This window comes from Kitasatospora sp. Ki12, from assembly GCF_054601375.1.
In genome coordinates this window covers 1,820,004-1,876,874 of the sequence record NZ_BAAIHT010000002.1, presented here as the reverse complement: position 1 = coordinate 1,876,874, position 56,871 = coordinate 1,820,004, and the positions used below count along the sequence as shown (strand labels likewise).

Annotated in this window: 50 protein-coding genes (2 of these 50 running past the window's edge); 26 read left to right on the top strand and 24 right to left on the bottom strand. The window is 73.0% G+C overall.

The window, feature by feature from the left end; all coding sequences use genetic code 11:
• Together ACYP53_RS25630 and ACYP53_RS25625 are read right to left on the bottom strand one after the other, a co-directional pair.
• Positions 1-322, bottom strand: the beginning of a protein-coding gene (locus tag ACYP53_RS25630; protein ID WP_189921282.1) for a carbohydrate ABC transporter permease. It extends 551 nt beyond the left edge of the window; 322 of the gene's 873 nt are visible here — the first part of the coding sequence; its start codon is at positions 320-322; the stop codon falls past the left edge of the window.
• A 165-nt stretch (positions 323-487) separates the two neighbouring features.
• Positions 488-1,777: an ABC transporter substrate-binding protein gene (locus ACYP53_RS25625; protein WP_459649128.1), complete on the bottom strand. Its 1,290-nt coding sequence runs from the start codon at positions 1,775-1,777 to the stop codon at positions 488-490.
• A gap of 255 nt (positions 1,778-2,032) precedes the next feature.
• Here ACYP53_RS25625 and ACYP53_RS25620 point away from each other — a divergent pair, with 255 nt between their 5' ends.
• The 5 genes from ACYP53_RS25620 (at position 2,033) to ACYP53_RS25600 (ending at position 11,271) form a co-directional block, all read left to right on the top strand.
• Complete coding sequence (locus ACYP53_RS25620; RefSeq protein WP_189921278.1) at positions 2,033-3,115, top strand: LacI family DNA-binding transcriptional regulator; 1,083 nt, start codon at positions 2,033-2,035, stop codon at positions 3,113-3,115.
• A gap of 155 nt (positions 3,116-3,270) precedes the next feature.
• Positions 3,271-5,754: an endo-beta-N-acetylglucosaminidase gene (locus tag ACYP53_RS25615; RefSeq protein ID WP_459649127.1), complete on the top strand. Its 2,484-nt coding sequence runs from the start codon at positions 3,271-3,273 to the stop codon at positions 5,752-5,754.
• A gap of 80 nt (positions 5,755-5,834) precedes the next feature.
• Positions 5,835-10,058, top strand: coding sequence for a glycoside hydrolase family 38 N-terminal domain-containing protein (locus tag ACYP53_RS25610; RefSeq protein WP_459649126.1), 4,224 nt, complete (start codon positions 5,835-5,837; stop codon positions 10,056-10,058).
• The gene (locus ACYP53_RS25605; protein ID WP_459649125.1) at positions 10,055-10,747 is read left to right on the top strand and encodes a DUF7158 domain-containing protein; all 693 of its coding nucleotides are present in this window, start codon (positions 10,055-10,057) and stop codon (positions 10,745-10,747) included. Before ACYP53_RS25610 ends, ACYP53_RS25605 begins: the two co-directional genes overlap by 4 nt.
• 95 nt (positions 10,748-10,842) lie before the next feature.
• On the top strand, positions 10,843-11,271 hold the full coding sequence (locus ACYP53_RS25600; RefSeq protein WP_459649124.1) for an SRPBCC family protein: 429 nt from the start codon (positions 10,843-10,845) through the stop codon (positions 11,269-11,271).
• A 45-nt stretch (positions 11,272-11,316) separates the two neighbouring features.
• On the opposite strand, the gene ACYP53_RS25595 is transcribed toward ACYP53_RS25600, so the two are convergent.
• From ACYP53_RS25595 to ACYP53_RS25580, 4 genes are all read right to left on the bottom strand, one after another.
• Complete coding sequence (locus tag ACYP53_RS25595; protein ID WP_189921268.1) at positions 11,317-11,523, bottom strand: hypothetical protein; 207 nt, start codon at positions 11,521-11,523, stop codon at positions 11,317-11,319.
• Positions 11,524-11,675: 152 nt separating this feature from the next.
• Positions 11,676-12,113: an NUDIX hydrolase gene (locus ACYP53_RS25590; RefSeq protein ID WP_459649123.1), complete on the bottom strand. Its 438-nt coding sequence runs from the start codon at positions 12,111-12,113 to the stop codon at positions 11,676-11,678.
• Positions 12,110-13,366: a DegT/DnrJ/EryC1/StrS family aminotransferase gene (locus ACYP53_RS25585; RefSeq protein WP_459649122.1), complete on the bottom strand. Its 1,257-nt coding sequence runs from the start codon at positions 13,364-13,366 to the stop codon at positions 12,110-12,112. The genes ACYP53_RS25590 and ACYP53_RS25585 overlap by 4 nt, the downstream gene beginning before the upstream one ends.
• Positions 13,363-14,433, bottom strand: coding sequence for a Gfo/Idh/MocA family protein (locus tag ACYP53_RS25580; protein WP_459649121.1), 1,071 nt, complete (start codon positions 14,431-14,433; stop codon positions 13,363-13,365). The genes ACYP53_RS25585 and ACYP53_RS25580 overlap by 4 nt, the downstream gene beginning before the upstream one ends.
• Before the next feature lie 74 nt (positions 14,434-14,507).
• Here ACYP53_RS25580 and ACYP53_RS25575 point away from each other — a divergent pair, with 74 nt between their 5' ends.
• A complete protein-coding gene (locus ACYP53_RS25575; protein ID WP_459649120.1) occupies positions 14,508-15,821 on the top strand; it encodes a helix-turn-helix transcriptional regulator in 1,314 nt (437 codons plus the stop codon).
• A gap of 48 nt (positions 15,822-15,869) precedes the next feature.
• Here the strand turns inward: ACYP53_RS25575 and ACYP53_RS25570 are convergent, their stop codons facing one another.
• On the bottom strand, positions 15,870-16,073 hold the full coding sequence (locus ACYP53_RS25570; protein WP_459649119.1) for a DUF397 domain-containing protein: 204 nt from the start codon (positions 16,071-16,073) through the stop codon (positions 15,870-15,872).
• A complete protein-coding gene (locus ACYP53_RS25565) occupies positions 16,066-16,929 on the bottom strand; it encodes a helix-turn-helix domain-containing protein (RefSeq protein ID WP_268256621.1) in 864 nt (287 codons plus the stop codon). The genes ACYP53_RS25570 and ACYP53_RS25565 overlap by 8 nt, the downstream gene beginning before the upstream one ends.
• Positions 16,930-17,195: 266 nt before the next feature.
• On the opposite strand from ACYP53_RS25565, the gene ACYP53_RS25560 reads away from it, so the two are divergent.
• Entirely contained in the window at positions 17,196-17,561 is a 366-nt protein-coding gene (locus tag ACYP53_RS25560; protein ID WP_459649118.1) for an ATP-binding protein, read from the top strand.
• Positions 17,561-17,815, top strand: coding sequence for a hypothetical protein (locus ACYP53_RS25555; RefSeq protein WP_459649117.1), 255 nt, complete (start codon positions 17,561-17,563; stop codon positions 17,813-17,815). The genes ACYP53_RS25560 and ACYP53_RS25555 overlap by 1 nt, the downstream gene beginning before the upstream one ends.
• A 173-nt stretch (positions 17,816-17,988) precedes the next feature.
• Here ACYP53_RS25555 and ACYP53_RS25550 read toward each other — a convergent pair whose 3' ends face one another.
• Positions 17,989-18,624, bottom strand: a complete 636-nt coding sequence (locus ACYP53_RS25550; protein ID WP_459649116.1) for a DUF6368 family protein — start codon at positions 18,622-18,624, stop codon at positions 17,989-17,991.
• Positions 18,625-18,687: 63 nt separating this feature from the next.
• Positions 18,688-19,071, bottom strand: a complete 384-nt coding sequence (locus tag ACYP53_RS25545) for a hypothetical protein (RefSeq protein ID WP_459649115.1) — start codon at positions 19,069-19,071, stop codon at positions 18,688-18,690.
• A gap of 360 nt (positions 19,072-19,431) precedes the next feature.
• Between ACYP53_RS25545 and ACYP53_RS25540 the strand changes: the two genes are divergently transcribed.
• The 4 genes from ACYP53_RS25540 (at position 19,432) to ACYP53_RS25525 (ending at position 23,177) form a co-directional block, all read left to right on the top strand.
• The gene (locus tag ACYP53_RS25540) at positions 19,432-20,301 is read left to right on the top strand and encodes an ABC transporter ATP-binding protein (RefSeq protein WP_459649114.1); all 870 of its coding nucleotides are present in this window, start codon (positions 19,432-19,434) and stop codon (positions 20,299-20,301) included.
• Positions 20,302-20,383: 82 nt separating this feature from the next.
• On the top strand, positions 20,384-21,112 hold the full coding sequence (locus ACYP53_RS25535) for an ABC transporter permease (protein WP_459649826.1): 729 nt from the start codon (positions 20,384-20,386) through the stop codon (positions 21,110-21,112).
• A gap of 119 nt (positions 21,113-21,231) precedes the next feature.
• On the top strand, positions 21,232-22,542 hold the full coding sequence (locus ACYP53_RS25530) for a sensor histidine kinase (protein ID WP_459649113.1): 1,311 nt from the start codon (positions 21,232-21,234) through the stop codon (positions 22,540-22,542).
• Positions 22,539-23,177, top strand: coding sequence for a response regulator (locus ACYP53_RS25525; RefSeq protein WP_189921239.1), 639 nt, complete (start codon positions 22,539-22,541; stop codon positions 23,175-23,177). Before ACYP53_RS25530 ends, ACYP53_RS25525 begins: the two co-directional genes overlap by 4 nt.
• A gap of 28 nt (positions 23,178-23,205) precedes the next feature.
• Here ACYP53_RS25525 and ACYP53_RS25520 read toward each other — a convergent pair whose 3' ends face one another.
• On the bottom strand, positions 23,206-24,894 hold the full coding sequence (locus ACYP53_RS25520) for an FAD-dependent monooxygenase (protein ID WP_459649112.1): 1,689 nt from the start codon (positions 24,892-24,894) through the stop codon (positions 23,206-23,208).
• Between the two features lie 80 nt (positions 24,895-24,974).
• Between ACYP53_RS25520 and ACYP53_RS25515 the strand changes: the two genes are divergently transcribed.
• Positions 24,975-25,538: a CGNR zinc finger domain-containing protein gene (locus ACYP53_RS25515; protein WP_459649111.1), complete on the top strand. Its 564-nt coding sequence runs from the start codon at positions 24,975-24,977 to the stop codon at positions 25,536-25,538.
• Positions 25,539-25,684: 146 nt separating this feature from the next.
• Here ACYP53_RS25515 and ACYP53_RS25510 read toward each other — a convergent pair whose 3' ends face one another.
• A complete protein-coding gene (locus tag ACYP53_RS25510; protein WP_459649825.1) occupies positions 25,685-26,677 on the bottom strand; it encodes a GlxA family transcriptional regulator in 993 nt (330 codons plus the stop codon).
• 229 nt (positions 26,678-26,906) lie between these two features.
• Between ACYP53_RS25510 and ACYP53_RS25505 the strand changes: the two genes are divergently transcribed.
• Positions 26,907-27,785 carry an NAD(P)-dependent oxidoreductase gene (locus ACYP53_RS25505; RefSeq protein WP_459649110.1) on the top strand — a complete coding sequence of 293 codons (879 nt, stop codon included), beginning with the start codon at positions 26,907-26,909 and terminating at the stop codon, positions 27,783-27,785.
• Between the two features lie 164 nt (positions 27,786-27,949).
• The gene (locus ACYP53_RS25500) at positions 27,950-28,513 is read left to right on the top strand and encodes a maleylpyruvate isomerase N-terminal domain-containing protein (RefSeq protein ID WP_459649824.1); all 564 of its coding nucleotides are present in this window, start codon (positions 27,950-27,952) and stop codon (positions 28,511-28,513) included.
• A 451-nt stretch (positions 28,514-28,964) separates the two neighbouring features.
• On the opposite strand, the gene ACYP53_RS25495 is transcribed toward ACYP53_RS25500, so the two are convergent.
• Both ACYP53_RS25495 and ACYP53_RS25490 read right to left on the bottom strand, forming a co-directional pair.
• A complete protein-coding gene (locus ACYP53_RS25495) occupies positions 28,965-30,365 on the bottom strand; it encodes an NUDIX domain-containing protein (RefSeq protein ID WP_459649109.1) in 1,401 nt (466 codons plus the stop codon).
• 93 nt (positions 30,366-30,458) lie between these two features.
• On the bottom strand, positions 30,459-31,361 hold the full coding sequence (locus tag ACYP53_RS25490; RefSeq protein WP_459649108.1) for a DUF4253 domain-containing protein: 903 nt from the start codon (positions 31,359-31,361) through the stop codon (positions 30,459-30,461).
• Between the two features lie 227 nt (positions 31,362-31,588).
• On the opposite strand from ACYP53_RS25490, the gene lanL reads away from it, so the two are divergent.
• From lanL to ACYP53_RS25475, 3 genes are all read left to right on the top strand, one after another.
• A complete protein-coding gene (lanL, locus tag ACYP53_RS25485; RefSeq protein WP_459649107.1) occupies positions 31,589-34,285 on the top strand; it encodes a class IV lanthionine synthetase LanL in 2,697 nt (898 codons plus the stop codon).
• Positions 34,286-34,287: 2 nt separating this feature from the next.
• Complete coding sequence (locus ACYP53_RS25480) at positions 34,288-34,419, top strand: hypothetical protein (RefSeq protein WP_268256620.1); 132 nt, start codon at positions 34,288-34,290, stop codon at positions 34,417-34,419.
• 118 nt (positions 34,420-34,537) lie between these two features.
• Positions 34,538-35,746, top strand: a complete 1,209-nt coding sequence (locus ACYP53_RS25475; protein ID WP_459649106.1) for a lanthionine synthetase C family protein — start codon at positions 34,538-34,540, stop codon at positions 35,744-35,746.
• A 49-nt stretch (positions 35,747-35,795) separates the two neighbouring features.
• Here the strand turns inward: ACYP53_RS25475 and ACYP53_RS25470 are convergent, their stop codons facing one another.
• From ACYP53_RS25470 to ACYP53_RS25450, 5 genes are all read right to left on the bottom strand, one after another.
• Positions 35,796-37,262 (bottom strand): MFS transporter, encoded by a 1,467-nt coding sequence (locus tag ACYP53_RS25470; protein WP_459649105.1) that lies wholly within the window; start codon positions 37,260-37,262, stop codon positions 35,796-35,798.
• Positions 37,259-38,065 carry a glycerophosphodiester phosphodiesterase gene (locus ACYP53_RS25465; protein ID WP_189921220.1) on the bottom strand — a complete coding sequence of 269 codons (807 nt, stop codon included), beginning with the start codon at positions 38,063-38,065 and terminating at the stop codon, positions 37,259-37,261. Before ACYP53_RS25465 ends, ACYP53_RS25470 begins: the two co-directional genes overlap by 4 nt.
• Before the next feature lie 155 nt (positions 38,066-38,220).
• Positions 38,221-39,291: a DUF4185 domain-containing protein gene (locus ACYP53_RS25460; RefSeq protein ID WP_229928951.1), complete on the bottom strand. Its 1,071-nt coding sequence runs from the start codon at positions 39,289-39,291 to the stop codon at positions 38,221-38,223.
• A 293-nt stretch (positions 39,292-39,584) separates the two neighbouring features.
• Positions 39,585-40,628, bottom strand: coding sequence for an asparaginase (locus ACYP53_RS25455; protein WP_268256619.1), 1,044 nt, complete (start codon positions 40,626-40,628; stop codon positions 39,585-39,587).
• 140 nt (positions 40,629-40,768) lie between these two features.
• A complete protein-coding gene (locus ACYP53_RS25450) occupies positions 40,769-42,133 on the bottom strand; it encodes a M14 family metallopeptidase (RefSeq protein WP_189921216.1) in 1,365 nt (454 codons plus the stop codon).
• A gap of 546 nt (positions 42,134-42,679) precedes the next feature.
• Between ACYP53_RS25450 and ACYP53_RS25445 the strand changes: the two genes are divergently transcribed.
• The 4 genes from ACYP53_RS25445 (at position 42,680) to ACYP53_RS25430 (ending at position 47,917) form a co-directional block, all read left to right on the top strand.
• A complete protein-coding gene (locus ACYP53_RS25445; RefSeq protein WP_459649104.1) occupies positions 42,680-44,761 on the top strand; it encodes a PEP/pyruvate-binding domain-containing protein in 2,082 nt (693 codons plus the stop codon).
• A gap of 142 nt (positions 44,762-44,903) precedes the next feature.
• Complete coding sequence (locus ACYP53_RS25440; protein WP_189921212.1) at positions 44,904-46,259, top strand: ATP-grasp domain-containing protein; 1,356 nt, start codon at positions 44,904-44,906, stop codon at positions 46,257-46,259.
• A 38-nt stretch (positions 46,260-46,297) separates the two neighbouring features.
• Complete coding sequence (locus ACYP53_RS25435; RefSeq protein ID WP_459649103.1) at positions 46,298-47,437, top strand: nucleotide disphospho-sugar-binding domain-containing protein; 1,140 nt, start codon at positions 46,298-46,300, stop codon at positions 47,435-47,437.
• Positions 47,438-47,506: 69 nt separating this feature from the next.
• Positions 47,507-47,917 (top strand): peptidase inhibitor family I36 protein, encoded by a 411-nt coding sequence (locus ACYP53_RS25430; protein ID WP_189921208.1) that lies wholly within the window; start codon positions 47,507-47,509, stop codon positions 47,915-47,917.
• Between the two features lie 46 nt (positions 47,918-47,963).
• Here the strand turns inward: ACYP53_RS25430 and ACYP53_RS25425 are convergent, their stop codons facing one another.
• On the bottom strand, positions 47,964-48,533 hold the full coding sequence (locus tag ACYP53_RS25425) for a hypothetical protein (RefSeq protein ID WP_459649102.1): 570 nt from the start codon (positions 48,531-48,533) through the stop codon (positions 47,964-47,966).
• Between the two features lie 446 nt (positions 48,534-48,979).
• On the opposite strand from ACYP53_RS25425, the gene ACYP53_RS25420 reads away from it, so the two are divergent.
• Positions 48,980-50,269 (top strand): FAD-dependent monooxygenase, encoded by a 1,290-nt coding sequence (locus ACYP53_RS25420; protein WP_459649101.1) that lies wholly within the window; start codon positions 48,980-48,982, stop codon positions 50,267-50,269.
• A gap of 136 nt (positions 50,270-50,405) precedes the next feature.
• On the opposite strand, the gene ACYP53_RS25415 is transcribed toward ACYP53_RS25420, so the two are convergent.
• Together ACYP53_RS25415 and ACYP53_RS25410 are read right to left on the bottom strand one after the other, a co-directional pair.
• The gene (locus tag ACYP53_RS25415) at positions 50,406-51,311 is read right to left on the bottom strand and encodes a UTP--glucose-1-phosphate uridylyltransferase (RefSeq protein WP_189921202.1); all 906 of its coding nucleotides are present in this window, start codon (positions 51,309-51,311) and stop codon (positions 50,406-50,408) included.
• A gap of 201 nt (positions 51,312-51,512) precedes the next feature.
• On the bottom strand, positions 51,513-52,277 hold the full coding sequence (locus tag ACYP53_RS25410) for a DUF4232 domain-containing protein (protein ID WP_459649100.1): 765 nt from the start codon (positions 52,275-52,277) through the stop codon (positions 51,513-51,515).
• A 241-nt stretch (positions 52,278-52,518) separates the two neighbouring features.
• Between ACYP53_RS25410 and ACYP53_RS25405 the strand changes: the two genes are divergently transcribed.
• On the top strand, positions 52,519-53,775 hold the full coding sequence (locus tag ACYP53_RS25405; protein WP_459649099.1) for a helix-turn-helix domain-containing protein: 1,257 nt from the start codon (positions 52,519-52,521) through the stop codon (positions 53,773-53,775).
• A gap of 167 nt (positions 53,776-53,942) precedes the next feature.
• Here ACYP53_RS25405 and ACYP53_RS25400 read toward each other — a convergent pair whose 3' ends face one another.
• Positions 53,943-54,893, bottom strand: coding sequence for an RNA-guided endonuclease InsQ/TnpB family protein (locus ACYP53_RS25400; RefSeq protein ID WP_459649098.1), 951 nt, complete (start codon positions 54,891-54,893; stop codon positions 53,943-53,945).
• Between the two features lie 160 nt (positions 54,894-55,053).
• Here ACYP53_RS25400 and ACYP53_RS25395 point away from each other — a divergent pair, with 160 nt between their 5' ends.
• Positions 55,054-55,425: a YciI family protein gene (locus tag ACYP53_RS25395; protein ID WP_189921194.1), complete on the top strand. Its 372-nt coding sequence runs from the start codon at positions 55,054-55,056 to the stop codon at positions 55,423-55,425.
• Positions 55,422-56,639 carry an RNA polymerase sigma factor gene (locus tag ACYP53_RS25390; protein ID WP_189921192.1) on the top strand — a complete coding sequence of 406 codons (1,218 nt, stop codon included), beginning with the start codon at positions 55,422-55,424 and terminating at the stop codon, positions 56,637-56,639. The genes ACYP53_RS25395 and ACYP53_RS25390 overlap by 4 nt, the downstream gene beginning before the upstream one ends.
• 38 nt (positions 56,640-56,677) lie before the next feature.
• Here ACYP53_RS25390 and ACYP53_RS25385 read toward each other — a convergent pair whose 3' ends face one another.
• Positions 56,678-56,871 carry the 3' portion of a TetR/AcrR family transcriptional regulator gene (locus tag ACYP53_RS25385; RefSeq protein WP_459649097.1) on the bottom strand. Its footprint extends 535 nt past the window's final position, so the window shows 194 of its 729 coding nt (coding positions 536-729); its start codon lies off the right edge, out of view; it ends in the stop codon at positions 56,678-56,680.

Sequence of the window (56,871 nt, the reverse complement as noted above, 5' to 3'; positions counted from 1 at the left end):
GGGTGTAGAACGCGGTGCGGAAGAAGGTGATGCCGGGGATCTTCCGCTGGACGAGCAGGGCCAGCAGCAGTGGCAGCACGGTCAGCAGGGGCAGGCAGACCAGCATGAAGACGATGCTGTTGAGCAGGGCGTCGGCGAGCTGTTCGTCGTCCAGGAGGCGGCCGTAGTTCTCCAGGCCGGTGAACCGCCCGCCGCCCAGCGGCTTGGCGTTGGTGAAGGACAGGATCACCGTGTTGACGGCCGGCCAGAGGTTGAACACGGCCAGCCAGACGATCGCGGGCCCGGCGAGCAGCCAGGGGGTGAACCAACGCCGGTGGGTCATGCCGATGCCTTCCTGGGGCCTGGGGTGGTGCGGGTCGTTCCCGGGAGCGCTGTTCCCGGGAGCGGCGGGTAGGGGGCCCGCCGCTCCGCCGTTCCGCCGGTACCGGGTGTGACGGGTCTGACGGTTGTGACGGGGGAGGTCCGTCCGGGGGGCTACGTCCGGAGGTCAGCCCTTGAGCAGCCTGTTGCACTGCTCCACGGCGGTGTCCAGCGCCTGCTTGGAGCTCGCGTCGCCGCTGATGGCCAGGGCGATCTGCTGGTTGATGACGGTGCTCATCGCGTCGTCGACCTGGACGGGCTGGATCAGCTTGGCCTTGGCCAGCGAGGCGAAGGCGATGACCTTGGCGTCGCCCGCGTTGGTGCCGTCGCTCTTGCTGAAGAACGGGTCCCCGGCCGAGGCCTTGGTGGACGGGAAGATGCTGGTCAGGTGGGCGAAGGCGGCCTGGCTCTCGGCGTTGGTGACCCAGCGGGCCAGGGCGACCGCGGCGGCCGGGTTCTTGGTGCTCTTCGGGATGGACACGCCCTGGACGTACAGCGGCGGGGTGTCCAGCGCGGGGGAGGGGACGACCTTCGGGGCGAGGGTCGGGTTGTCGACGGCGAGGCTGGTGATGTGGTTGGCGCCGGCGGTGGTCCAGGCGGCGGTGCCCGCGTTGAACAGCTTGGAGTTGCCGGCGTAGGTGTTGGTCAGCACGTCCTTGGGGAGCAGGCCGTCCTTGAAGGCGTCGCGGTACTTGTCGAGCAGCGCGGCGGCCTCGGGGGTGTTGAAGGTGAAGGTCCGGCCGTCGTCGGACATGATCTTCACACCGGCGTTGTAGAGGTCGCCGATGCCCGGTTTGCGGCTCATCAGATAGGTCTGGCCGCCGGACTTCTCCTTCATCACCCGGGCCTGGGCGATGAGTTCGTCCAGGGAGGTCGGGGGCTTCTTCGGGTCCAGGCCGTACTTCGTGAGGAGTTCCGAATTCCAGTAGTTCACATCGGTGTTGAGGTACCAGGGGTAGCCGAAGGTGCCCTGCTGTCCGACGAAGCGGTAGGCGTCGACGCCGCCGGCGACGTACTCCTCGGCGAGCTTCGGGTCGGCCTTGGCGACGTCCAGCAGGAGGTCCTTCCTCGCGAGCGGGAGGGCGAAGTCGGGCGGGAGGTTGACCACGTCGGGCAGGGTGCCGGCGGCGGCCTGGCTGAGCACCTTGTCGGAGTACCCCTCGCCGGGCTGGTCGAGCCACTCGACCTCGACACCGGGGTACTTCTTCTTGAAGCCGTCGATCACCCCCTGCATGTAGTCGGTGAACTTCGGCTTGAGCGCCCAGGTCTGGAGCGAGACCTTGCCCTTGACCTCGCCGGTGGCGGCCGCGCTCGCCACGCTGTCGCTGTTCTTGGTGTCGCCGGAGCCGAGTCCGCAGCCGGTGAGCGCGGCCGCGGTGAAGGCCGTTGTCGTCAGTGCCGCCCAGATTCTGCGCATGAGGGTCTCCCGGTCCTGAGGGTGGGTGGGGGATCGTGCTGAGCTCGGGGGGTGCTCGGGTCCGTCGGGTCCTTGCCGACACGGGTGTCGGCAGGGCTGTCGGCACGGCTGCCGAGAGGGCCGCAGGCAGCGCTGCGACGTGGCCGCCGACGGGGCTTGTGCCGCATTCCGGAACATGGCTAACTAAACCGGTCTAGCTCTGGCAGGGACTATGCTCCCGCCTAAACTTGGATGTCAAGAGAGGAGTCGGGTCCTGTGGGCAGACCGACGATCGCCGACATCGCCCGCCAGGCCGGTGTCTCCAAGGGCGCGGTTTCCTTCGCGCTCAACGGCCGCCCGGGCGTGAGCGAGGCGACCAGGGACCGGATCCTGCGGGTCGCCGAGGAGATGAACTGGCGCCCGCACAGCGCCGCCCGCGCCCTCGGCGGCGCCCGGGCCGACGCCGTCGGGCTGGTGATCGCCCGCCCGGCCCGCACCATCGGCGTCGAGCCGTTCTTCAGCCACCTGCTCTCCGGGCTGCAGGCGGTGCTCTCGGTCGGCTCCGTCGCGATGCACCTGATGGTGGTCGAGGACACCGCCGCGGAGATCGAGGTCTACCGCCGCTGGGCCTCCGAACACCGGGTCGACGGCTTCATCGTGGTCGACCTGCAGGTCAAGGACCCGCGGCTGCCGGTGCTGGACGAGCTGGGGCTGCCCGCCGTCGTGCTGGGCGGGCCCGGCAAGGGCGGCAACCAGCTGCGGATCTGGGCCGACGACCGGGAGGCGATGCTCTCCATCGTCGACTACCTGGCCGCCATCGGGCACCGCCGGATCGCCCACCTGGCCGGGCTGCCGCACTTCCAGCACACCCAGCGGCGGATCCGCGCCCTGCGCGACGCCTCGCGCCGGCTCGGCCTGGAGGAGGCCGTGTCGGTGCCCACCGACTTCAGCGACGCCGAGGGCGCGGCCGCCACCCGCACCCTGCTCTCCCGCGCCAGGCGGCCCACCGCGATCGTCTACGACAGCGACGTGATGGCCGTCGCCGGGCTCGGCGTGGCCGGGGAGATGGGCGTCGCGGTGCCCGGCGAGCTCTCGATCGTCTCCTTCGACGACTCGGTGCTCGCCCGGATCGTCCACCCGCCGCTGACCGCGCTCAGCCGGGACACCTTCGCGCTCGGCGAGCAGGTCGCCCGCAGCCTGCTGGAGGCGCTGGACGGGGCCGGGCCCGGGCGCGACCTGCAGATGCCCACGCCGCGGCTGACCGTGCGGGAGTCCACCGCACCGCCCGGTGCCGCGTCGTCCGCACCGGCCGGTGTGGTTGCCGCGCGAGTCGTTGACAGCGGTTCTGAACCGGTTTAGCCTCGCTGCGCCGAGGGGGTCCGGTCCTGTGCACCGCTCGTTGTCATGTTCGTTGAATTCCCCTCGATGAGCACCGCCACGCCCGCATGCACCCGGGCGGCCCGCCGCTGCCGGCGGGCCCGCCCCCACCTCCTCCGCTCGATCGGAGCCACCGCATGTCACGACGCCTCCCCCTGCTGCTCGGCGCCGTCCTCACGACGGCCGCACTGACCACCACCGCCCCCGCGGCCCGGGCCGAGCCGAGACCGGCCGCCGCACCGTTATCCCCCGCCGACTCGGCAGCCGCCGCCGGCACCGCCGCCACGGCCGGCCCGGGCAGCCAGCCCTTCGCCTCGTACTGGTACCCCAGCACGATCCTGAACTGGGACCCGGCCACCGACCCGGACGCCCGCTTCAACCGTTCCCGCGTCCCGCTCCAGCCGCGCACCAGCGACCCGGCGCTCAAGGCCAACCCCAACGCCCGCACCGGCGAGGGCAAGATCGCCTCGCTGGTCTCCTTCGGCCCCACCTCCGACAACCCCTCGCAGGGCTCCGCCGACCCCAACTACTACGCCTTCGGCTACTGGCAGTACGTCGACAAGCTGGTGTTCTGGGGCGGTTCGGCCGGGGAGGGCCTGATCCTCGCCCCCAACCCGACCGTCATCGACGCGGCCCACCGCAACGGCGTCAAGGTCTACGGCACCGTCTTCTTCCCGCCCGGCGCGTACGGCGGCCAGCTCCAGTGGGTGCGCGACTTCGTCCAGAAGTCCGGCAGCCGCTACCCCGTCGCCGACAAGCTCGCCCAGGCCGCGCAGTACTACGGCTTCGACGGCTGGTTCATCAACCAGGAGACCGGCGGCGGCGATTCGGCCCTGGCCGGCGAGCTGCGCAACCTGATGCAGTACACCAAGGCGCAGAGCGGCACCGAGTTCATGTGGTACGACGCGATGACCACCGACGGCGCGGTCAACTGGCAGAACGCCCTGACCTCGGCCAACTCGCCCTTCCTGCAGGACGGTTCGAAGCGCGTCTCGGACTCGATGTTCCTGAACTTCGGCTGGTCGGCGAGCGGACTGAGCTCCTCCCGGGCCCTGGCCCGGCAGCTCGGCCGCAGCGAGTACGACCTCTACTCCGGCATCGACACCGAGGCCAACGGCTACAACACCGGCGTGGACTGGAACACCCTCTTCCCCACCGGCAAGCCGCACACCACCTCGCTCGGCCTCTACCGCCCCGAGTGGACCTGGAAGTCCGCCACCGACCGCGCCGACTTCTACGCCAAGGACTCCCGCTACTGGGTCGGCGCCAACAACGACCCGTCCCGGACCGACCTCTCGTCGAGCTGGCCCGGCCTGGCCGGCTACGTCGCCGAGTCCTCGCCGATCACCGCCAAGCCCTTCGTCACCAACTTCTCCACCGGGCAGGGCGACTTCTACAACGCGGGCGGCACCCGGGTCGCCACCGGCGGCTGGAACAACCTGTCGCTCCAGGACGTCCCGCCCACCTACCGCTGGGTGGTCGACTCGGCCGGCAGCAAGCTCACCCCGTCCGTCGACTTCACCGACGCCTACCAGGGCGGCTCCTCGCTGCGGCTGACCGGCACCCTCGACGCCGCCAACACCGTGCGGCTGTACCAGACCAAGCTGCCGGTCGCGGCGACCACCAAGCTGGACCTGGTGGTCAAGACCCCGGCCGCCGGGCCCACCGGGCTCAAGGCGGCCGTCGCGTTCACCGACGCGCCGAACACCTACACCACGATCGACGTCGGCGCCGACTCCGGCACCGGGTGGGAGCGGCATACCCTCGACCTCTCCCCGTACGCGGGCCGCACGATAGCCCAGATCGCCCTGCGGGTCGAAGGGGCCGCCCCCTCGTACGATCTCCGGGTCGGCCAAGTCGCCGTCTACGACGGGTCGGTGGAGAAGCCGGCGGCGCCGAGCGGCCTGACCGTGCTCGGTGCGAGCGACGTGACGGCGGGCAGCAGCCAGTCGCTGCGGCTGTCCTGGACGGCGGCGCCCGGCGGCAACGTCCACCACTACGAGGTGTACCGGCGCAACGCCGACGGCAGCCGGACCTTCCTCGGCGCGACGCCCAACGACGCCTACTTCGTCGGGCGGCTCGACCGGGCCGGCACCGAGAGCGCCACCACGCTGGACGTGGAAGCGGTGTCCACCACCTACGGGCGGTCCAACGCGGCTTCCACGACCGTGAGTTGGACCACGACCCCGCCGGCCTCGACCAACCTGGCGCTGAACCGCCCGGCCACCGCCTCCGGCCAGTGCAACACCAACGAAGGGGCGGCCAAGGCCGTCAACGGCAGCGTCAGCGGCGGCACCAGCGACAAGTGGTGCACCCTGAGCTCCGCCAAGTGGCTCGAGGTGGACCTCGGTTCGGCGAAGCAACTGTCCAAGTTCGTGGTCAAGCACGCCTCGGCCGGCGGTGAGAGCTCCTCGTACAACACCCGGGACTTCTCCGTCCAGGTCCGGTCGAACACCACCGACCCCTGGACGACGGTCGCGTCCGTCACCGGCAACACCGCCGGGACGACCACGCACCCGGTGAACACGACCGCCCGCTACGTCCGGCTGGTGGTCACCAAGCCGACCCAGACCACGGACCCGGCCGCCCGCGTCTACGAGTTCGAGGCCTGGGGCGCGTAGCGCGGCCAGCCCCTTCGGACCTTCGGACCTTCGGGCGCTCGGACCTGCGGCCCCTCGGACCTCCGGAAAGGAACCACCCCGTGCCGGTCACCATCACCGCCGTCGAGACCACCGACCTGTTCGTCGGCCCCGAGTCCGCCCCGCGCCAGATCCTGCGGGTCACGACCGAGGGCCCGGCCGCCCGGATCACCGTCCACGGCCCGGGCGTCCGCGGCGAGGCGACCGGCACGGGACCGGTCGAGGTCCCCCTGGAGATCACCCCGACCGCCCGCCCGGGGGACCGGCTGCCGGTCACCGTGACGGCCGGAGGAGCCGTCGCGGAGGGGCTGGTGGAGGTCGCCGAGCCCGGCTGGACGATGTTCCTGGTCTCGCACTTCCACTACGACCCGGTCTGGTGGAACACCCAGGCCGCCTACACCTCCCCCTGGGAACTGCTCTCCGCCGACGCCACCACCCGTCCGCTCTGGGAGCGCAACGGCTTCGCACTGGTCGACGCCCACCTGGACCTCGCCCTGCGGGACCCGGTGTACAAGTTCGTCCTCGCCGAAGTCGACTACCTCAAGCCCTACTTCGACCAGCACCCGGAGCGCCGCGACACCCTCCGGCAGCTGCTGGAACGCGGACAGGTCGAACTCGTCGGCGGCACCTACAACGAGCCGAACACCAACCTGACCGGCGCCGAGACCACCATCCGCAACATCGTCCACGGCATCGGCTACCAGCGGGACATCCTCGGCGGGGACCCGCGGACCGCCTGGCAGCTCGACGTGTTCGGGCACGACCCGCAGTTCCCCGGCCACCTCGCCGCGGCCGGCCTCACCGGCAGCGCCTGGGCACGCGGCCCCTTCCACCAGTGGGGACCGATCCAGAAGAACTTCCGCGAGGCCAAGGACGACGCCCGGGTGATGCAGTTCCCGAGCGAGTTCGAATGGATCGCCCCCGGCGGCGAGGGCGTGCTCACCCACTACATGCCGCACCACTACTCCGCCGGCTGGTGGATGGACTCCTCGCCCGACCTCGCCACCGCCGAACAGGCCGTCTACGAGCTGTACCGCAAGCTCAAGCCGGTCGGCGCGACCAGGAACCTGCTGCTGCCGGTGGGCACGGACTACACCCCGCCCAACAAGTGGGTCACCGCGATCCACCGCTCCTGGGCGGCCAAGTACCTCTGGCCGCGCTTCGTCTGCGCCACCCCGCGCGACTTCCTGGACGCCGTCCGGGCCGAACTCACCGCCACCGGACGGCGGCCCAGCCCGCAGACCCGCGACATGAACCCGGTCTACACCGGCAAGGACGTGTCCTACATCGACACCAAGCAGGCCCAACGGGCCGGTGAGGTGGCGGCGGTGGACGCCGAGAAGCTCGCCACGCTGGCGGCCGTCCGCGGCCTGGGCCGCTACCCGGCCGCCGCGCTCGACAAGGTCTGGCGCCAACTCGCCTACGGCGCCCACCACGACGCGATCACCGGCTCCGAGTCCGACCAGGTCTACCTGGACCTGCTCGGCGGCTGGCGGGAGGCGTACGACCTGGCCACCGTCGTCCGGGACACCGCACTGGACGCGCTCACCGGCCGGATTGCCACGACCGGAGCCGGATCGGCCGTGGTGGTGACCAACACGCTGTCCTTCGACCGGACCGACCTCGCCTCGGTCGAACTGCCCGACGGCGTCAGGGCGGTACGGGTGCTGGACGACCGGGGTGAGCAGGTGCCGAGCTCCGTCGACCGGGGGACGCTGCGGTTCCTGGCCGCGGACGTGCCCGCGCTCGGCTGGCGCACCTGGCGGCTGGTGGACGGGACGGCGGAGGAGCCCTGGTCGGCGGCCGAAGGCTCGGTGATCGCCAACGCCCGGTACCGGGTGGCGGCCGACCCGCGGCGCGGCGGCGGCCTCAGCTCGGTCCGGGACCTGTGCCACGAACGGGAGTTGATCCAGGACGGCCGGATCGGCAACGAGCTGCGGGTGTACGAGGAGTACCCGCAGCACCCCGACTTCGGCGAAGGCCCCTGGCACCTGGTGCCCAGCGGCCCGGTGACCGGCTCCGGGGAGTCCGTCGCCGCCGTCCGCCGGGAGACCGGCCCGCTCGGCGAGCGGCTGGTGATCGAGGGCACGGTCGACTCCGTCCGGTACGAGCAGACCGTCACCCTGTGGCGCGGCGTCGACCGGGTGGACTGCCGTACGAGGGTGCTGGATTACTCCGGCGCCGACCGGCTGCTGCGGCTTCGCTTCCCGGTGGACGTCCCCGGCGGGCTGCCCGTCAGCGAGGTGGCCGGTGCCGTCATCGGACGCGGCTTCGCCATGCCGGACGTGGACTCGGCGGAGGCGCCGTGGACCCTGGACAACCCGGCCAACACCTGGTTCGGGCTCGGCTCCACCGCGCGCGCCGACCTCACCGACCCGGCCGGGGCGGCGATCGGGTCCCGCGCCCTGGGCGTGGCGGAGGTCATCGTCCCGAGCCTGGACGCCGCCGCCGACGCCCGGCCCCTGGTCGTCGCGCTCGCCCGGGTCGGGGTCACCGCCACCACCTCCGGCGCGGACTGGGCCCGGTACGGCTGGCTGGACGTCGACTCCAACCTTCCGGACTTCCGGATCCTGGTCGGCGGACCGGAAGTCAACGAGGCGGCAAGGGAGTTGATCGAGGGGGCGGGAGCGGAGTACGCCGCCGTCCTGAAGACGCACGGCGCGGTCTGGGTGCCCGCGCTGACCCCGCTGGCCGAGGCGTGGCGGCCGGACGCCGACCTGCGCGACCTGCGGGCACTGCCGGCGCTCGTCGTCGCCGACGCCGCCGAGGTCGACGCGCTGGTCGACGACCTCGCCGACGCCCGGATCACCGCCGTCTGCCCGGCGGCCGCCGCCGACCGTACCGACGGCCCCCTCGCCGACCGTACCGTGGCCCTGCTCAGCTTCGGCCTGCCCGGGTTCGCGGTCGACACCACGGGGGCGTTGCACCTGTCCCTGATGCGCTCCTGCACCGGCTGGCCCTCGGGCGTCTGGATCGACCCGCCCCGGCGGACCCTGCCCGACGGGGCCTCCTTCCAACTCCAGCACTGGACACACGAGTTCAGCTATGCACTGGTCGGCGGGGACGGCGACTGGCGGAAGCAGACCCTGCCCGCGCAGGGGCAGGAGTTCAACCACCCGCTGTACGCCCGGATCGCGCCCGCACAGGACGGCCCGCTGCCGGCCACCCTGTCCTGGCTGCGGGTCGAACCGCAGCGCGAGGTGCTGCTCGGCACGCTCAAGCCGGCCGGGAACCCGATCGCGCACGGATCGGTGGCGGGGGTTGGGCCCCAACTGGCCGTCCGGCTGGTCGAGTCGACGGGGCTGGGGTCGACCGCCGCGCTCGCCGGGGCGCTCGGGCTGGAACAGGTACGGGCCGCGGACCTGCTGGAACGGCCGCTTGAGAGCACCGCCGAACCCCTGGACCTCGCCGGCCCGCTGGACCTCCCCGGCTCGCGGATCGCCACCCTGCTGGCCACCCCCGGCGTCACCGCGGCGGAGGGCGGTCCCGTCCTCGGCCCCACCGCCGAACCCGCCCAGCCCGTCCACGCCCGCTACTGGCTGCACAACCGCGGCCCGGCACCGCTCGGCTACCTGCCGGTGTCCATCGGCGCCTCGCCCGGACTGCTGCGGACGACCGGCGAACCGGTGGTGCTCTCCGTCGCCCTCTCCTCCCAACTGCGGGACGCCGCCGTCGAAGGGACCGCCGTCGTCCTGCCGCCGGACGGCTGGACCGCCGGCCTCGGCAGCCGCCCGTACCGGCTGGAACCCGGCGGACACCTGCGCTTCCCGGTCACCCTCACCCCGCCGGCCGCCGCCGAACCCGGGCTGTACTTCGCGGCCGTCCGGACCGAGCACGACGGCCAGCGGATCGAGGACGTGGTGACGGTCGCCGTCGGCGACCTGCCGTCGCTGCTGCCCGTCGCCGGGGACACCCCCGAGGACTGGACGGCCGCTCAGGGCACCAAGGCCACCGCCGGCCGCGACACCGGCCTCGACGTCGAGGTCTCCCACCAGACCCTGCGACTGGCCCCCGGCGGCCGCGCCACCCTGAGCCTCACCCTCACCAACCGCACCCGCGGCGAGGTCCGCGGCGAGCTTCAACTGGTCTCCCCGTGGGGCACCTGGGAGACGATCGCGGACCCCGTACGAGGCTTCTCGGTGGCGGCCGGATCCGCGACGACCGTGGACTTCGCCCTCGCCGCCCCCGCGACGACCGACCCCGGCTCGTACTGGGCCCTCGCCAAGGTGATGTGGTTCGGCCGCTGCCAGTACGCCCCGACCGTCGCCCTGGTGGTGGAGGCGTGACCCTCGGCCTGCTCGACGGACGCCCCCTCCCGAGGGCGCCCCTGGACCGCCGGCTGGCCGCACTACGGACCGGCCCGCGCGCCACCGCCCTGCCCCAGCCGGGCAGTTCGGAGGACCGGCAGCTCACCCGGTGGGTCGCCCAGGTGCTGCTGACCGAGGCGCTCTGCGAGGCGGTGGCAACTGAGCGTGGGTTGGCGCTCAGCTCCGGCGCCACCCACCTCGACCAGCAAGCCGCGGTCGAACTGGGATCCATCACGGCAGCCGCATACGAAGGCAGTCCGGCCGTCCGCGCTGTCTACGAGTCGGTCACCGCCGACATCGAACTCACGCCCGAGCACGTCGCCCACTACCGTGCGATGACCACCCGCACGCCGGCCGCCCGCTGGAGACTCGCGCTCCCCGGCGGCGAGTCGGAAGCCGACCCCGACACCCTCCCGCGCGCCCTGGCCGAAGCCCTCCGTGCGGCCCCCGTCGGCGAGTGGGTCACCGTAGGCCCCTGGACCGCCGCCCTCCTCGCCACCACCACCCCGGAGGCCACCCCCGACCCCACCCCGCGGCTCCGCGAAGCCGCCCGCCGAGCCGCCTTCGTCCGCTGGCTCGACCACGAACGCGCCCGACGCCTCACCCTCGTCGAGGGCCTGGAACACCCCGGCGACCCCGCCCAACCCGACAACCACCACCGCCACTGAGCCGGAGAGCCGCAGAGCCACCGCACGGGCCGGGCGAAGGCCGCCGTGCGACGGGCCGTACCGTGGGGCACCTGCCTTTGAGGAAGGGAACACGAGTGCGGTACAAGGTGACGGTGAATGTCGCGGCCCCGCCGGATCGGGTGTGGGAGGTGCTGGCCGACGTCGAGGGCTGGCCCCGCTGGACGGTGTCGAAGGCGAGCGTGCGGCTGCTGTCCGACGGCCCGGTGGCAGTGGGAAGCGAGGCGGAGGTCCGGCAGTTCAAGCTGCCGACCGAGGTGTGGGAGGTCACCGGGATGGAGGCCGGCCGCAGCTTCGAATGGCGCTCCCAGAACCCGGCGTTCACCACGATCAGCACCCACCTGATCGAGCCGCTCGGTGCGGACCGGTCCCGGGTGGTGCTCGGCGTGCAGCAGAAGGGGTTCATGGCGCCGCTGATGGCTCTGGCGTACGGCAAGCTGACCCGCCGGTACGTCGACATCGAGGCGGCCGGGCTCAAGCGGTACTGCGAGGCGCCGGCCCGTTGAGCGGCGCGGCAGCCGACGCCCCGCACCGCCCGACCCAGCGGACCGTCAGGTCGCCAGCCCGACGACCACGGCGGCCGTGCCGAGGGCCGCGTGAATCGCTCCGATGATCTTGACGGTACGCAGCGCCAGATCGGACTGACGGTACTGGTAGTTGAGCAGCTGCCACCACTTGGCGGCATTGCGGATGTCGAAGGCGGTGGCGATCCCGTGGAGGGCGAAAGCCGACCCGAAGACGATCAACTCGGTGGTCACAGCGGGAGCATAGGACCACGCCGAGGGGACCGCCAGAGATTGCCGAGGTCGCGAGCCGAACTCGTTCTCCAAGGTCCGTCCTCGAACACTGAGGAGCCTGGCAGCTCGCGTGCCGCGCCCCGGACGCCGGGGCGCGGCAGGCTCAAGCCACCTCAGCGGGTGATCAGATCCCGAACCGCGTCACTGACCGGCGGCAGGTCGTCGGGGCGCGCCCACTGATAGGCATCGTGCTCGGTGACAAGGACGGGTTCGGGCTTCACGACGGTGACCGAGAAGTTGAACTGCCGGGTGGTCCCACCACGACTGTTGGCGTAGTCGAAGTGTCCGAGGTAGCCGTTCACCGCCTCAACGGTCAGTGCGGTCTCCTCGGCGGTCTCCCGCCTGAGGGCCGCCAGGATTCCCTCACCCTCCTCGACTTTGCCGGAAGGGACCTCCCACATCCCGCCCATGAAGTCGTCCGGCTTCCGTCGCAAGAGCAGAACCCGGTCAGTGTCGTCTCGGACAACGGCGGCGGCGACGAAGCCCGTGACACCTTCGAGTTCGGCCGCGCCGACGAGATCGGCCAGGAAGGCATCGGAGATATCGGTCATGGCAGAAGCTCCTCGTGGTGCTCGCTCACTTTCGCGGCCGCGCGGATGTACTGCTCGGCCATCGTGAGATCCTGCTCACGATGCCAGACCGGCAGCTTGATCGTGTGTCGGTGAGCCTGTTCAGCGACGGGGAAGGATCCGGGTCGGTACTGCCGGTGGTGGTGCGGGTGCCCGGGGAAGAGCAGGTCGGGGTGCTGGTACAGCGGGAGTTCGTGAAGCGGGCAGGTGGATCCCGGCCGGTCGAATTCGGCCGCGCCCTCAGCGATCAGCGCCTGGTGGAAGCGCTCGATGGGGAGACCGCCGAGCTCGTCGGGCCGGTAGGTGAGCGTCAACCCGTACCAGGACGCGACCACTCCATCGGGCAAGGGCAAGACCTCCAGCCCGGGTACCCCGCCGAACCGGTCGGTAAGGTGGCGGGCGATCTCGGCCCGTCCCGCCAGGTAGTCGTCCAGACGGCCGAGTTGGTCGAGGGCGAGCGCCGCCGCGAGCGGGTGGATGCGGAGCTTGAGGCCGGACCCGGTGACGGCGAACCGCGCGAGCGGATGACCTCCGGGGATCTCCGACCTGCAACGCTTGTTGTAATGGGCGAAGGTCAGCACCCGGTAGTACGTGTCGTCGTCGTTCGTGAGGACGAACCCGCCCTCGCCTCCGGACAGTGGTTTGGGGCCGTTGAGCGAGAACGCCGAGGCCAGCCCGAATGTGCCGACCTTCCGTCCGTGGATGCCGGCGCCGTGGGCGTGGGAGCCGTCCTCCAGCAGCGCCAAGCCGTGCGTGTCGGCGATTGCGGTGAGTCCGGCCATGTCCGCCGGCCGGCCCCACAGGTGGGTGACCATCAGTGCCCGGGTACGCGGGGTGAGCAGCTTCTCGACGTGGCTCGGGTCGATGTTGCCGTCCGGGCCGGTCTCGCACAGCACCGGCACCGCGCGCAGGTGGAACAGCGGCGAGGCGGTGGCGTGGAAGGTCCAGGCGGGGACGATCACCTCGTCCCCGACCTTGATCTCGGCGGCCGCATAGGCGGCGTGCAGGGCGGCGGTGCCGGAGCTGGTGGTGATCGCGTGCCGGACACCGAAGTAGGCCTTGAGTCCGTCCTCCAGCTCGGCGACGATGCCGGAGCGGTCCGGGATCGACACGGCGGCGTCGAGCTGGGCGGCGACCTTGCTGCGGGTGGTGTCGTCGATCGGCGGCCAGACGAAGTGCGGGCCGGGGACGGTCACGGCGGGCTCGCCGCCGAGCAGGGCGAGAGTGGAACTCACAGCATCCCTTTCGGGTCGATGTAGCGTCCGGCCGTCTTCGACTCGTAGCAGGAGGAGATGAAGGCGGCGTGGGCGAGGTGCTGCTCGGGGCCGGAGTCGTTGGGCCGTTCGCCGTCCAGGACTCGGCAGAAGTACTCGATCTGTGCGGTCGAGGTGCTCGCGGGGGCACGCGGCCGGGTCAGCTCCTCAACGACCGCGCCGGTCAGGTCGAGCCGCTGGACTCCGCCCTTCGTCAGTAGCACCGAGCCGCTGGTGCCGACGACACGCAGCCTCTCGGTCTTCGGGGCCGCCCAGCGCGACAGCAGCACGGAGCCGTACAAGCCGCGGTCGAATCCGAGCTGAATGAGAGCGGTGTCCTCGGCGTCGTATCCCGCCCCTGGCACGGCGGTGGCGGAGAACTCGGCGAGGATCCGGCTCGGCAGGCCGAAGTACCACAGCAGCAGGTCGATGATGTGGTAGCCCATGTCGATGATGCAGCCGCCGCCCGCCTTCTTGACGTCCCCCCGCCAGCCGGCGCCGGGGTCGGCGGTGTGGAAGGTGTACTGGCCGTCGATCAGGAACGGTGAACCGATCTGGTCCAGGAGCCCGGTCACACTGGTGTAGATCGGGTTGAAACGGCGCTGGAGGGTGACCATCAGCTCGATCCGCCCCCGGCAGACGGCGGCTAGCTCGTGGGCCTCGGTGAGCGAGGTGGCGAACGGCTTCTCCTTCATGACGTGCACGCCCCGTTTGGCGCACTCCTCGATCACCGCTCGGCCCGCGTAGTGCGGGACGGCGACAATGACGAAGTCCGGCCGCACGGCGTCCAGCAGGTCGGCGGTTCGGGTGAACGCGGGCACCTGGAGGCGGCTCTCGTGCTCGCGCAGGACGCTGGGGTTGCTGTCGCAGACGGCGACGAGTTCGGCCTGGCCAGAGCCGAGAAGACCGGGGAGGTGATCTTCTGCAGTCTGATGCCCAAGGCCGATGATCGCGGCACGTCGCTTCCTGCGCGGGCTCCTTCCGTTTCGTGAAGGAAGTTCTTCGGTGTGCGTCGAGTACAACCCAACTCCCGCTCTCCGACCAGGCATTGTCGGTAGTCCCGGGGTTGTCCCGCCCGCGTTGTCGGTAGGCTCGCGGGCACTGTCGATGATGGGATTGGCCCGTGGACGACCTGATCCGGCACCCCCTTGCCTATGCGCGCGAACTGCACGGCTGGTCCCAGGGGGATCTCGCCACCTCGATGGACAGGGCCGCCCGCGGTCACGGGCTGCGCTCGGGGGCCGACAAGGCGGCTGTCAGCCGGTGGGAGAACTGGCGCAAGACACCGAACGTGGACTCCCAGCTCCTGCTCGCCGAAGTCTTCGGGGTCACGGTCGCGGACATGGAGGCGTACGGCTGGCCGTACTGGCTGCCCGGCCGCGACGAGCCGCTCGCGCTCGGCTCCGCCCACACCGTCCAAGCACTCCACGACGCACAGAGAGCTCTGATGGATCGCCGCACCTTCATGACGTACAGTGCCGTCTCCCTGGCAGGACTCGCCGCACAGTGGGCCGTGATCGAGCCCGCACGCCTCACGTCCGCGCTGGACGGCAAACAGGTGGACGGCGGGCTCGTGGACTGGCTCGAAGAGACCAGCAAGCAGTTGACGGCCCTGCCGACCGAGCAGCGCCAGCACACCGTGCGGCTGATGGACGCCCAGCTGGCCACGGTGACCGACCTGATCGACGACGGCCGCTACAGCGAGGACATCGGCCGGCGACTCCACCTGCTGGCGGCCACCTTGGCCACCACCTGCGGCTGGTACCGCTTCGACCACGGCCGGCACTGGGCGGCGGGCAAGCTCTGGGGAGCGGCCCTGCAGTCCGCCCACGCCGCGGGGGACCGGGACCACGGCGCCGGGGTGCTATCCGACTTCGCCTACCAGTCGAACTGGCTCGGCGAACCCAAGGTGTCGGTCGACCAGCTCGGGTACGCGTTGTCGGGCACCGGGCATCCCACCGCCCGGTCGCTGCTGTTCCTGCGCCGGGCCCGCGCGTACGCCGCCCTCGGGGACCGGGCGGCCTGTCTCCGGGACCTGTCGGAGGCCGAGGCTGCCCTCGGCGTGGAGGCCGCCGACCCCGCACCGGGCTGGTGTGCATGGATGGGCCCGGCCGATCTTGCCGTGGACTCCGGTCAGTGCATGCTCGACCTCGGCCGAACCGACGAGGCCCACACCCGGATCGCCGAAGGCATGGCCCTGCTGCCCCGCGCCCGCGACAAGACACGTGGAGTCTTCCTGACGTACCAGGCGAACGGCTACCTGCGGTCCAACGATGTCGAACAGGCGCTTGCCGTCAGCCGGGAGTCACTGGACCTGGCCACCCGGATCGGGGCCCCACGCTGCGTCGCCCTCGTGCGCGACCTCGCGCCGGCCTTCAGGCCGTACCGTCAGGTCGACGGCGTCCAGGAGTTCCTGGAGCGGCTCAAGGTCAGCTGATTCGTCGTGGATCGGCCCCTCGCTCTGCGGAGCGAGGGGCCGGTCGTGTCAGCGGGCGGTGAAGGTGTGGTGGTCGAACTCGCCGGCCTTGGCGGCTTGGAGGAGGGTGGCGAAGGTGGCGGGGGCAGTGCGGATGATCATGTCGGCTTCGTCTGACTCGCGGAGTTCGACCGCCCCGTCGGCAGTTCGGACCTCCACGCACTCGTTATTCGCCGCGCTGTAGCTCGACTTCCGCCACTCGGTGTTACGCATACTTGGATTCCACTTCTTTCTTGATGGATCGGATGAAGTCTCGCGACTCATCCTCGGAAAGTGCAGCGGAGTCCACGCGGTCGAAGATGGATCGATGCTTGGCCAGGTCTGCTGGGGCGTCGAAGAAGAGCGTGCCGGGAGAGGTGTCCATCTGAACGGTGTCGAGTTCGGGTACAGGGCCCTCGGCGAGCGTTACGTTCTCGCCAGCACCGGGGAAGGTGTCCACATCGAACGGCACCACCCTGATCGAGATTCCGTTGTCGGCTGAGTCGCCGATCAGGGCGTCAAGCTGGTCGGCGAGCACCTTGGGGCCACCGAACTGCATTCGGAGTGCTGCCTCGTGAACGAATGCGCGAAGCGGGATCTTGCCGGATCGGACCACTTGCTGCCGCTGCACACGGAAGGCAGTTCGGACATCGATGTCCTTGCGAGGCAGCGGCGGATAGACCCGAGCGAACACGGCAGATGCGTAGCTCCCGGTTTGCAGCAGGCCCGGGATGTAGGTGGTGGTGCAGACGGAGAGCGTTTTGGCGTGATGCTCGATCTCGGCTACCTCAAGGAAGTCTGTCGTCAGGACCTCTCGGTACTCCTCCCACCATCCCCGGCCGCGCTCCGTGATGATGTCGGCGAGAGCGTCGATCATCGGGCGATTCGCGTAGTTGCACGCGGAGGCGATGGTGCGCAGGCGGTCGGCGCTGATACCGATCCGTCCCGATTCCATCTGAGTGACTTGAGCGGGGTTCATCCCGACGAGGCGACCGAGCTCTGAGCCGCCATAGCCGGCCTGCTCGCGCATTCTCCGTAGCTCGGTGCCAAACCTGCGTTGGCGGAGTGTCGGGTTGGCGCGTGGCGGCATGGCTTCCTTCCGAGGACGTAGTCGACTCAAGTCTGCCGTGAGGGCTGAGTGGCGGTCTACCAACTACCACGATAGAGGGAAGTTCCCGAAGCGGGGGAAAATTGGCCACCCTCGTGCGCTATGGTCGTTGTCACATCGATCCGACGGATCGTCAGTAATGCCTGCTAGCAAGCACCGCAGAGCAGCCATGCCCATCTGCCTGGCCTGGCTCACGGCGACATGTGTTCCGCCGGTTCTTCCCTCACTCACGCCTCGGGAGAAGTCCCATGCGTCACCTCAACACGCCCTCGATCGCCATCGCCCGTCAGTCCCTCGGCGACACCATGACCCGCGTCGGCTGGTCCCCCTCCGCCATCTTCGACGCGCAGCTCGCGCTCGTCGAACTCCTGGTCAACGCCTGGCGGCACGGCTCGACCCCCGCGCCGATCGTCCAGATCATCTCCGCGAACCAGACCCTCCGTGTCTCCGTCACGGACGAGAGCCCGATCCCGCCCGCCCCGCAGGCGCCCGACCTGCTCTCCGAGTCCGGCCGGGGCCTCCAGTTGGTCGCCGGCCTCACCCACCGCTGGGGCGTCGACCCCCAGGAGCGTGGAAAGTCGGTCTGGTTCGAGCTGCAGAAGGATGTCGCCTGATGTCCTACCGTCGCCACCCCATGAAGCCGACCGATCTCCGGATCCGGCACTACACGGACGACCACATCCGCACCCTCCTGGCCGAAGTCCAGGAGCGCGGACGGAAGTTCGGCCTGATCTGGCCCTCGGCCGGTACCGACAAGACCCTGGACGGCCGCGTCCTCGTCCGCTTCGGCACCGCGCCCGCGTCGACCCTGCTCAACCTCCTCGTCCTCCTCCTCGACGCCGAACGCGAGACCCCGTGCGATTCCTGATCGGGACAGCTTTTGCTGTCCTCCTCGCCCTCGCCTTCGCGACCGTCGCGCTGGGCGTCGTCACCGCCCTCCGCGCGACCCCGCCCCAGGACGAGGACACCTGACCGCCAGCCCCCGCCGCCCGCGCGCCGGGGGCTGCGGCGCTGTCCATCGGGCCGCACATGAACGCGCTGCTACTTGACCAGGCGGAAGCCCGGTCGGGCGACCCAGGCGCGCAGGAACTCGGCCGTGACCAGGGCGGTGTCCCAGCCGTCGTCGGCGACGGCGATCAGCCCGGGGAGGTCGGCGGTCACCGACGCCTGGCCGGAGGCCAGTTCGGCCTTGCAGACGCCGCCGATGACGTCCAGGACGGCGGCCGTGAGCAGGGCGGTGGCGGCGTGGTCGATCGCGCCGTTGCAGGCGGCGCTGACGTTGACGGCCTGGGCGGCGCGGAAGCCGAGCAGGGCTTCGATCTCGTCCTCCTCCGCTTGCTCGGACTCGAATATGGACTCGTCGCCGGCGCCCGCCCCCATCAGGTAGACGTCGAACGGCCGGCGCCGGTCCTCGCGTCGCGGGTTGAACCCCACCAGCGCGGCGAGGCTCGCGTCTGTCGGCTGTCCGGCGAGCAGCGGCAGCGGGTACGGCTTCCGCCAGTCCGGGTCCCGGGTGTCCTCGATGCCCAGCCGCTCGGCGGGCACGTGGACGTCGTACGACCCGGGGCGGATCTCCGTGAAGCGGCAGGAGAGCCCCACCATCAGCTCCCGGAGCGCCTGCATGGCGGCGGGGGAGAGGGGCTCGGGGAGATCGATCACCAGCGTCGGTCCGGACATGCGGGGGAGCCTAGGCCCGCGCCCGTCCGGCCGTCGTCCGATTTTCGGGTGGTGGCGGTCGGGTCAGGCCGCCTTCTTCTTCACCCCGTTGAGCTCCAGCAGGGCGTCGCGCAGTTCCCACACCTTGCTGTGCGAGTACGGGACGCTCAGGATGTCGACGGCCGTCTTGAGGCTCGCCCGGGCGGCCGGGCCGAGCCGGTCGAACTGTGCGTTGGCCAGTTCCGTGCGGTAGATCAGGATCGGCCAGTCCTCACCGCAGATCGGGGCGCTCGGGTAGCAGCGGAGGCCGTGGCAGTTGAGTGCCGTGTAGATGGCCCGGAGCCGCTCGCTCCTGATCCGCTCCTTGCCCGACCAGTCGCGCAGCAGGCGTTGGGGGAACACCGTGGCTCCGCCGCGGAGGTCGACGCGCTCGGCCACCTTCTCGACGAGGGCATGGGAAACGTGCATGCGGAGGCAGATTCCTTGCCTGGGGGGGAGTTGGGACAACGGTGACGCATTGCTCCGGCGTTCGTCAACGACCCTTGTGGTCTCGACCGGCCTGCTGTAGGGGCCGGTGCGACCTCCCGGTGTCCACCGTTCGGTTACCGGCGGTTCCACCGTTCGGTTGTCGGATGGGGGATCCGCGGGCTGGGGCGGGCGCCGGAGAGTGGGGGGAGCCGGGAGGACGGAGAGCAGGAACGTGCGAGTGAACGTGATACCGAGACGGCGGGGGCCGGACACCGGGTGGAGCCGGTGAGGCCGGGGGCCGGTCACGGGCCGGCCGTCGTGGTGTCGGACCTCCGGGTGCGGTACGGCCGGAGGACGGTCGTGGACGGCATCTCCTTCGAGGTCGGGGAGGGCGAGATCTTCGGGATCCTCGGCCCGAACGGCGCCGGGAAGACCACGACGGTGGAGTGCCTCGCCGGGCTGCGGGTGCCGGACGGCGGCACCGTCTCGGTGCTCGGGCTGGACCCGTGGCGGGACGCGGCCGGGCTGCGCCGGGTCCTGGGCATGCAGCTGCAGAGCGGCGAACTGCCCGAGAAGCTGCGGGTCGCCGAGGCGATGGAACTGTACGCGTCCTTCTACGAGGAGCCCGCCGACTGGCGGGAACTGCTCGCGCTGCTGGACCTGACGGAGCGGGCCGACAGCCCGTTCGGCCGGCTCTCCGGCGGGCAGAAGCAGCGGCTGTCGATCGGGCTGGCGCTGGTCGGCGACCCCAGGGTCGCGGTGCTGGACGAGCTGACCACCGGGCTGGACCCGGCGGCCCGGCGGGACACCTGGGAGCTGGTGGAGCGGGTCCGGGACCGGGGCATCACCGTGGTCCTGGTCACGCACTTCCTGGAGGAGGCGGAGCGGCTCTGCGACCGGCTGGCCGTCGTCGACCGCGGCCGGATCGTGGCGCTGGACTCCCCGGCCGGGCTGGTCGCCGCCGTCAACGCCGAGCAGCGGGTGCGCTTCCGGCCCACCACCGCGCTCGACGACGGCCTCCTCACCGCGCTGCCGGAGGTGACCTCGGTGCAGTGGCACGGCGCGCAGGTGGTGGTCACCGGCACCGGCAACCTGGTGTACGCGGTGGCCTCGGCCCTGGCGCGGCAGCAGATCGTCGCGGCGGACCTGCGGGCGGAACCGGCCGGGCTGGAGGACGCGTTCCTCGCCCTGACCGGACGGCGCTTCGACCGCCCCGACCGGCAGCGGTGAACCCGTGCGTACCTCGAAACGGGCGGAGGACCGACCGAAGGACCGACGGAAGGACCGACGGAAGGAGCCCTCGGTGCGGGCGATGAACCGGCTCACCGCCGTGGAGTTCAAGCTGTTCCTGCGCGACCCCGCCGCGTACTTCTGGACGCTGCTGTTCCCGGTCGCCCTGGTGGTGGTCATCGGCAGCCTCCCGTCCTCCCGCGAGGCCGGCGCGGAGCTCGGGCGGCGCGGCATCGACCATTTCACGCCCGTCCTGGTCGTGCTGTCCTGCGCGCTGACCGGACTGTTCGTCACCCCGGCGTATCTGGTGGGCTACCGGGAGAAGGGCGTGCTGCGGCGGCTGTCGGCCACGCCGGTGGGCCCGGTGCGGGTGCTGGTCGCCCAACTCGTGGTCCAGACGGCGGTCGTGGCCACCACGACCGTCCTGGTGCTCGGCACCGCGGCCCTGCTCTGGGACGTCGAACCGCCCGCCAACCCGGGCGGGTTCCTGTTGGCCTTCGCGCTCTCCGTGCCGGCGGTCCTCGCCATCGGACTGTTCCTGGCCTCGGTGATCCGCACCGGCAAGGCCGCCACCGGCGCCGGGAGCATGCTCTTCTTTCCGCTGATGTTCTTCGCCGGGCTCTACGTGCCGCGCGAGCAGATGCCGGAGGCGGTCAACCGGATCGGCGACTACACGCCGCTGGGCGCGTCCGTGGCGGCGTTCGGCGACGCCGCCAGGGGCGACTGGCCGGGCCCGGCCGCCGTGCTGGTGCTGGCCGCGTACGCGGTGGTCCTCGGGGTGGCGGCGGCCCGCCTCTTCCGCTGGGAGTAGGTGGTCAGCCGGTCAGCCGGGGGGCCGGTCGGCCGGGCCGGGCCCGCGTCGGCAAGATCACGTAGGGTCGCAGGGCGCGAAGCGACCGGGGCCATCTGGGGGGGACGAGCATGTCGAGGATGTTGAGCGACGAACCGATCGACCTGGCCCGGGTCCGCCGCTACCTCACCCCGCTGCCCCTGGCGCTGCTGGCCGTGGCCACCGTGCTGAGCTACCTGCAGCCCGACGAGGGCGCGGCGAACGCGCGGGTGACGGTCGGCCCCCTGGTGGCGGTGACCGCCGGGTGGACGCTCGCCATGTACACCCTGCGCCCGCGGGAGTGGAGCGCCCGCACCGGGCCGATGCTGACCTACGTGGCGGTCCAGCAGGTCCTGGCCGCCGTGCTGATGACGCAGCACCCGATCTTCTTCGTGTTCGCCGTGATCGGCTTCGTCCAGGCGTACGACCTGCTGCCGCCGCAGTGGGCCTTCGTCAGCGTCGGCGCCACCTCGCTGATGATCAACCTGATCCCCGGCGGGATCCCCGACACCTCGAAGCGGATCGCGATCGCCGCCGCCTCGGTGGTCCTGCAGACGCTGCTGATCGGCGTGTTCGGCAACCTCTCGTACCGCTTCAACGAGCGCAGCGAGGAGCGCCGCCGGCTGATCGCCAGGCTGAAGAGCGTCATCGCGGAGAACAACGGCCTGCACGCCCAACTGCTGACCCAGGCCCGGGAGGCCGGCGTCCAGGACGAGCGGCAGCGGATGGCCCGGGAGATCCACGACACCCTCGCCCAGAGCCTGGCCGGTATCGTCACCCAGCTCCAGGCCGCCGACCGGGCCCGGGAACGGCCCGAGCGGCGCGACTGGCACCTGGAGCAGGCCCGGACGCTGGCCGGGGAGGGCCTCTCGGCGGCCCGCCGGTCGGTGGCGGCACTGCAGCCGGTGGAACTGGACGAGGCCCATCTGCCCGGCGCGGTCCAGGACCTCGCCCGGCGCTGGTCGGCCCTGCACGGCGTCCCCGTGTCGGTCGAGGCCACCGGGGACCCGGTGCCGCTGCTGACCGAGATCGAGGTGGCGCTCTTCCGGGTCGCCCAGGAGGCGCTGGCCAACGTGGCCAAGCACGCGGCGGCCGGTAGGGTCGGGCTGACCATCTCCTACCTGGAGGACACCGTGATGCTGGACGTCCGGGACGACGGTGTCGGCTTCGGCGCGCTCACCGTGACGGGCCGGGACGAGCCGCCACCGCCGCAAGACGGTGACGACGGTTACGGCGGTGGCCTCAGCGACGGTGGCGACGGCGGTGACGGCGGTGACGGCGGTTACGGCCTCCCCGGTCTGCGGCAGCGGCTGGAGCGGGTGCTGGGGACGCTGACCGTGGAGAGCGCGCCGGGCGCGGGCACCGCCGTCAACGCCAGCGTGCCCGCGATCCGGCGGGGAGCGGGCGAATGAGCGAACAGTCCACACCGGTACGGCTGTTGATCGTCGACGACCATCCGATCGTGCGCGACGGCCTGCGCGGCGCGTTCACCGGCAGCCCCGAGTTCGAGGTGGTCGGCGAGGCCGGCGACGGCGCCGAAGCCCTCGACCTCGTCGAGGAGTTGAAGCCCGACCTGGTGCTGATGGACCTGCGGATGCCCGTGATGGACGGCGTCACCGCCATCCGGCGGCTCGGCCGGACCGCGCCGGCCGTCCGCGTCCTGGTGCTCACCACCTTCGACACCGACAACGACGTGCTGCCCGCCATCGAAGCCGGCGCCACCAGCTACCTGCTGAAGGACGCGCCGACCGAGGAACTCCTGCGCGCCGCCCGGGTGGCCGCCCGCGGCGAGGCGGTGCTCTCCCCGGCCATCACCAAGCGTCTGATGGACCGGGTACGGCGACCGGCCGACGGCGTGCTCAGCGCCCGCGAGCTGGACGTGCTGCGCCTCGTCGCGCACGGGGCCTCCAACAAGGAGGTGGCGCACGAGCTGTTCGTCAGCGAGGCCAGCGTCAAGACGCACCTGCTGCGCATCTACGACAAGCTCGGGGTGCGCGACCGGGCGGGCGCCGTCGGCGAGGCGTTCCGGCGCGGGCTGGTGACCTGAACCGGGTCTCCCCGGCTCTCACCTGCTCTCACCGGCTCTCCGCCGTGGACAGGATCCGCCGCAGGACGGTGAGCAGGAGCGTGTCCCGGCCGGCGGGCGGATGCGGGGCCCGCCAGGCGATGTGGCCGTCGGGGCGGACGAGCAGCGCTCCGCTCCACGGGGCGAACTCCGTCGGCAGCGGACGGACGGTGACGGGCAGACCGGCCGCCGCGGCGGTGTCCGCCTGCCGCTGCCAGAACGCCTGCCCGGCCTCGTCGGTCTCCTCCGCCTTCGCGGCCTCGCCGGTGGGCGCCAGCAGGGTGAACCCGGGCCCGACCAGGTCCAGGGTGGAAGCGGGCCCGGCCGGGCCGGACAGCCTCAGGTGCGGGAGCCGGGTGCCGGGCGCGCCTCCGGGGTGTTTCCGGTCCGGGTCGAGCGGCGGCAGGGCCGGTGCGTGCGGTGCGTCCGGATCGTCCAGGACCGCCGTCGAGCGGTAGGCCGCCGTCAGCAGCAGCTCGTCGTCGATCCGGTAGCCGCTCCGGGCCCGGGAGTTGGCGAGGGAGATGTCGATGACCTGCCGGGCCACCGGGCGGCGTTCGGCCTCGTAGCTGTCCAGCAGGGCTTCGCCCGCCGTCCCGGCCACCACCGCCGCGAGCTTCCAGGCGAGGTTGTCGGCGTCGCCGAGGCCGGTGTTCATGCCGTGTCCGCCGGTCGGGGGCACGGCGTGGGCCGCGTCGCCGGCGAGCAGGACCCGGGAGCGGCGGTAGGCCGCGGCGAGCCGGGCGTCCATCCGCCAGGTCATGGTGTCGTGGACGGTGACCGGCAGTCCGGGTACCCCGGCGGCGTCCCTGACCAGCTCGGCCAGCCGCCGGTGGTCGGTGAGGAGCGCCGTGACGTCCGCGTCCTCGGGGTCGTACGGGTGCTGGTAGATCCAGTGCCGGTCGTTGTCGACGGCCAGGAAGCCGCCGCGTCCCGGCGCGGTGAGGAAGTACGAGGCGCTGGCGCGGTCGGCGACGACTTCGCCGAGCGGTGCCTCGAAGCGGACGCTGAGGTAGTGGCCGAGTCCGGTCGGCCCCTCCATCGGGATCCCCGCAGTCTCGCGGACGGTGCTCGCCGCGCCGTCGCAGCCGACCAGCCAGTCGGCGCGCACGGTGTGCCGCTCGCCGGTGGCCCGGTCCTCCAGCGTGGCGTACACGCCGTGGCCGAGTACGCCGACATCGCGCGCGCCATTTTCGTGCGCGCCATTTTCGTGCGCGCCGATGTCGTGAGCGCCGTCGGGCTGCTCGGCGAAGGAGACCAGTCGAAGGCCGAACCGGACGCCGTCCGGGGCGAGTTCGCGGGCGCGCCGGAGCAGGACGGGTTCCAGGGCGTCCTGGGAGCAGATCAGCCCGGGGGAGGGGGTGCGTTCGGGGCCGCCCGGCTCGGCGGCGACCCCGGTGCGGACGAAGTCCGGGTCGACCAGGTCGCGGCCGCGGTAGAAGTGCACCTGCGCGGCCGGGAGCCCGGCCCGCCGGACCTCCTCCTCCAGGCCGCAGCGGCGGAACAGCTCCATGGAGCGCGCCGACACCCCGCGCGCCTTGGGGTGGCGCGAGGTGCCCGGGTGGGCCTCGACGAGCAGGTGCGGCACGCCGTACCCGGACAGCAGGACCGACAGCGTGAGGCCGACCGGGCCTCCGCCGACGACGAGGACGGACGTTGTCCGCGGGAGTACTTCCGGGAGTACCGCCGGGTTTCGCATGCCACCCCTCCGTAACGTTCAATTCGTCATTTTGACGTTACCATGGTGGGCAGGCGACCACCCGATCCGAAGGCGACCCCATGGCCCAGCCCCGCACCAGGCAGCAGCCCGACGACGGCAACCCCCGCGGCCTGCACTTCCTCACCGACCTCGCCAACACCGTCCACGAGGACCCCGACGCGAGCGCCGCCGACCTCCAGGCGCTCCTGGAACTGCACGGCGGCCCGGCCTTCCGGCTCACCGACGCCGACGCCCGCGAACTGTGCGAGGCCACCGCCCCCGTGATCGCGATCCTCGGCGCCGACGACCCCGACACCGCCGCCGAGGCGATCAACGCCCTGCTCGACCGCTACCCGGCCCGCCCTCGGCTGGTCCGCCTTCCCGGCCGGCCCTGGTCCCTGCACACCCGCGCCCCCGCCGACGCCGGCCTCACCCACTGGCTGCTCTCCACCGCCGCCCTCGCCCTCGGCCTCTGGCTCAGCGAACGCGGCACCTGCGCCTGGGGCCGGTGCGCCGCCCCCGGCTGCGGCCGCTTCTTCATCGACACCGGCCGCCGCACCCCCCAGCGCTACTGCACCCCCCGCTGCGCCACCCGCGTCCGGGTCGCCACCCACCGCGCCCACCGCGTGGCTGAACCCGGCTGAACCCGGCGGATCGCCGGAGAGGCCGTCCCGGCAGGAGCCGGGCCTCGATGGCGTCGCGATCGGAGTACATCGGAGCCCATCGGGGTGCATCGGAGTACGGGGCGGCGGGCCGGCCGCGGATGCGCCGCGGCGGGGGAGAGGTCCGGTCAGGCCGGGGCGGTCGGGGAGCGGAAGGCGCGGCGGTAGTCGGTGGGGGTGACGCCGACGCGGGCGGTGAAGTGGCGGCGGAGGTTGGTGGCGCTGCCGAGGCCGCTGCGTTCGCCGATCTGCTCCACCGGCAGGTCGGTGGCCTCCAGCAGGGACTGGGCGCGGGCGAGGCGCTGGTTGAGGAGCCACTGGAGCGGAGTGGTGCCGGTGGCCGCCTGGAGACGGCGGAAGAAGGTCCGCGGGCTCATCCTGGCCCGGTGCGCCAACTCGCTGGTGGTGATCGGGCGTTCGAGGTTCTCGGTGGCCCAGGCGAGCACCGGGGCGAGGCTGTCGTCGTCGGCCACGGGCACGGCGAGGTCGACGAACTGGGCCTGTCCGCCGGGGCGGTGGGCGGGCACCACGAGTTTGCGCGCCAGCTGGTTGGCCACGTGGGCCCCGAGATCCCGCCGGACGATGTGCAGGCACAGGTCGAGCCCGGCGGCGACACCGGCGCTGGTGAGCACGTCGCCGTCGTCGACGTAGAGCACGCCGTCGTCCACGGTGACGTCCGGGTACCGGCGGGCCAGATCGGCGGTATGCGCCCAGTGGGCGGTGGCCCGGCGACCGTCCAGCAGTCCGGCGGCGGCGAGCGCGAAGGCGCCGGTGCACAGGGAGACCAGTCGTGCCCCGGCCCGGGCGGCCCGGCGGAGTTCCGCCAGCAGCGCGGGCGGCAGCTCGCGCTCGCCGGTCACGCAGGCCTCCGGGACGGAGGTGACGATCACGGTGTCCGCCCCGGCGAGCGCGTCCCAGCCGTACTCGGCGCGAAGCGAGAAGCCGAAGCCGCCGGGAGCCCGGGGTGGCGCCGGGGCGTCCGGGGTCTCGGCGCACAGGCGCAGTTCGTACCAGCGGTCGGCGAGTTCGGGCTGGGGGATGCCGAAGACCGCGCAGGCCATGCCGAGTTCGTACATGTCCCAGAGCGGGAGCTCGGCGTGGTCGATGACGGCGATGGCCACGGTGCCGGGGGCGGTGGCAGTGGCCTTGGCGGTGGCAGAGCCGGTGGCAGGGGCGGGGCCGGGGGCGGGATCGGACATGGCGGAGCCCTTCCTGGCAGGAACCGTTCGGCAAAGGGCAATCCTGCCACTGTCGAGGTCCTTCGGGCTCTGCGAACGTAGGTGATGTCGATCAAGGACCGGCCCGGGGAGCGATCCGCGCCGGTGAACCCGTACGAACAGGAGAACCCCCATGCCGCACGAGCTGCCGCCGGAAGCCGTCACCGTCCTCGGCCTCGGCGCGATGGGCACCGCACTGGCGGACGCCTTCCTCGCCGCGGGACACCCGACCACCGTCTGGAACCGTACGGCGGCCAAGGCCGAGCCGCTGGTCGCCCGCGGTGCCGTCGCGGCCGCCTCGCCCCAGGCCGCCGTCACGGCCCATCAGTTGATCGTCGCCTGCGTGCTCGACTACGACACGCTGCGCGCCGTTCTGAGCGGCCAGGAGGCGGCGTTGGCCGGGCGGACGCTGGTGAACCTCACCTCCGGCTCGCCCGAGCAGGCCCGCGAGCTGGCCGACTGGGCCGCCGGCATCGGCTTGGCCTACCTGGACGGCGCCATCATGATCACCCCGCCCGGCATCGGGGGCCCGGACGCGGTGCTGCTCTACAGCGGCGCACCGGACGTCCTGGCCCGCCACCGCGTGACGCTCGCCGCCCTCGGCGAACCGGTCGACCTCGGCCCGGACGCCGGGATCGCCGGGCTGTACGACACGGCGCTCCTGGGCCTGATGTGGTCCGTGCTGAGCGGGTGGCTGCACGGCGCCGCGCTGGTCGGCGCGGACGGCGTCCAGGCGGCCGACTTCACGCCGGTGGCCACCCGTTGGCTGTCCGGCGCCGTCGTCGGCTTCATCGGCCGCTACGCCGCGCAGCTCGACGCCCGCACCTACCCGGGCGACGACGCCAGCCTGGACATCCACCTGGCCGCGATGGACCACCTGCTCCACGCGAGCCGGGCGCGCGGCGTCGACACCGCCCTGCCGGAGGTCTTCGCCGACCAGGCCCGCCGGGCCATCGCCGCCGGTCACGGCGCCGACAGCTACGCGCGTCTGATCGAGGTGATCGAGAAGTGAGCGCTCCTTCCATCGCTCCGACGTCCACCACGGTTCCGGCCTCCACCGCCGCTCCGACCTCCACCATGCTTCCGACCTCCACCGCCACGGTTCCGATGCCCAACGCTCCGTCAATCGCGTCTTCCGCTGGCACTCTCCTTTCCCCGGCCGACTGGCCCGCGTTGGTGGTCGAGGCCGCCGCAACGACCACCGCCGTCCTCGAAGGGGTGGCCGACGCCGACTGGTCCCGTCACCCCGCCGGAAGCGACTGGACCGCCCGGGCCACGCTGGACCACCTCGCCCTCGGCGTGCTGGGTTACGCGGGCCTGCTGACCGCTCGCCCGACCGACCGCTACATCACCCTGTTCGGCTCGCTGGACCCCGCCGCGCCCATCCCGCACTGCCTGGAGGGCCTGCGCATCGCCGGCAGCCTGCTCGCCGCCACCGTGCGGGACACCCCGCCGACCGCCAGGGCCTGGCACCCCTGGGGCCACTCGGACGGTCCCGGCTTCGCGGCCATGGGGGTGGTCGAACTCCTGGTCCACGGCTGGGACCTGGCCGGTGCCTTCGGGCTGGACTGGCAGCCGCCGGAACACCTCGCCGGCCCGGCAGTGGCTCGACTCTTCCCGGAGGCTCCGACCGGCCACGGCCGCGCCGAAACGCTCCTCTGGTGCACCGGCCGAGCCGCCCTCCCCGGGTACCCTCGCCGCCCGGGCGACGGCTGGCAATGGGACGGCCGGGTGCGCTGAGCACCGGAGGCTCCGCATCGGCGGCGCCCCGGTGACGGCGCCGGACGACCGTGTGGACGGGCCCACCCCTGGTGCGGCGGGCGGCGGAGGACGAGCAGGTGCGGACGGACACGGCAGCCATGACGGGGATCTCCTTCCGGGCCGCTCCCTCGGCGGCCTCCGATGTCCCTCAGCCTTCCCCATCGACACCGCCCCCGGCAGGTGCCGATCAGCACATTTCCGCAGACCGGAGGGCTCGCGACACCTGCCGATCGGCAGGGTCCGAAGCCCGGACGACACCAAGGTCGTCGGGACGGTGCACGACTCCGAGGCGGACGGCCGCTGTCTGTTCGTGCGGGGCAACCTGTCCGGCGGCTACGTGGACAGCGGCTGGGCGGGCGGCAAGGGCAAGTCCCGCGACACCCGTCGGCTACGCGCCCTCGGGGCGGTCCTTCAGCAGCGTGACGGTGCGCTACCTCGGCTGCTGACCCGCCTCCGTCGGGCGGCCGTCCGGGAGCCGGTCGAGGTAGTGCGCCAGGTACGGCGGGGTCCGTAGGTCCGGGAGCTCGGTGAGGGGGACCAGGCGGACGGCCCGGCCCTCGCCGAGGACGAGGGCGGACTCCGGGCCGGCGTACGTCCCGTGCAGGGCGACGGTGGACTCGTGCACGGCCGGGTGCCGGGGGCCGGGGAGGGCGCGCAGGCCGTCGACCCGGATGCCGGTCTCCTCCAGCACCTCCCGGGCCGCGGTCTCGTACGCGCTCTCCCGGCCCTCGCGGTGGCCGCCGATCGGGGCCCAGCACCCCGGGTGGGCGATGCCCGGCTCGTCGTCGCGCAGGTTCATCAGCAGGTGCTTGCCGTCCGGGGTGGTCACGAACACCACGACGCCCTCGAAGTCCCGTGCGACGCCGTGCCGGTCGACGGCGTCCGTCCCCGGCCGCTCGCCGTAGAGGGTGAGCCCGGCGCGGCGGGCGCGGTCGACCAGCAGCAGCCTGCGGTAGTCGGCGGGCCGCATGACGGCGCGCCAGTCGTGGAGGCTGCGGACGGCCCACTCGGTGTGTTCGTGGGAGAGCCGGATCCGGCCCAGCTGCTCGTCGCTGAGCCGTCCGCCCCGGAAGATGTGGCCGACCTGGTGCAGCGGCCAGTAGGCGCCGGGGGAGAAGTGCACCACGGCGAGCAGTTCCCGGCGGTCCACGATCCCGGGGTTCTCGGCCGCGAGGTCCAGGCCCAGCTCCTCCTTGGCCTCGCGCAGCGCGGTGTCCCACGGGGTCTCGCCGGGGTCGGTGTCGCCGCCGGGGAACTGCCAGCGGTTCGGGTCGAAGGCGTTGCGCAGGCAGAGGCCGCGGCCGGCCCGGTCGGTGAAGTAGAAGGCCCCGTACAGGTTCGCCAGGGCGATGTCGTGGACGTAGCGGCTGATCGGCCGCCAGCCCGGCACGGCCCGGCGCCGCCGCAGGAAGTCGAGCACCTCGTGGTAGCCGGCGCTGGTCGGCGGCGGGTCGTCGAGGTCCGCCCACACGTACCGGTCGTGCTCGGTGAGCGTCACCGGGGTGCCGTCGGGCACGGTGGCGGTGAAGACGAACTGCCGGATCGGGCGGCCGTCGGCACCGGGGAAGTCCACCGCCCGGACGTACTCGACGTCCTCGGGTGCCACCGTGAGCCCGGTCTCCTCGCGGAGTTCGCGCAGCGCGCCCGCCCGTACGCCCTCGCCGGGTTCCAGGCCGCCGGCCGGGTAGTCCCAGAGGCCGGGCAGCACGTCGTCCTCGCGGCGGCGCAACATCAGCACCCGGCCGGAGGCGTCGAGGACGACCACGGCGGCCGCGAGCCGCGCGAAGCCCAGGGCGAGTGTGTTCCGGGCCAGGAGGTCGTAGTCGATCACGGGGTGTCGCCTTCCGTCGGTCGGGTCCAGCGGTGCCCTACCCACCTCGCCGCGGGACGCAACGGACCGCCACGCCCGTTTCGCCGGAGGCCGTCAGTGCCACCAGAACGACCAGCACTTCTCCAGGACGAGCTCCTGCGCGTAGTCGGTGAGGCTCTCGGTGTCCCGGATGACGTTGTCGGGGCAGAACGCGACGTGCTCGGCGGCGATCGGCAGGGCCTGGTCCAGGTCGTCAGGGTCGTCCAGCCGCACCGTGGTGCTCAACCGCAGCCCGTCGGGGCCGACTTCGACGACCCGGGCGCCGAACCGCCGCTCCCAGTCGCGCAGGACGGCGGCGAGCTCGCCGGGGTCGTGGTGGCCGCCCGCCGTCCAGCCGCAGACGGCCAGGGCCTCGGCGCCGCTGTCCGCCCGGACGAGTCCGATCCGCAGCGCGGGGTCGTGGCCCAGCAGCCACCGCGCGACCTGGGCGGCTGCCGCCTCCGGGCCGTCCGCCTGCGAGACGTCCGCCTCGCCCGCCTTCGGGCCGTCCGCCTCGGCCGGCTGCGGGGTGGGGGCGAGGCCGGGCCAGTCGGCGCCGTACGGCTCCAGGACCTGGTGGCGCTCCCGCGCCTCCTCCGGATCCTCCGGGCGGGCCACGGCCGGGGAGTCCCACCAGCCGCGGAGCAGGGCGGACGGGTCGTGGCCGGCGGGCGGGGCGGCCTGGGCGGGGTGGAGCTCGCCGGTGGCCCAGGGCCGGAACTCCGGGTCGCCGGTGCGGCGGGTGAGCAGCAGCGGCCACAGCCCCGACCGCGGGTGCTCCCGCTGGAGCTCCTCCCACAGCCCGGCGGGCGCCGGCCCGTCGCTCAGCCACAGCACGGGAGCACCGCCCTCGGCCTCGCCTCCGGCCGGGGTGATCAGCCGGCCGGGCGGCAACGGGGTGGCGAGGGTGGACCGTTCGGCGGCGCCGTCGGGGAACAGTGGGTGGAGGACGGGCGGCAGCGGGAGACGATCGGTCATGCGCACACGGTAGAGGCAGGGTCGGACAGTGCGTCCGACGAGGGCTCGACGAGGGGCGGACAGTGCGTCCGACGAGGGCCCGACGGGACGGATCGCCCACAGCCCTATTATGCGCTGATCGTATGCAATGACTTATCAAATCCCTTACAGAGCCCTTGTGTTGAGGATTTCACCGTTGCTAGCTTCGCCGTGTGACCTCGCCCTATCGGTCCATTCTCGCGGAGTTCTTGACGGGCTCCGATCAAGCCGCCGGCTGGCGCGTGCGCCGCGTCGAGCCGTGGTGGATGGTGACCCCGCCGGACCACCTGCCGCGCCGGCAGGGCTGGAAGCTCCACGTGTCCGCGACCCTGGCCTCCGCGCCGCGGGTGCTGGAGCGCGCCGGACGGGTCCTCGTCGCGCACGGCTGTGCCTTCAAGTTCGCGTCCGGGCCGCAGGTCACGGCCGAGCTGACCGGCACCCGCGCGGCCCGGGCGCAGTCCGGCAAGTTCCTCACCGCCTACCCCGCCGACGACGACCGACTGCGCGCCCTGGCGCAGGAGTTGGACGAGGCGACGGCCGGTCTGCCCGGCCCCGCCATCCTCTCCGACCGCCGCTACCGGCCGGACAGCGTGGTGCACTACCGGTACGGCTGCTTCGCCCGCTCCCGGGTGCTCAACGACGAAGGCTTCTACGAGGGCCGGCTGGTGGCGCCCGACGGGAGCCTCAGCACCGACCAGCGCAACCCCTGGTTCTCGCCGCCGCCGTGGGCCGAGGACCCGTTCGCCCGGCCGGAACCGGCTGCGGAACCGGCTGCGGAACCGCCGTCGGCGACACCGCCCCGCCGCCGCGGCGCACCGGTCCTGCTGGCCGGCCGGTACCTGGTCAAGGAGGCGATCCGGCACTCCAACCGCGGCGGCGTCTACCGTGCCGAGGACACCCGGGACGGCGGGACCGTCCTGCTCAAGGAGGCCCGGCCGCACGTCGGCGCCGACCCCGAGGGCCGCGACACCCGGGACCGGCTGCGCCACGAGGCTCGGGTCCTGGACGAGCTCGCGCCCCTCGGTGTCACCCCCCGGGTGCGGGAGCTGTTCGAGAGCGGCGGCCACCTCTTCCTGGTCGAGGACCTCGTCCCCGGCCGCAACCTCCAGCAGTGGACCGCCGAGCACCTGGAGCGGGGCGACGGGAGCGTGCCCGTCCCGGCGGCCCTCGGGCTCGCCCGGGCACTCGTCGCGCTGATCGGGCGGGTGCACGCCGCCGGGTACGTCCTGCGCGACTTCAAGCCGGGCAACGTCATCATGACGCCGGACGAGCGGCCGGTCCTGGTCGACCTGGAGCTCGCCGTCCCGCTCGGCTCCGCCGCCCACCCGGCGGGCACCCGCGGCTTCACCGACCCCGGCTACCTGAACGCCGGCCACCCCGCAGCCACACCGGCACCCACACCCGCACCCGCACCCGCACCCGGCCCCGAGGCCGACTGCTTCAGCCTCGGCGCCACCCTGCTGCACGTCACCAGCGGCATCAGCCCCGTCCTCGCCGACGACGGCGCACCCGCCCGGCCGCCCGGCGAACGGCTCGCCGCCCTGGTCGCCGCCGCCGACGACCTGCCCGCGCTGCGCGCCCTCGGCCCCCTGGTCGCCGGACTGTCGGCGCCGGCACCGCGGCGCTGGACGCTGCCCCGGGCGGAGGCCTACCTGCGCACCGGACTGGACCCGGGCGGCCGCGAGCACCTGCCCGAACCGCCGTCCGCCGAGCGCCTGATCGAAGACGGCCTCGCCCACCTCGCCGCCACCGCGGACCCCGCCGCCGAATACCTCTGGCCGGCCCCGCGCTCCCTGCCGGACGGCGACCCCTGCAACGTGCAGCTCGGCGCGGCCGGGGTGCTCGCGGTGCTCACCCGGGCCGTCCGCCGCGGGTACGGGGCCGCCCGGCCCACCCTGCGCACCGCCGCCGACTGGCTGGACGAACGGCTCACCGAACCCGACCGGATCCTGCCCGGCCTCCACTTCGGCCGCTCCGGCACCGTCTGGGCCCTGCACGAGGCGGCGACCACCCTGGAGGACCGCCGGCTCGCCGACCGCGCCCTCGACCACGCCCTGCGCATCCCGCTGGACACGCGCAGCGCCGACGTCTGCCACGGCCTGGCGGGCGCCGGGCTGGCCCAGCTCCACCTGTGGCGCCGCACCGGCGACCGGCGCCTCGCCGACCGAGCCCAGGAGTGCGCGGACGGGCTGCTGTACCTGCTGAAGGACCGTGACGGGGTGGACTGGCCGCTCGGCCCGGAGCACCGCGCCGAACTGGCCGGCTCCGGACACTACGGCTTCGCCCACGGCGTCGCCGGCAACGCGGCCTTCCTGCTCGCCGCCGGCCGCGAACTGGGGCGGCCCGAGCTGACCGACATCGCGCTCGGCGGCGGCGAGGCCCTGTGCGCGCTCACCGACTGGCGCGACGGCGCCGCCTACTGGCCCAAGGGCCCGGGCCGCGCCGACCGCCCCGGCCTGGACTACTGGTGCCACGGCTCCTCGGGCATCGGCAGCTACCTGGTGAGGCTGTGGCAGGAGACCGGCGACCCGCGCCACCTCGCCCACGCCGAGGGCGCCGCGCTCGCCGTGCACCGCGACCGCCACCGCCTCGGGCCCGGCACCTGCCACGGGCTGGCCGGCAACGCCGAGCTGCTGCTCGACCTGTACGCCGCCACCGGCGACCGCCGCCACCTGGCCCGCGCCGACGACCTGGTCCGCGGCATCGCCCTGCGCGCCGCGCTCCGCGACGGCCGGTACCTGGTCCCCGACGACACCCTGCGCGAGGTCACCGCCGCCTACAACGTGGGGTACGGCGGTGTGCTCGACCTCCTGCTGCGCCGCCGCCACGGCGGCCCCCGATCGTGGCTGGTCGACCGGCCGGCCGCGGAACCGCACCACCACCCGAGCCCCGGAAAGGGGGGATGACGATGGAGAGCACCGTCCTGGAGCTGCAGGAGCTGCCCGAGACCGAGGAGCAGCCGCTGGAGCCGATGATGTGCTGCGACACCGGCCACCACAGCTACGAGTGGACCGACCTCTGTCTGAGCCCGGTCGACTGACGGCCGGGCCGCGCGGTGCTGTGGGAGCCGGCAGCGGCCTCTCACAGCACCCGATCGACGGGCGTGCGAGCGATCCGCACCGAACGATCCACCGCACCCGATCCGTGGAACGGGGCCGATGACCGGCGACTCCGGCGAGACCCCCTGGGCCGTCCTGCTCGACGGGCCCGCGGCGGAGGCCGCCCGGCGCCTGGTCGACCGGATCGCCGGTCCGCCGCGCCCGGCACCCCGGGCGGTCCGGCCCGACCTCGCGGCCGGCGGCGCGGGCCTCGCGCTCGCCCACCACCAGCTCGACCTCTGCCGGCCCGGCGAGGGCCGGCACGTGGTGGCGGCCGGTCACCTGGAGGCGGCCGTCCGGGGCGCGGAACGGATCCGGTCGCGGGCGCCGGGACTGCTCGGTGGCTTCGACGGACTCGCCTTCACCGCGAGCCGGCTGGGCCTCCCGGTCCCGCTCGGAGCGGCCGGCCGGGGTTTCGACGCCCAGGCCCCAAACAGCCAGCACCTCGACCGCCGCAGCCTCGACCTGAGCTCCGGTCTGACCGGACACGGCGCCGTCCTCCTGGACCGCTGCGCCGAGGACCCGGCCGCCGCCGACCGGCTGACGGCCGTACTTGCCGTGCTCGGCCGTCAGGTGGCGGCGTTCCCGGGCGACTCGCCGGGGATGGCGCACGGCCCGGCCGGTCCGCTGGCCCTGTTCTCGTTGGCGCTGTCGGCGGGCGTGGCGGCGCCGGGTCAGGTCGCGGCGGTGCACCGGGCGGTGGACCGCCTCCTGGCGCACCGTCGGGACGACGAGTACGGCCCGGACTGGGTGCTGATCGAAGGCCCGGGGCCCGAGCCTTCGGCCCTGCCCGCCTCCTGGTGCCACGGCGGCCCGGGCATCGCCCGTGCGCTCTGGCTGGCCGGCACCGCCCTGGACGACGGGTCCCTGCGCGGCCTCGCCCGGGAGACCCTGCTGGCCGCGCTGCGCCGCCCGCCCGAGGTGCGCCGGATCGACCGGCGGCCGGGCCTCTGCCACGGCCTGGCCGGTCTGCTGCTGATCACCCTGCGCTTCGCCCACGACAGCGGGGACCCGGAGTTCCGGTCGGCGGCCCGGGGCCTGGCCACCCGGCTGGCCGACGGGCTGACGGACGGGCTCACCGACAGTCTCGGCGACGGGCGCACCGACAGGCGCACCGGCCGACTCACCGACAACCTCACCGGCCGAAAAGAGAACGCCCGGCCCCTCGGCCCGGGGTTCCTGGACGGCGCCGCCGGTGTGCTGCTGGTTCTGCTGGCCGCGACGACGACGGTGCCGCCCGGCTGGGACCGGGCCCTGCTGCTCTCCTGACGGACGGACCGTTGGCCCGGCGCGCCGGAGGGCGGCAGGGCCCCGCCCGTCAGAGCCGCTCGGGCACCGGGTTGCCGACGGCCTCGATGGCACGGCGGAGCGGGACCTTCACCAGTACCGCGAAGCCGATCACGAAGAACACCAGCAGCGAGATGATCGCCGAGCGGTAGCTGCCGGTGAGCTCGTACGCGAGGCCGAAGACCAGCGGGCCCATCCAGCTGGTGCCGCGGTCGCTGACCTTGTAGAGGCTGAAGTACTCGGCCTCCCGGCCGGGCGGGATGAGGTGGGAGAACAGCGAGCGGGAGAGCGCCTGGCTGCCGCCGAGCACCAGGCCGATCATGCAGGCCAGGGCGTAGAACCAGGCGGGCTGGTGGGCGGGCATGAAGTAGCCGAGGGCGAGGGTGATCACCCAGCCGACCAGGGAGCCGAGGATGGTCCGCTTGGCGCCGTACCGCTGGGCTATCCGGCCGAGCAGCAGGGCGCCGCCGATGGCCACCACCTGGACCAGGAGCACGGCGGTGACCAGCGAGGTCTGTTCCATGCCGAGTTCCTCGCTGCCGTAGAGCGAGGCCTGGGAGACGACGGTCTGGATGCCGTCGTTGTAGCAGAGGAAGGCGGCGAGGTAGAGCAGCGTGAGCGGGTGCTTGCGCATGGCCTTCAGGGTGCGGCCGAGCTCGCGCAGGCTGCCGGCGGCGGGCTCGGCGGCCCTCGCCGCGTCCGCCTTGTCCGCCACGTCCGCCTTGTCCGCCGCGAGCGCCGCGGCCCGTGCGGGGGTGACCCCGGCGCGGGAGGGCAGCCGGAGCAGCGGGACGACGGTGAACAGCGCCCACCACAGCCCTGCCGAGGCCAGGCAGATCCGCACGGCGGTGCCGGAGGACAGGCCGAGCGCCTCGTGGCCCTGGAACAGCGCCAGGTTGGCGATCAGCAGCAGCCCGCCGCCCGCGTAGCCGTACGCCCAGCCCTTGGAGGAGACCGCGTCCCGCTCGTCGGGGGAGGCCAGGCCCGGGAGGTAGGCGTAGGAGAGCGCGACCGACACCGCGTAGGCGATGTTGGCGACCACCAGCAGTCCGCCGCCGAGCAGGTAGCGGTCGCCGTCGAGGAGGAACATCCCCATCGTGGCGATCGAGCCGACGAACGCGAAGCCGCACATCAGCTCCTTGTGCCGCCCGGTGCGGTCCGCGACCGTGCCGGTCAGCAGCATCACCGCGACCGAGATCAGCACGGAGAAGGAGACCGTGTACGGGAAGTACGACCCCGCCCGGATCGACAGGCCGAGCGGGTGCACGTCGCCGTTCGCGTCGGCGGCGTTCTTGGCCACCTCGGTCAGGTACGGCCCGAGGAACACCGTCAGGACGGTGGCGGAGAAGGCCGCGTTCGCCCAGTCGTTGATGTACCAGCCGAACTGCATCCGGCGCAGCGCGCGGCCGTCGTCGTCGGCAGAGGCAGCGGCGGCGGCCGCCGACGGGTCGGTCGGTGGATCGTCCGGCGGGTGCGTGGCCGGGTTCGTGGTGCTCATGGGGTTCCCATCACCGTGCTGGAGCCGGTGCTGCCGTCGGTCCAGCAGCCCCGCTCGCCGAGGACGTCCCGCAGGACGTCGATGCGATCGGCCATGATGCCATCCACACCGAGGTCGAGGAGAGCCCTGATCCGTGTGGGATCGTCCACAGTCCAGACGTGGACCTGCAGGCCGAGGCGGTGGGCGGTCCGGACGAAGGCCCGGTCGACCACCCGCACGCCCCGGTGCCGCTCCGGCACCTGCGCGCAGACGCCGGCGAACGGTGCCGCGGCGCGTCCCCGCAGCAGCGGCCCGGCCAGCGAGCGCAGCCGCAGCCGGGCCACCTCGCGCGGGCCGAGCGAGGTGGCCAGCCGGGGGCCGGCGGCGGCCCGGACGGCGGCCAGCCGGCTGTCGGAGAAGCCGCCGACGCAGACCCGGTCCCAGGCGTCGGTCCGGCGGATCGCCTCGACCAGCGGCGCGACGGCCGGTGCCGCCTTGACGTCGATGTTGAAGCGGGCCCCGGGGAAGGCGCCGAGCAGGTCCTCCAGCAGCGGCACCGGCTCGCTGCCGCCGATCCGGGCCCGCCTGACGCTCTCCCAGGGCAGCTCGGCCACCGCTCCGGCGCGGTCGGTGACCCGGTCGAGCCGGGAGTCGTGGAAGGCCACCAGCACGCCGTCGCTGGTGGCGTGCACGTCGGTCTCCAGGTAGCGGTACCCGAGCGCGACGGCGGCCTCGAAGGCCGCGAGCGAGTTCTCGGGGTGCCCGAGGTCGCCGCCGCGGTGGGCGAAGGCCAGCGGCCCGGGGTGGTCGAGGAAGACGTGCATGTCGTGCTCCGAGCTGCTGGGAGGGGAACCGCGCCGACCGCTCCGCCGCCGTCCCGGACCGCGCGCGTTACAGTATTACGCACCCTGTCAAGCAGTAATGCGCGCGGTCACCGCAGTCCGTCAGCCCGGATCCTCCCCGACCCGCCGGGCGGCGCTCAGGACACCATGTTGATCCGGTACTGCATGATCCGGTAGTTCGTCGGGTCCGGGACGTACCACTGACTGACGATGATGTGGAAGTTGCCGAACGTCGAGCCGGGGACGACGAAACCGCCGTAGGGGCTGAGGACGAGGTTCCCGGCCTCCTGCCCCGGGCCGCAGGGCAGGATCATGGTCTGCTCCGGCGTCCTGGTCAGGTCCGAGGTCGGGAGCGGGAAGACCATCGCCCTGATGGACAGCGGGTTCATGTTCAGCCAGGTGAGGACGTACTTGCCGTCCATGGCGCGGAAGCAGATCTCGCCCCACTTGCGGGTGCCGAAGACGGTCGTCGGCGCGGGCGCGTTCCACCGCCAGTCGCCGTCCCAGCCCCAGGGCTCGTAGGCGCCCGGGTCGCCGAGGCTCTCCTTGCGGACCCGGTGCAGCAGCATGCCCGACTCCACGTCCCGGTTGAAGACCGTGGACAGGACGTAGCAGTAGCCGTCGTCGGCCACCGCGTAGGTCTTCTGCTGGAACTGGCCGCCGTGCAGGTCGCCCGGCCACTGGCAGAGGTACTCCCAGGTCTGCCCGTTGTCGGTGGAGCGCCAGAAGTCGGTGTGGTGGGTGTCGAAGATGACGCCGCGCATCAGGTGCATGTACATCACGCCGTCGACGACGAACACGTCGGAGGGGATCGCGGTCGTGTGCGCGGTGTCGCCGACCGGGGTGTGCGGCTCGTCGACGAGGCTGATGCCGTACGCGCCGCGGACGATGCCGTCGATCCGCAGGTTGTTCGGGTCCGAGTTGCTGGAGCGCAGGCCGACCGGGGCGTTCCACTCGCCGTCGCCCACCCCGTTGCCGCTGAAGGTGTCGCCGCAGACGAAGAGCATGCTGCCGTCCGGGCACCGCACGGGGATGCCGAGGTCCGTCCACGGCGCGCCGAGCGGCCCCGTCTCGGCCGCGCCGCTGAGGTTCTTCACCTTGGTGGCGATCGTCGGAAGGGTCGGGTCGTTCGGCCCGCCGGCGACCGCCGCCGGGGCGCCCGAACCGATCGCCGCCACCCCCGCGGCGACACCGAAACCGATCTTCAGGAGTCGGCGGCGGGACGGCCCGCCGGTCGTCGGGTCATTCCCGCCCGACGGCTCCGAGGGGTTCGATGACTCCGACCGGTCCGACGGGTCCGATGAGTGCGTCATGCTGTCGATGGCCTTTCCGCGTCGACGAACTACTGCGACTGAGACCGCGTCGCGCACCTCGGTGGCGACGGTCGGACCCGAGGCTACGGCGGCCGGGCGCCGGTTCATCGATCGGTGGACAAACCTTCACTCAAATTGGTTATGCGCCACGGAAGTTCACGTTCCGCGCGCGGGTCCCGGCAGGTCCTTCACCCGGTCGCGGCGAAGGCGGCGGCGATCTCCGCGGCCCCCCGCCCCCGGGTCAGCAGGACGCGCAGGAGCAGCCGGGCCTTGTACGGGTCCAGGTCGCCGCCCCGGATCAGCCCGCGGGCGAGCAGGTCCCGCTCTGAGCCCGGGAAGCCGTACGTCCCCTCCAGGACGGGCCCGTTGCCGATCCGGCTGGCGAGGACGACCGGGATCCGGGCCGCGGTCCGCTCCAGCACGTCCACGAAGCCCTCCGGCACGTGCCCGACCCCGAACGCGGCGACGACGAGCCCGTCGCACGCCTGCGCCGTCGCGGCGAGCAGGCCGCCGTCGTCGCCGAGCGTCGCGGTGTACAGCCCGACCCGGACGGCGTTCGCGGGCCCGGTGGCCGGGCCGGCGAGCGCCGTCCGGGGAGCGAGCGGGCCGTGCAGGTGGACGCGCCCCTCGTACAGCCGCCCGAGGGGCCCGGTGGCGGGGGAGGTGAACGCGGCCGGGCTGGTGGTGTGGGACTTGCGGACGCGGCGGGCCGCGTGGATCTCGTCGCCGAGCACGACCACCGCGCCGGCGCCCCGCAACTCCGGTGCCGCGGCGGCGACGACGGCCGCCAGGACGTTCGCCGGACCGTCCGCCCCGGGCAGGGTGGGGTTGCGCATGGCGCCGGTGACGACGACCGGCTGGTCGCCCGGGTGCAGCAGGTCGAGCAGGTAGGCCGTCTCCTCGATGGTGTCGGTGCCCTGGGTGACCACCGCGCCGTCGCAGCCGTTCCGGAAGGCCTCGGCGAGGGCCTCCGAGAGCGCGTCCAGGTCCTCGAACCCGAGCGAGGCGCTCGGCAGCCGCCGGAAGTCCCTGACCCGCAGCTCCACGTCGAGACCCCGCAGGGCCGGCACCGCGTCGAGCAGGTCCTGGGCGGAGAGCGCGGGTACGACCCCGCCGGTCGCCGGATCGGCCGTCATGGCGATGGTGCCGCCCAGCGAGAAGACCGCAACCGTCCTCGTACCCGACGCCGTCGTCCCCTCGCTGCCCGACGCCGTCGTCCCCTCGGTACCCAACGCCGTCGTCCCCTCGTCCGGGCCCCGGAAGCCGCCCCCGCCGACTGCGGGGGCGGGTGGTGGCCGCGGGGCAATCTACCGGTTCGGTGCGCGCCCGGGGCGCCGCGGGCGGGCCACGGCCGCGCACCGGACCGGGCCGGTCAGGAGGGGATGCCGCAGTACTGCTGCTGCTTGCCGATCGCGCGGTAGACGCAGTCGGCGGTCTCCACCAGGCGCAGGACCGCTTCGCGGTTGCGGCTGGTCTCGCGGCCGATCACCTCGTCGGGCGGGTAGAAGCCGTCGCTGCCGTTCTCGCCGGGGTACATCTCGAAGGTGTAGGCGAAGACCCGCTGGGAGCCCCAGAGCCAGTCGTCGATCGCGCCGTCGGTGATGTAGAGCTCGCTGGACTGCTCGGGCGTGTAGCCGTTGGTCGCGGCCATGCTGCGGCCGAGGGTGGCGAAGGTGTTGTACTCGTCGGCGGTCATGCCGGTGGTGGTCTCGGAGGTGGTCCAGCCGAACGGCCAGAGCACCAGCTCGCTGTAGGTGTGGAAGTCGATGGCGGCGGTGATCTGCTGCTTGCCGCCGACGATCCGGCTGCGGACGAAGTCGGCGACGACCTTGGTCTCCTTGGCGGACTCCGGGGCGCTGCCGCGGTAGGTCTCGCTGGAGGTGGAGCCGGAGGAGCCGCCGCAGCAGCCCCACTTGAAGTTCCAGTTGCGGTTGAGGTCGGTGCCGACGTTCCTGCTGCCGGAGTTGGGCTGGCGGTCCTTGCGCCAGCTGCGGTAGCGGCCGGTGGCGATGTCGTACTCGCCGCCGTCGGGGTTGAGGTCGGGGATCACCCAGATCTCGCGGCTGTTGACGACGTTGGCGATCCGGCTGTCGGTGGCGTACTTGTCGCCGAACTCGTGCAGCAGGTAGAGCGACATCTCGACGGTGAGGTGCTCCCGGGCGTGCTGGTGGGCGGTGAACAGCACCTCGGGTTCGTCCTCGTCGGTGTTGACGTTGTCGCTGATCTTCACCGCGACGATCGGCCGGCCCTCGTAGGAGGTGCCGATGACGCGCTTGCTCATGATGTCCGGGTGCGCGGCGACGACGGCGTCGATGTCGGCGGTGGCCTCGGCGTAGTTGTGGTAGCCGGAGTCGGCCTGCGGGAAGTCGTAGACCGCGGACAGGCCCTGGTCGTCGGCGCCGGCGCCGTAGCGGGGGCCGGGCAGGGCGACGGGGGACCAGCCGAGCGCGCGCAGCCGGGCGGCCTCGGCGGGGGTGGCGGTGACCACGACCGCGTCGGGCAGGACGGCGTCGACGGAGGCGCCGGTGGCGGCGACGGCGGTGCGTTCGGCCACGGTGCGGGGGCCGTCGAGCCGGTACTGCCGGGCGGTGTCGGACGTGCTGGTGTCGGCGGTGGTGGAGGTGGACGCCGGCGGCCAGTCGGGGGAGGCGGCCTGGGCGGTGAGCGGGGTGGCGAGTGCGAGGGCCAGCAGGACGGCGGTGGCCGCAGCGGGCTTTCCTCGGCGGGGCAGTCGCATGACTGTCCTCCTGTGGGGGTCCGTTGGGGGCGGAGCAGTGGAGGAGATGGCGCGCCAGCTTGATGGTGCGTCAGTGTCATGCGTTCGTCAAGACGGGGGAAAGCCGGGGGAGGGGCGGAGGCGGGGGCGGTGCCCGGCGAAGGGGTCGAGGCGGAGGGGCGACGGATCCGAGGTGTCCGGCGGCGGTGTCGGACGGTCGGGTCCGGGCGAGGTCGGCGGCCTCAGTTCGTGGACATGACATATATCTGGAGGGATCTGATTCCGTTTCATTTCGCGCAGAGATTGTCCAAGGGTCAACATTTCAGCGGTATTTCGCGCCCTCGATCGAAGGCTCCATCTTCACCTTGTGACCTTTGTCACGGCCCGACCTGCGGTTTTGGTTTCGGCGGTGACAGTATTCGTGGCCGAAACAGTTCGGAGTGGCCTGATGTTGAATGACTATTCGTCAGAAGTTCAGATTTGATGGCAGTGTGTGTGCAGCCGTACCACCTTCTGACCTGGTGCACACCGATCGTGTACACGATGACGAATGGCTGAACTGTGCGCATGACCCGTTCGGATCGCAACGAAGCGACCACGCGGCCCCGTCTCACTGGCGAAAAGCTCACCACCCGGGAGTTCTCCCGGCTCGCCGGCACCGTCGGCGGCTACCCCTACGTGAAGATCGTGCTCGACCGCACCGAATCGGTGCTCCACTTCATCGACAGCGCGGACGGAACGCTCCACGTCAAGTACATCGCGTGCGAGATCCTCGGCATGTCGATCGACGAACTCGCCGGCAGGCTCGATTCGTTCAATGACGACGTCTACCGGAATCCCGACCGCCGTTTCCAGCTCGGCACCCTCGCCCTGCACACCCGCGGCGGCGTGGCGGAGGACGGCCGGACCGACGGCCCCTTCCTGTCCCTGGAGACCGTCGACGTCGACACCATGTCCGGAGACATGCTGCGCGCCTTCTACCACCGGGTGCGCGCCCACATCGACCCGTCGCTCCCGCTCCTCCTCAAGCCGGCCAACCACCGGCAGGAGGGCTACGTCGCGCGGATCCCGGAGAGCGAGATCCCGCGCGTCCTGTCCCACGAGCTCTACTCCACCGCCGCGTTCGTGCCGCTGAACGCCGGGGAGGCCCACGGCCGGCTGCGGGTCTTCCGCTCCGAGGCCGAGTACCGGGCCGACCCCGAGCCGCTGGAGTGGCACGACATCGTGGTGATGCCCCGGGTGCCGGAGGACGTTCCCCGGGTGTCCGGCATCATCCACACCGAGCACACCACCCCGCTCTCCCACATCAACGTGATGGCCACCGGGTGGCGGATCCCCAACGCCGTCGGCATCGGCGCCCTCGACCGGATCGACCGCGCCGGACTGGCCGGCCGGTGGGTCCGCTACCGGGTCGAGGCCGACGGCTCCGACCTGCACCTGGAAGCCGCGCCGCCGCGCGACGACGCGGACCGGCCGACGCCGGCCCCGCCGGCCGAACGCGTCACCGTGGACCGGCCCGACCTCTCGCCCACGCCCGTCACCGCGCTGACCGGACTGCGCGCGGACGACCACGTCCGGTTCGGCACCAAGGCCGCCAACCTCGGCGAGCTCACCCACCTGCTCCAGCACGGCTCGCCGCGCTGGCTCGGCTTCTACCGCGTCCCCCGGCCGCCCCGGGACAACCTGCTGCGCTACCTGGCCCGGCAGCTCGGGCTCCCCGAGGACGCGGACGACACCGAGCTGGCCGACGCGGCGCAGCGGCTGGTCAAGGAACACGCCCAGGTGCCGCGCGGGATCGTGCTGCCGTTCTCCCTCCAGCAGGGCTTCCTGGACTCCTCGGCCGGACTCCGCGCCGCCGTGGACCGGCTCGACGGCGCGCTCCGGGGCGAAACGACGGACACCGCGGACGCCGCGGACGCCGCGGGTACCACGGGCACCACGGACGCCGCGGACACCACCGGCGCCTGCCTCGAAGTACAGCGGCTGATCCGCACCACCCCGCTGCCCGACCCCGTCCGCGCCGAACTCGACCGGGCGCTCGACCGGCACCTGTACGGCGCCGCCGAGCTCGTCGTCCGCAGCTCCTCCAACGCCGAGGACCTGGCCGGCTTCTCCGCCGCCGGGCTGTACGAGTCGGTGGCGCACGTCCGCGGCACGGACGCGGTCCTCGACGCCGTCCGGGAGGTCTGGGCCTCGCTGTTCTCGCCGCGCGCCGTACGGCTGCGGCAGCAGGCCGGCATCCCGCTGGACCACTGCCGGATGGGCGTGGTGATCCAGGAACAGGTCGGCGCGACCGTCGGCGGCGTCCTGGTCACCTGCAACCCGCTGAGCCCGCGGGACTTCCGCGACGTCTACCTCAACATCTCGCCGCGCTCGGTGACCGACGTGGTCACCGGCGAGGGCGCCCCGCTCCAGTACCTGTGCAACACCATGGAGGGCGGCAGCCGCACCGTCTCGCTGGGCAGCGCCGCCACCGACCTGGACGGGCCGACCAAGGAGCTCGTCGGCCGCCTCGCCCTGATCAGCCGCCTGCTGCAGTCGCACTTCTCGCCCGACGAGGACTACGCGGTCCCGGTCGACATCGAGTGGGCGATCGAGGGCGACCGGATCGACCTCCTGCAGCTGCGTCCCTTCCGCACCGCCGGCTGACCCCGGCCGGGTGCGACGGCGCCGGCCCGTGTCCCACCGGCCGCGCACGGCGACACCGCCGTGCGCGGGTGCGGCACGGGCCGGGCGCGCCCGGGGCCGACCGTGCCCCGGGCCCACTGAACTTCCCCCAGGAGAAAGCACCGTGAACCGGATCCTGTACGTCTACGTCAAGGGCGGAGCCCCGCTCGAGTACGCCTTCCCGCGCATCGCCGCGTGCGGGGAACTGCACGTCCTCGCGCTGGCACCGCTGCCCACCACCGCCGAGGAGCTGTGGCGGCCCAGCTGCACCGCCGTCGAGACCGTCCACGACGCGCCGCGCGGCGACGAACTGGTCGACCTGATCGTGGCCCACGCCGAGGCCATCGGGGCCGACGCGGTGCTCACGCTCTCCGAGTTCGCGGTGCTGGCCGTCGCGCACGCCGCCCGCCGGCTCGGCCTGGCCGGCGCGGGCGAGGGGATCGTCCGGGCCCGCGACAAGCGGCTGATGCGGGAGGCCTGGGCCGCCGCCGGGGTGCCCGTCCCCGGGTTCCGCCGCGTCGACAGCCTCGCCGACCTGGACGCCGCACTGGCCGAGTTCACGCCCCCGCTGCTGCTCAAGCCGGCCTGGGGCGCCGGCTCCGTCGCCCAGATCGTGCTCGACTCGGCCGCGGACGCCGCCCCGGCCTGGGAAGAGATCGAACGCGGACTCCGGGCCGGCAGCCGGGTCGGCATGAACGAGCTCTACGCCCCGGACACCGACCGGGACCGGCTGGTCGAGGAGATCGCCCAGGGCTCCACCGAGGGCTGGTACGAGGATCCCGGCTACGGCGACTACGTGAGCGTCGAGGGGATCGTCGCCGACGGCGTCCACCGCCCGCTCGCCATCACCGCCAAGCTGCCGACCGTGCCGTCCTTCGTCGAGGTGGCCAGCACCTCGCCGTCCGTCATGGCGGTGCCGCTGCAGCGCCGGATCGAGGAGGTCACCCGGCAGGCCGTCGACGCCCTCGGCCTGGAGAACTGCGGCACCCACACCGAGCTCAAGCTGATGAAGGACGGCGAGCTCGTGGTCATCGAGACCGCGGCCCGGTTCGGCGGCCTGCTGACCACCCGGCAGGTGCACGAGGTGTTCGGGCTCGACCCGATCGGGATGCTGGTCCGGCAGCTGCTCGGGGAGCCGGTCGACTACCCCGAGGCCATGCTCACCGAGGGCGACCGGGCCGCGGCCTCGGTCGCCGTCGTCCCCGCCGACGCCTTCGGCGTGCCCTGGCGCACCCGGCCGGTCTGGAACCCGCAGGCCGTGGACTGGCAGTCCATGCTCTCCCCGGGCAGCACCATCGAGGCCGTCCCCGCCTTCGCCATGCCCGCCGGACAGCCGGTGCCCGCCTTCGACCCGTCCGCGGGCTCCCGCAACTGGCTCGGGGTCTACCTGCTCGGTGCCGTCGACGCCGAGACCCTGCGGCGCGACTGCAACGCGGTGCTGAACGGCCTGGAAGCCGCCCTGCACCGCGCCGCCGGCTGACCCGCCCATCTCCCGACACTTCCCCGAGGTTCCTTTCGATGCGTGTACTGTTCGCCGGCGTCCCCGGCGTCGGCCATCTCTTCCCGCTGGTCCCGCTGGCCCGGGCGATGCGTGGACTCGGCCACGAGGTCGCGGTGACCTCGATGGACGGCGGCGAGCCGGTCGCCGCCTCCGGACTGCCGTACCTGCCGCTCGCCCCGGGCGTGAGCTGGTACCACGAGATCCGGGCGGCCGGCCGCACCAAGCGGCCCGACCTGCTCAGCCGGGTCGTCGAGACCAACGCGGCCGACCGCGAGGCCTTCGTCCCGCTGGCCGCCCACGTCAACAGCGCGGTGGCCGACGCGGCCGTCGAACTCGCCGCCCGCTGGCGGCCCGACCTGGTGGTGTACGAGTACCAGTTCCCGGTGGCCCTGCTCGCGGCGACCCGCATCGGCGTGCCCGCCGTCCAGCACGACCTCGGTTTCGTCCGCACGCCCCGGCTGCGCGAACTGATGCTCGCGGAGATGGCCGACACCTTCGCCCGGCACGGCATCGACCGCCTGCCCGAACCGGCGGACACCATCGACCTCGCCCCGCCGAGCATGGCGGGGGGCGACCACTACGGCTCCCTGCTGCGGCCGGTCCCCTACAACGGCGAGGTCAGCCTGCCCGAGCAGCTGGCGGCGCTCGCCCGCCGCCCGCGCGTCGCCGTGACGCTGGGCACCGTGCCGCCCAGGATCGACGGCCTGACCCGGATCGAGCGCGTGATCGAGGCGGCCGCCGACATCGACGCCGACTTCGTGCTGGCCACCGGCCAATTGGACCTCACGACGCTCCCGACTCTGCCCGACAACGTCCACCCGCACGGCTGGGTCCCCTGGCGCGCCCTGCTCGACACCTGCACCGCCGCGATCCACCACGGCGGCAGCACCAGCGCCCTCTCCTCCCTGGACGCCGGCCTGCCGCAACTCGTCCTGCCCGACGGCTCCGACCGCTTCATCACCGGCGCCGCCGTCCGCGACCGCGGCGCCGGCCTCAGCGCCACCGCCGAGGAGATCTCCCCGGCCCTGCTCGACCGGCTGCTCACCGACCCCGCGCTCAGCCGGGCCGCCCGCGAGGTCAGTGGCGAGATCGCCACCATGCCGAGCCCGACCGCCGTGGCACAGCGCCTCACCACCCTCCCGGGCCTGGCCGGCTGACGACGGAGGCTGACGCCGGAGGAAGGGGGGCGAGGATGACCCGGAGCGCGCGGGCTCGTTGCACCGGGCATGACGCGTACGAAGCGAATCCTCGCCGCCCTGACCGGCGCCGTGGCAGCCCTGGCCCTCACCCCGGCCCTCCCGGCCCAGGCCGCCGACGGGTACGACCGGTGCCCCGACGGCGCCTACTGCCTGTTCTCCGGCCTCGACGGCACCGGTGACCTGGTCGTCCTGCGGGGCAGCACCCCCGACCTCGCCCCGCTCGGCATGAACGACCGGGCCGAGTCGGACTGGAACCGCACCCCGTCCACCGTCCACCTGTGGTCCGACCCGGGCTACACCGGCTGCACGGCCGTCACCTCCCCCGGCCCGACCGGAAAGGGCAACTTCTTCCCGGCCTACCGGGACTTCTTCAGCTCGGTCCGGTTCGACGGCCCCGGCGGCCCCGGCTGCGGCACCCCGCCCGGCGAGGACCGCTGACCGCCCGCGCCGTCAGCGGACCTCGCCGGGCCGGCCGCAGCGGGGCTCACGCCACCAGGGCGGCCGCCGGGGCCTTCGACAGCCGGTAGGGCGCCCGTTCCGGGAGGTCCCGGCCGAGCGGGAGGAGGGCCTCCGGCGGGACCCCGTACGTCAGGACGCGGTCGGCGTCCCGGGCGTGCTGGGCCGTCGGGTCCAGGACACCGGGGAAGCGGGTGCGGGTGCAGGTGCGCTGCTGCACGGCGGCGACCCAGCCCAGAGCCATGCCGATGCCCGCGTAGGCCCGGGCGCGTCCGTCGGGCCAGGTCGGGTCGAGGGCGCGGCCGTGCTCGTCGGCGCACCAGGCGTGGCGGGTGACGGTGCCGTCGGCCTCGATCACGTAGCCCTCGACGTAGGCCAGGGCGGTGGACCTGCGGGCGATGCGCCAGGCGTTGGGGAAGCCGGCGCCGCCGTTGCTGCGGCGGGGCAGACCGGCCGGCCAGGCGGCCGGGGCCTGCAGGCGCCCCTGGGCGAGGACCACGGCCTCGGCGGTCAGCCCGCCGCGCGCGGCCCTCGCCCGGAGCGCGCCGACAAGGACCCGCTCGTGGAGGGAGGTTCCGGCGTTCACGGTGGAGGACACGCTGGCCAGTCTTCTCAACGCCCAAGGGCCGCGCGAGAAGTACTACGCCATCCGATGCCGGGCCCGCACCGGAGGCCGGGGCGGCGCCCGCGCCGCACCTCCCCGAGACACCCGGGTTCGCCCGCCCCGGCCCGCACGCGAACTCGGCGGCCGACCCGGGGACTTCGCGCACCGGCACGTCCCGCCGACTGGTGGCGCCGGGTCCGCCCGCGCCTCCTCCGACCACAGGAAGGGGTGCACCGCCAAGTCCCGCTCCTCCTCGGGCTTCCGGCTGCCGCTGCCGTGGGGGTCCCTTCAGATGCGGACGACCCCGGTCGGCTGCCGACGGCGGCCTGTCAGTGCCCTGTCGGTGACCTGTCGGTGGTGGCAGCGGTCTGTTCCCGTGCTGTGGGTGGCCGGTCGCAGGGTGGTTCACGACAGCACCAGCGACTCACCGGAGGTCCACCGTGTCGAGCACCGACCCGTCGAAGAGCACCCAGACGAACAGCGCCCCGTCGAACAGCGCCCCGTCGAACAGCGCCCCGCCGGACGGCGGCGGCGCCCGTCCGGTCTCGGTCCTGGTCTCCGGTGCCGGGATCGCCGGCACCGCCCTCGCGTACTGGCTGGAGCGGTACGGCTTCCGGGTCACCGTCGTCGAGCGGGCCCCGGAGCTGCGCGGCGGCGGCCAGCCGGTGGACATCCGGGGCGACGCCCTGCGGGTCGTCGAGCGGATGGGGCTGCTGGCGGAGGTCCGGGCCCGCCGGACCGGCCTGCGCGGGATGTCCCTGGTGGACGGGGACGGCCGCGAGCTGAAGCGCACCACCGAGTGGACGGCCAGCGGAGGGCCGGTCGGCGGCCCGGACGTGGAGATCCTGCGGGACGAACTCGCCGAGCTGATCGCCGGCGCGGCCGGGCCGGGGGTCGAGTACCGCTTCGGCGACTCGATCGACACCCTGGTCCAGTACGGGGACGGCGTCCAGGTCCGGTTCCGCGGCGGGGCCGAGCAGTCCTTCGACCTCGTGGTGGGCGCCGACGGCCTGCACTCGAACACCCGCCGTCTGGTCTTCGGCCCCGAGGCCGACTACCTGCACCCCATCAACACGTACATCGCCGGCTGGAGCGTCCCCAACCACCTCGGTCTCGACCGCTGGGAGGTCATCCACGCGTCCGGCGCCGGCTGGCACTGCATGGCGATGACCGTCCGCGACAACACCGAACTGCGCGTCTTCGTCGGCTTCGCCACCGACGAGCCGCTCGACCGGATGCTGCCCCGGGACCGTACCGAGCAGCGCCGGCTGGTCGCCGACCGCTGCGCCCACCTGCGCTGGGAGGTGCCGCGCTTCCTGGAGGCGATGTGGGAGACGGAGGCGTTCCACTACGACGTCGTCGCCCAGATCCGGATGGACCGCTGGTCCAACGACCGGGTCGCCCTGCTCGGCGACGCCGGCTACTGCTGCTCCCCGTTCACCGGCCAGGGCACCAGCGTGGCCCTGACCGCCGCCTACGTGCTGGCCGGTGAACTGCGCGCCGCGGGCGGCGACCACCGCGCCGCCTTCCCCGCCTACGAGCGGCGGCTGCGCGACCACGTGGCGGCCAACCAGGCCATCCTCGAACTGACCGCCGACCTCTACGGGTCCGATGCCGAGCCCGGGGACGACGGTGCGCCGGGTGACGCCCTCGCGGGCTTCGACGTGCCCGGGGTGGAGATGGAGGCGGCCTTCCGCGCCGCCACCGCCTTCGACCTGCCGGACTACTGAGGGCCGGACGGGTCCGCCGACGGGCCCCGGGCAGGTCCGCCGACGGGCCCCGGACGGGTCTGCCGAGGGGCCCCGGAGGGCTCCCGGGCCGCACCACCCCCTCGGCAGCCTGCGGGGCCCTCCGGCGATCGGCCGACTACTCCGTCGGCGGGGCGAGTTCGGCGGCGAGCCTGCGCAGGTCGGGCCCGTACTCGGGGTTGGCGAGGGCGGCGGCGAACTGGGCGCGGAGGTAGGCGGCGGGGTTGCCGGTGTCGTACCAGGTGCCGGCGATGACCTGGCCGTAGACGGCGCGGCGGGCCGCGTAGGCGTTGATGGCGTCGGTCAGGTAGACCTCGTCCTCCGGCTTCTCGTGCCAGCGGCGGGTGAGTTCGCGCAGCTCGTCGACGATGCCGGGGGTGATGACGTAGCCGCCGATGGCCGCGTACGCGGAGGGGGCGTCGACCGGCTTGGGCTTCTCGACCAGGCCGCTGATCCGCAGGGAGCCGCCGCCGAGGTCCTCCTTCACCACCGGTACGCCGTAGCGGTAGGAGTCCTCGGGGGCCATCGGCATCAGCGCGAGGACCGGCGCGTTGGTCTGCTCGTACGCCCGGATCAGCTGCTGCGCGCGGGGGACGTCGGCCACGAAGACGTCGTCCGGCCAGAGCACCAGGCAGGGCTCGTCGCCGAAGTGGCGGGCGGCGTTGAGCACCGGGGTGCCGTTGCCGTACGGGCCGTGCTGGTACAGGTAGCTGATGTGGCCCCGGCGGGACAGCTCCCCGACCTCCTCGACCGCGTCGGCGAAGGCCGCCTTGCCGTCGCGGCGCAGCTGGTCGACGAGGACGGGGTTGGGGCGGAAGTGCTCCTGGATCATGCCCTTGTCGCCGTTGACGACGATGGTGATGTCGGTGATGCCGCTCTCGATCAGCTCGCGGACGGTGTGTTCGATCACCGGCTTGTCGCCGACCGGAAGCATCTCCTTCGGCGTGGCCTTGGTCAGTGGCAGGAGGCGGGAACCGAGCCCGGCGGCGGGGATGACGGCTCGGCGGATCGTCCTGGGGGCCATGTGCCCTCTCTCGTCTCGACGGTGGTGCGGTCCTCGGTACGCGTCGTGTGGTGCACGAGGTCGTGGTGACGCCACGCTACCAAGGGTTGTGGTGTGATTATTTGCCGTGACCGGGTGGGGAGTTGGGGCATGATCAAGAATTCCTCGGCCGTTCACCAGGGCGCGGCCGACGGTTGCCCCTCGAACCGGGGGGTGGCGGTGTCACCAGGACAGGGCGTCGTCCATGGACTGCTGCCAGTAGGTGACCTTGAGGGAGTCGTCGACGTAGACGCCGGTGGCGGGTAGCGACGGGTTCGCCGGGGTGCCGACGCTCTCGTCGCCGGAGGGGCCGTGGAAGTGGACGGCGAGCGTCGTGGTGGTGTGGCCGTCGGTGTTGCCGGTGCCGTCGGCGGAGGAGAGGTTGACGGAGGCGTAGCCGGACTGGCCGGGCTGGAGGGTGACGACGGCCTGGGGCTTGGAGTCGGCGATGACCGGGGGTACGGACTGGGCCTCGCCGAAGCGGACGGCGGGGTAGCCGTGGAGGTGGCAGGTTCCGGGGCCGGTGTTGGTGACGATGAGCAGCAGGTGGTTGACCGGTCGGTTCAGCGGGGCGGCGGTGGTCTTCGTGGTGGAGCCGGTGCAGGTGACCGGTTGGGCGGCCGGGGCCGGGGGAGCCGCGGGGGACTTCGGTGCGGGGGTGGCGGGCTTCGGGCCGGTGGGCCGGGGCGCGGGGGGCGGGGCCTCAGCGGTGGGACCGGAGGAGGTGCCGGAGGAGGTACCGGTGCCCGTGCCGGTGGTTGGGGTGGTGGTGGGGCCGGTGGGCGCCGGGACGAAAGGGGTGGACGCGGCCGAGGGGGTGGCCTTGAGCGAGGGGCCGGTCGCGGTCGCGATGTCCCCGTGGTCGTCGCACGCGGTCATCGAGAGGGCGGCGAGCGCGATGCCCGCGGCGGCGGTGATCAGACGGGTGCGGGAGGTACGGACGGACATGTGGGCGTGCCCCTTTCGGCATTCGTGCAGGTGGTGCGGTGATCGGATGACCGGAGCTTGCGGGGCGTTCCGTCCCGGCCGCCGGCACCGTCGGCACGATGGGTAAGGTGGAACGGCGTGACCGGCTCTGACCAGGGGAAACGAGTCGAGCCTGGAACGCTGGAACGGGACGCGGGGGGAACGGAGAAGTCGGGTGTCGGACGGAACAGGGGACGCCGGGGCGGAGGAGTTCGCGCGGTTGATGAGCGAACTCAAGACCCGCTCGGGCCTGAGCTACGGAACGCTGGCCAAGCGGCTGCACATGAGCACGTCGGCGCTGCACCGCTACTGCAGCGGCACGGCGCTGCCCAACGAGTACACGCCGGTGGAGCGCTTCGCGCGGGTGTGCCGGGCGACCCCGGACGAGCTGGTGGAGCTGCACCGGAACTGGATCGTGGCGGACGCGGGCCGGGGCCGCCGGGCGGACCGGGCGCCGGTCGCGGAGCCGCCGCCGGCCGTTGAGTCGCCGTCGGCGGTGGAGCCGCCAGCGGTCGATCTGCCGTCGGCCGTGGTGCCGCCGTCGGCCGTGGAGCCGGTCGTCGAGGTGGCGCCGCCGCCCGTACCGCCGCGGCGCCGCCGTACCGCGCTGATCGCCTCCGCCGTGGCCGTCGTGCTGCTGGCCGCCGTGGTGGTCGTGGTGCGCCCCGCGATCTGGGGCGGGGACGACGCGGGCGACCGGCAGGCGGCCGGTGCCACGTCGACGGGCACCGCCACGACGGGTACGGCCACGACGGCGACGGGTGCGGCGGTCGCGCCGGACCCGTCCCCCTCCGCCCCCACCCCGCCCGACCCCGCGCCGCCGCAGAGCCCGACCGCCACACCAACCGCCGGTCCCACCCCCACCCCGTCCGAGACCGCGCCCCCGCCGCTCACGGTCCGCACCCGCCCGTACGTCTACGAGGACCAGTGCAGCCAGCACTTCCTCGTCAACAGCGGTCCCGCCCAGGTCGGTCCGCCCGCCGGCGAGAGCGACGCACCCCGTTGGGCCGCCGCCTTCGGCGCGGTCTCCTCCGGTGAGCAGCTGGTCGCCCTGACCGTCCAGGGCACCGGGGCGGAGACCGTCGTCCTGGAGGCGCTGCACGTGCGGATCGCGGCCAAGGGCGCGCCGCTCGCCTGGAACGACTACGCGATGGGTGTCGGCTGCGGAGGCGGGGTCGAGACCAAGTCCTTCGACGTCGACCTGGACCGGGGCAGCCCGGCGGTCACCGTGAAGGGCGGCCAGCGCGACTTCCCGTACAAGGTCAGCAAGTCCGATCCCGAGGTCTTCTACGTCACCGCGCACACCAAGGCGCACGACGTCCGCTGGGACCTGACGCTGGAGTGGTCCAGCGGCGGCCGCCGGGGCACCGTCCGCGTCGACAACAGCGGCACCCCCTTCCGCACCAGCGCCGACGTCGGCCGCCCCGGCTACGACTACCCGCCGGGCGGCGGCGAGTGGATCAAGCGGACGGGCGGCTGAGCGGCGGCCGGTTCTTGACGGGAAGAATTCGTGCGGGATGTCCGGCGGAGGACGTCAAGACGGCGGCGCCCGCTCCGACCACCGGTCGAAGCGGCCCCGCCGAGGCCCGCGCACCCGAGGGAGTCACGAGTTGACTTCCTCCCCCTCGCAAACGAGGGGGGTTCCCCTCAGCCTCGCGGCTGAGCCGCTGCGCGTGAGCGCTGCGGCGGGACGACTTCCTGCTTCATCGACGAATGCCCGCCCGGAGTGCTCCGTTGAGGTCTTACACCGTCTCCACAGGCTGCAACCGCCAGTCCGGCGGCCAGGATGTTGATCGCCGCGTTCACGTCCCGGTCGTGGACCGCTCCGCAGCCGCACGTCCACTCGCGGACGTTGAGTGGCATCATGCCCCGCAGGATGCCGCAGGCCGAACACAGCTTGGACGATGGGAACCAGCGGTCCACGACCACCAGGTCCCGGCCGTACCAGGCTGCTTTGTACTCCAGCATGGACCGCATCTCGGTCCAGCTCGCGTCGCTGATGGCGCGGGCGAGCGTGTGATTCCTGACCATGTCGATCCCGACCGCCGTGTTCACCGGCTCGGGCATGGCCGGCCGGTCGTCGCACAGCACGGAGACGAACCAGCGTCCGGCCGCGTCCTGCGACACCGTCACCGTCGATGGGACCGTCCCCTCGGGCAGCGGCCTCGACCACACGATTTCCAGCGGCTCGGCCATCTTCGCCAGGGTCAGCGATCCGTTCCGGAAGCGGAACGCCGAGCTCGTGTACTCGGCGGACTTGCGGGACTTCTTCCGCGACTTGAACGTCGGGTACTTCGCCCGCCTGGTCCAGAAGTTGGCGAACGCCCCTTGCAGATGCCGGAGCGTCTGCTGCAACGGGACGCTGGACACCTCGGACAGGTAGGCCAGTTCCCCGGTCTTCTTCCACGCCGTCAGCATCGCCGACGTCTGGTTGTAGTTGACCCGCTCCTGGCGTAGCGTCCATGCCTCGGTGCGGGCCTGGAGCGCCATGTTGTAGACCTTCCGCACGCACCCGAACGTGCGAGACAGCTCAGCCGCCTGCATATCGGTCGGGTAGAAGCGGTACTTGAACGCCCGCTTCACATGGGTGGTCGCCACGGATCACACACTAGCAACCACTGCTTGTGACCATGTGATTGGTAATCACCTACCGAGATGGCACACCGCCTTGACGGCGGTCTGCCTATCCCTGCCCCGCTACGCGGGAGTCTCGTTTCCTGCCCCGGCTGAAGCCGGGGGTATCCACGAAAGGACTCTGATGAAGTTCCTGATCAGTCTGCACATCAACCCGGCCGTGCTGGACGCGCTGACCGACGAGGAGAAGGCGGCGATCGGCGCCGGGCACGGCACGTTCATCGAGGAGCTGAAGGAGTCCGGCGAGCTGATCCTGACCCAGGCGCTGGTCGACCCGTCGCAGGCCGCCGTGGTGAAGGTCCGCAACGGGCAGCCGGTGGTGACCGACGGGCCGTTCCTGGAGGCCAAGGAGTTCCTGGGCGGCTTCTACCTGGTCGACTGCGAGGACAAGGAGCGCGCGATCGAGCTGGCGGCCCGGATCCCGGACACCCGGATCGAGGGCCTGGGCGTCGAGGTGCGGCAGGTGATGTTCTCCGACGGAAACTTGGAGGCATGACAGCACCCGGCATCGAGGACCTGCTGCGTGGGCTCACGCCGCAGGTCCTCGGCACGTTGGTCCGCAAGTACGGCCGGTTCGAGGGCTGCGAGGACGCGGTGCAGGAGGCCGTCCTCGCCGCCGCGGTGCAGTGGCCGTCGGAGGGGGTGCCGGACAACCCGCGCGGGTGGCTGGTGACGGTCGCCTCCCGGCGGCTGGTCGACCAGGTGCGCAGCGACCGGGCGCGCCGCGAGCGGGAGTCGGCGACGGCGGCCGCCGAGGTGGTGCCGGAGGAGGTGCCGGACACCGACGACACGCTGCTGCTGCTGTTCCTGTGCTGCCACCCGGCGCTGACCGCCGCCTCCCAGACCGCGCTGACCCTGCGGGCGGTCGGCGGGCTGACCACGGCCGAGATCGCCCGGGCGTTCCTGGTGCCGGAGGCCACGATGGCGGCCCGGATCAGCCGGGCCAAGCAGCGGATCCGGGCCGCCGGGAGCGCGTTCGCCGCGCCCGCGGGCGCCGAGCGCGAGGAACGGCTGCGGGTCGTCCTGCACGTGCTCTACCTGATCTTCAACGAGGGCTACACCGCGTCCTCGGGCAGCGAGCTGGACCGGCCCGACCTCGCCCGGGAGGCGATCCGGCTGACCCGGTCGGTGTACGCGCAGCTGCCCGGGGACGGCGAGGTGGCCGGGCTGCTCGCCCTGATACTGCTGACCCACGCCCGCCGCGCCGCCCGGACGACCGCCGCCGGCGACCTGGTGCCGCTGGACGAGCAGGACCGTACGGCGTGGGACCGCGAGCTGATCGACGAGGGCACCGCGCTGGTCAAGGCGGCGCTGGCCGGACCGGAGCTCGGCCCGTACCTGGTGCAGGCCGCCATCGCCGCCACGCACGCCGACGCGCCCACCGCCGCGGACACCGACTGGCGGCAGGTGTACGGCCTCTACCTGGTCCTGGAGCGGATCGCGCCGAACCCGGTGGTCACCCTCAACCGCGCCGTCGCCCTCGCCGAGGCCGAGGGCCCGCGGGCGGGCCTGGACCTGCTCGCCACCCTGGACACCGACGCCCGGATGGCCGGACACCACCGCCTGCTGTCGGTCCGGGCACACCTGCTGGAGCGCGACGGCGACCGGGCGGGGGCGTACGAGCACTACCGGCGCGCCGCCAGGGGGACGGCGAGCCTCGCCGAGCAGCGGTACCTGGAGGGGCGGGCGGCGCGGCTCCGGCCGAGCTGACCCCGCCGCCTGCCCGAGCGCCCCAGGGCCCGCCCCGCTCAGAGCCCGATCGCGTCGGCCGTCTGCGCCGCCGTCCAGGTGAAGAAGTCGTCCGCCGGGTCGAGCGAGCCGACCAGGTGGCCGTGGAGCTCGAAGCCGATCAGGCCGATGAGCTGGACCCAGGCCGACACCCCGCGGGCGACGACGTGCGGCGGCAGGCCGGGGGCGAAGGCGGCGGCGAGCGCGGTCAGCT

Excerpts from the sequence above, each read along its gene's own strand:
- ACYP53_RS25515 (WP_459649111.1), top strand. The coding sequence starts at position 24,975 with ATGGCCCAGCCCCGCACCAGGCAGCAGCCCGACGACGGCAACCCCCGC.
- ACYP53_RS25545 (WP_459649115.1), bottom strand. The coding sequence starts at position 19,071 with ATGCACGTTTCCCATGCCCTCGTCGAGAAGGTGGCCGAGCGCGTCGAC.
- ACYP53_RS25405 (WP_459649099.1), top strand. The coding sequence starts at position 52,519 with ATGAGCGAACTCAAGACCCGCTCGGGCCTGAGCTACGGAACGCTGGCC.
- ACYP53_RS25535 (WP_459649826.1), top strand. The coding sequence starts at position 20,384 with ATGAACCGGCTCACCGCCGTGGAGTTCAAGCTGTTCCTGCGCGACCCC.
- ACYP53_RS25625 (WP_459649128.1), bottom strand. The coding sequence starts at position 1,777 with ATGCGCAGAATCTGGGCGGCACTGACGACAACGGCCTTCACCGCGGCC.
- ACYP53_RS25505 (WP_459649110.1), top strand. The coding sequence starts at position 26,907 with ATGCCGCACGAGCTGCCGCCGGAAGCCGTCACCGTCCTCGGCCTCGGC.
- ACYP53_RS25395 (WP_189921194.1), top strand. The coding sequence starts at position 55,054 with ATGAAGTTCCTGATCAGTCTGCACATCAACCCGGCCGTGCTGGACGCG.
- ACYP53_RS25410 (WP_459649100.1), bottom strand. The coding sequence starts at position 52,277 with ATGTCCGTCCGTACCTCCCGCACCCGTCTGATCACCGCCGCCGCGGGC.
- ACYP53_RS25470 (WP_459649105.1), bottom strand. The coding sequence starts at position 37,262 with ATGAGCACCACGAACCCGGCCACGCACCCGCCGGACGATCCACCGACC.
- ACYP53_RS25550 (WP_459649116.1), bottom strand. The coding sequence starts at position 18,624 with ATGTCCGGACCGACGCTGGTGATCGATCTCCCCGAGCCCCTCTCCCCC.
- ACYP53_RS25480 (WP_268256620.1), top strand. The coding sequence starts at position 34,288 with ATGGAGAGCACCGTCCTGGAGCTGCAGGAGCTGCCCGAGACCGAGGAG.
- ACYP53_RS25490 (WP_459649108.1), bottom strand. The coding sequence starts at position 31,361 with ATGACCGATCGTCTCCCGCTGCCGCCCGTCCTCCACCCACTGTTCCCC.
- ACYP53_RS25580 (WP_459649121.1), bottom strand. The coding sequence starts at position 14,433 with ATGCCTGGTCGGAGAGCGGGAGTTGGGTTGTACTCGACGCACACCGAA.
- ACYP53_RS25415 (WP_189921202.1), bottom strand. The coding sequence starts at position 51,311 with ATGGCCCCCAGGACGATCCGCCGAGCCGTCATCCCCGCCGCCGGGCTC.
- ACYP53_RS25520 (WP_459649112.1), bottom strand. The coding sequence starts at position 24,894 with ATGCGAAACCCGGCGGTACTCCCGGAAGTACTCCCGCGGACAACGTCC.
- ACYP53_RS25565 (WP_268256621.1), bottom strand. The coding sequence starts at position 16,929 with ATGCCGCCACGCGCCAACCCGACACTCCGCCAACGCAGGTTTGGCACC.
- ACYP53_RS25530 (WP_459649113.1), top strand. The coding sequence starts at position 21,232 with ATGTTGAGCGACGAACCGATCGACCTGGCCCGGGTCCGCCGCTACCTC.
- ACYP53_RS25615 (WP_459649127.1), top strand. The coding sequence starts at position 3,271 with ATGTCACGACGCCTCCCCCTGCTGCTCGGCGCCGTCCTCACGACGGCC.
- ACYP53_RS25590 (WP_459649123.1), bottom strand. The coding sequence starts at position 12,113 with ATGACCGATATCTCCGATGCCTTCCTGGCCGATCTCGTCGGCGCGGCC.
- ACYP53_RS25555 (WP_459649117.1), top strand. The coding sequence starts at position 17,561 with ATGTCCTACCGTCGCCACCCCATGAAGCCGACCGATCTCCGGATCCGG.
- ACYP53_RS25525 (WP_189921239.1), top strand. The coding sequence starts at position 22,539 with ATGAGCGAACAGTCCACACCGGTACGGCTGTTGATCGTCGACGACCAT.
- ACYP53_RS25570 (WP_459649119.1), bottom strand. The coding sequence starts at position 16,073 with ATGCGTAACACCGAGTGGCGGAAGTCGAGCTACAGCGCGGCGAATAAC.
- ACYP53_RS25560 (WP_459649118.1), top strand. The coding sequence starts at position 17,196 with ATGCGTCACCTCAACACGCCCTCGATCGCCATCGCCCGTCAGTCCCTC.
- ACYP53_RS25475 (WP_459649106.1), top strand. The coding sequence starts at position 34,538 with ATGACCGGCGACTCCGGCGAGACCCCCTGGGCCGTCCTGCTCGACGGG.
- ACYP53_RS25430 (WP_189921208.1), top strand. The coding sequence starts at position 47,507 with ATGACGCGTACGAAGCGAATCCTCGCCGCCCTGACCGGCGCCGTGGCA.
- ACYP53_RS25450 (WP_189921216.1), bottom strand. The coding sequence starts at position 42,133 with ATGCGACTGCCCCGCCGAGGAAAGCCCGCTGCGGCCACCGCCGTCCTG.
- ACYP53_RS25435 (WP_459649103.1), top strand. The coding sequence starts at position 46,298 with ATGCGTGTACTGTTCGCCGGCGTCCCCGGCGTCGGCCATCTCTTCCCG.
- ACYP53_RS25445 (WP_459649104.1), top strand. The coding sequence starts at position 42,680 with ATGACCCGTTCGGATCGCAACGAAGCGACCACGCGGCCCCGTCTCACT.
- ACYP53_RS25390 (WP_189921192.1), top strand. The coding sequence starts at position 55,422 with ATGACAGCACCCGGCATCGAGGACCTGCTGCGTGGGCTCACGCCGCAG.
- ACYP53_RS25465 (WP_189921220.1), bottom strand. The coding sequence starts at position 38,065 with ATGCACGTCTTCCTCGACCACCCCGGGCCGCTGGCCTTCGCCCACCGC.